Origin of the sequence: Pseudoalteromonas citrea (assembly GCF_000238375.3) — a bacterium.
Classification (GTDB): domain Bacteria; phylum Pseudomonadota; class Gammaproteobacteria; order Enterobacterales; family Alteromonadaceae; genus Pseudoalteromonas; species Pseudoalteromonas citrea.
In genome coordinates, this window is sequence record NZ_AHBZ03000021.1 from 173,015 (window position 1) to 230,685 (window position 57,671).

Genomic DNA, 57,671 nt, shown 5'->3' on the forward strand with positions numbered 1-57,671 from the left:
TTGTAAACGCAGCACCTATGACTGCACTACCACTTGAAGGCTGGGGCTCTTACTTAGATGTTAGATTCGACCCAGACGAAGAATATGTGGCATCTAGCGGCTACTTTGGTTCAAACGAGGATGTGATTGACACTTTAGGGCTAAGATTGGTCGCGGGAGAAAGTTTTTTAGCTTCAGATATACAAACAACTGAGCTAAATGGAATACATAAATCGGCTAAAATACTTATTACCAAAGCCTTAGCAGAAAAAATATCTCCAGATGACTGGCGGGCAATACTAGGTAAAAGTATCTATTTCAATAAAGAGCCTCATGAGGTGATAGGCGTAATAGAGCGACTACAAAATGCATGGAGTTCGTGGAGTATGGTTGAATACACGGTGATTTCATCAGTACGTGAAACTAACCATAGCCAACGCTATGTCATTCGTGTAGAACCAGGTCAGATGGAGAGTGTGATAAAAACGATACCCGAGGTACTGCTCACACATGCTAATAAACGCATAGAAACGATTGAGACACTCAGCGAAATAAAAAAGCGAAGCTATCAAGCTGATGTTGCAAATAACCAATTGCTAACATCAGTCTGTATTGGTTTAACCATTATTACCTTATTTGGGATTTTAGGGCAGGCTAAATTTACAATCAACCGAAGGATAAAACAAATTGGCACACGCCGAGCGCTCGGGGCCAGTAAATCTCAAGTAGTTGGTTACTTTATGTTAGAAAATGCCATCATATCAACAATAGGCGTCGTAATTGGGATACTCGCCGCAATCATACTCAATAACCAATTTGTAGAGTTACTTTCAATAACTCCGGTACCTGTAAACTTTTTGCTATTCGGTGCAGGTGCGATTGTATTACTGGGTCAATTAGCCGTAGCATACCCGGTGAGTCAAGCGGCTAAAGTGTCACCTGCGATAACAACGAAAGGCTAATAGCCAAAGCCCCTATTGCCAAAAAAGCATCGGGGCAAGCTGTTTATTGGCACTGTAAGTAAGCGTTAAATTGCCTTAGTTAATGCCTATACCACCTAACCTTCGTTACACGTTCCGTGTTATAGGCGTTCAATATATCTAAGGTAATTAACGCTTACTTTGTAACGCGCTCTCTTTCTTTCGCCTAAAGAAATGGTTTCAGTAGACACGGCTAAATTAAGATAAGCGCTTATGATTCAGAGGTTTAAAATTTCGGTTTTAACGCTTTGATCAAGCCTGCATCCACCCAATAGATATCTGCATTATCGCCACCATATGAACGATTAAAGAAGAAGTATTTTCCGTCAGGTGTAATACTGCCATATTGTTCTTGATGCTGTGTGTTAACCTTATTACCAAGGTTTATCGCAGGTCCCCATGCTCCATTTTGCTGTCGAAAAGAAACATATAAATCACTATCACCCTGCCCTTCTTTTCTTTCACTGTCCCAAATAATATAAGACTCATCTGGCGCAATAAAGGGATGAGCTGTCCATTTACCAGCGTTTATTGCCTTACTCACTGACTTCGGTGCCGAACGTTTCCCATTAGTCACTTTTGAATAGCGGATATTCCCTACTTCCGTTGCCTCATCAAAATAATGAGTACCAGTGGCCGAAGACGTTAAGCGCATAATCGGTAGATCTTTAAAAAGTACGCCAAGGCTTTTTACTTCCCCCCAACCCGAAGAAACGCGCTCCCGATACATATTACCTAAATGCAAAGTATTTCCATCAACAGACACAAACGGTTGCCCCGCCCTTGGAGGCACAACAGACTCTATCCATTGATTATTTTTGTACTTAATAACACATAACGTATTCTTTTTATATTCGCCTCCCCTCCTTCTAAAGTACAACTCTTTCAAGTCAGGGCTAAAACTCACTGCAGCCGATCTAAACCCTTTATCAAGCATATCGGGCGCAAACGGTTCAGGGGTCAGACCTGGTGGTTTTTGACCTAAATATATATCCTTAAATGCTGGTAAGTCATTTTTACTGTAACAGTTCCCACTCATTGTTAATGTCGATAAGAGTAAAAAAGTTGAAATACAAGTACGCTTCATAACAGGCCTTAATTTAACACCAACAAATGATCCACGCTCTTCTGGAAACCAATTGCAGCGATTAAATAGATAAATGAACTAATTGAACGATTAAGCTATGTCATCTAGTTTTCAAATACCTGACGTTCCGGTGACTTTTGCCTGACTTTACTTTAGATAGTGCAATTTAATTAAATAAGCATATATAACAGTAGGGTAGCGATGAATATATGGTAGGTAATTACTTTGGTCCGCTTGGTAGGCGTTTATACGTTGCTGAAAAGTTTATGCAAGCGAAGTAACGCCAAAACGGTTGTAATTCAATGAAGTCAGGCAACCATACAAAGGCTTAAAAATAATGGACTGTTACCATTTCATTTCACCTTTATGAACTTTAGCGCCAATATTTAATGACAAAGGAAACTGGGCGTTGGGATAGAGCGTGTTCATCTTATTTATTAACATTTTTGAATCAGGACTATTCTTTTTAACTTTATCAAAAGTTGTTAAATAAGTGCTCGTATAATCTAAATTGCCTGCATCTAGTTTTGTATCTTTTTTCATATGACCAGGTACAACGATCTTTGGCGATAGCTTTTTCATTTCAGCCAATTGTTGTAACCAAGCATTCCACTGGGCTTCACCTTGAACATCAGCAGTCCATACGTGTAAATCACCAAAAACAGCGATGTCACCTACGATAGCCTGTTGAGACGGTATCCATAAATAAGGTCTATGTGCTAGTAGACCTGTTGTACCTTTAATTTCAATGGCGTGCCCATCTACAGTAAAAGATAACTTTTGATAAGCACTAGGCGTTACCAAATTGTTAGGCGCATTATCTCCCATTTTAGGCCCCCAATAAGCAATCTTTTTAGCCATTTTCTCTTCGATAACTTTTTTTACAGCAGGCGTTGCAATAATTTTTGCTTCAGGGAAAAGCTTTTTCAGTGTTTCTGCACCAAAATAATAATCAGGATCAGCCTGACTGATAAAAATGGTTGTTAACTCCTTTCCTGAATCTAGGACATTAGCTGCAATTCTTAACGCATCTGCTTTGCTGAAACCGGCATCAATCACTGCGGCTTCGCTATCGCCGTAAACTAAAGTCGAGTTGACATGAAAACTGTTACTGTCTGCGTTATAGACCTTTAACGATAGCGGAACATTGTTTTCAGCATATACGGAAGTGGCGAGAGAAACGGAAGTCAGTAAAAGCATAAATTTGTTCATAGTTGTATCTCTATTTAAGTCATTCATCATTTTAGGTAAAGCGATCATAAATAATTGACTAGAACAAATATATAGCAAATAATAAACCTCATTATTTCATTATTCGTGCATATAAATGGATAGGATCACCGCTGCTGAAGTATTTATTGATGTAACTCGTTCAGGAAGTTTTACTGCGACTGCTGAGAGACTATCAATGTCCAGGCCTATGGTCACAAGGTACGTTGAAGCATTGGAAAGCTGGTTTGGTGTGCGTTTACTTCATCGAACCACTAGGAGAGTATCTTTAACATCGTTAGGTGAGCAGTGCCTTTTAGATTTAGAGTCATGGCTTGATGCCGGCCAGCTTTTAGTTGCTAATGTTAAGCCTAGTGACGTATTAACCGGCTCTATCAGAATTGCAACCAGTGTTTCCTTCGCTCATGCACAACTGATGGCAGCTATTAGCGAGTTTATGAAATTACATCCCCAAGTCAGTTTTGATATCGATTTGCAAGATACACACAGTGATTTAGTTAAAAGCCGCATAGATTTAGCGATTCGTATTGCTTCCAACCCAGATGAATCATTAATAGGCAAACCAATTGCCTTGTGCCGCTCTGTCATTGTTGCTCATAAAAGTTATTTAGCAAATATGCCTGCTATAGAAAGACCAGAAGACCTCTCTCACCAACATTGTCTCAGTTATGCCAATTTTGAAAATAAAGTGTGGCATTTAACTCGGGGGAGTGTTCACAAATCAATCAGCGTTAGCGGCCAATTAAGTGCCAATGAAGCAACGGCCTTGCTTGAGGCGACTTTATGCGGTGTAGGTCTTTCTTTGCAACCTACCTATATGGCAAATAAAATGATTCAAAAAGGAGATTTAGTTCAGGTATTACCTGATTGGCAACCCAATGACATGAAAATTTATGCACTTTACTCCTCACGAAAATTTTTAGCACCATCGGTAAGAGCTTTTATTGACTTTCTTGATGAGTACTTTAAGAAATACACATGGGATATTTAAGTAATAAGCCTCATTACATGTTTGCCGTAAGCGACTTGCTCCACTGCTACACTATTGGATCATCCATTCTCAATGTGCTCCTTTTGGGCATGACTATTTGGTATTTATACAGCACGCCGTTTGTGCTGAATAATCGCTTGTTAAACTGAGCTGCTACCTGCGCAATGTGCAGGAGTTGGTATTGGGAATTTGCTTTTAATGCCGTAACTTGTCTCAGCCCATATTATTGGCTTGTCTTTTTCGCTTAAGCCATCCCTGCATTACTCAGTACTTTTTATCTTGCCATTAGAGCTAATTTTCGCCACTTTTTCAATGATATTTCACTGTCGCCAATCAAACGGGGTCTCAGTTCTTGATTTTATTTTAAGACACAATCAAGTTGACCACTTCTCTTTTTGCGATACTGCACAAATATATACTGCACCGTGGGTGTTAACCCTTGAAAAACATACTATATGCCCTGATTAAAGCTTTACTCTTTTAAATTGAGCTTATGATGTTACTGAGGCTGTTGAACATTCTAGTTGTTTGCTACCTACTATTTACGGATGGTTTTTCATCTGTAAACGATGTTGTGTATGCGCAAAAAACACCTCATGTTCAAATAAGTGAAGCCGCTTATAATAAACCTGTCTATAACATTAACGTCAGTGCGCCTCAAAAACCTGATGCATATTACTTTACCTCTGACGACTCAGGTTCAGTTTTTGGTTTTGAAAGACCCTACCAACAACCCGCAGTGCGCTTTATGCATCCAAAACAACAAGCTGAATTTATTCTTGTTTTTGAACTTGCATCCGATACGTACATAAGGGAACATCGCTTACGCCCTGACCAGCTGAAGCAACCTTGGTACCAATGTAATTCTCGGCCTGCACGCGGCTTTATTGATGCCTGTAAACCGGCAAATTTAGTCTATAAAGCTCGCCTCACTTACCACGCTTAATCTCACTTATCTCTGAAAAACCCTTTTAAATTTTTTGGCATAACACCGTTTTGCCAACACAGATGAGTGAATTATGAAAAATCTATTAAACCAAAAATCAAACCGTAGTTTGACGCCATGGGTACTTGTACTTGTCATTAGTATGATGATAATCAGCGCATTGCCTAATTTATACCCGAACAATACCATTATTAAAATAACTGCTGATGGCTCCCATATATCGGCAAGCAAAGTGACTCAACTATTAGCTCAGGCTGAATTACCCGCTCAGGAAGTATCTGCCTTGCACAAAACAAGGGAAATACGGGTACTACTAGAAAACCCGACACTGAGCGTAAAAGCCCAAGCACTATTACAAAATAAATTAGAGATCGATAATGTTACCGTTCACAGTGAAGCAACCACGCCCGCATGGCTGCAATCGCTTAACTTGGCTCCGTTAAAGTTAGGCTTAGACTTAAACGGCGGGGTCCTTTTTGTGCTAAAAGTAGAAACCGACGAGGCCCTCGATGAACGGCTTGAGAAACTGCGTGTCGTAGCAAAAAACTATAGAATTGAGCATAAGCTTCGCGGTATCAAAATAGGACCAATTGTTGAGCATAGCATCACGATTACCACGGCACATTCACAGTCCAACAACCTTAAAACGCTAATACAGGCACTTAAGCAAGATTACCCAAACATCTTTATTCAAGAGCAAAATCATAAAATGCATGCTCAGTGGCAACTTACCTTTGATGAAGCGAGTCAAAAAGAAATGGCAACTCAAGCGGTAGATCAAGCAATTAGTACATTGCGTTCTCGCATTGAACAACTTGGGATCACCGAAGCTGTGACACAGCGACAAGGCAAACATTATATACGTATAGAGCTGCCAGGTGTGCAAGACCCTGCTGAGGCAAAGCGTTTAATAGGTGCTACTGCTCAGCTTTCTTTTCACGCCTTAAAAACACATGGTGGGCAACAGGTTAACTATAAAAATGGCGGCACAGTAAAACTTAACCCGCTACCAATTTTTACCGGATCCGATATTGAATCAGCACAAGCGAGTCGCGATGAGTCAGGCCAACCTCAGGTGCAACTTATGTTATCCCCCGTCGGGGGCGAAAAAATGCGCCAGTTTTCTCGCAAGAATGTCGGTAAACCCATGTCTACACTCTATGGCGAATACCATACAAATAAAGCGCAAGAGGTGGTGAAAAAGCAAGAAGTCATTTCAGTTGCAACCATTCAGCAAGTACTTAGTCGCCAGTTTAGCATCACGGGTTTAGGCACAATGCAGCGAGCACAAGAACTGGCGATGGTATTAAGCGCTGGATCTTTGCAAGCACCTATTACTATTGTAGAGGAACAAACAATTGGCCCAAGCTTGGGAGAGCAAAATATCACAAACGGCTTTAATGCACTAAAACTCGGGCTAGCTGTCACCCTTTTATTTATGCTTATGTGCTACGGTCGATTAGGAGCTGTAGCGGTTATCGCCTTGCTAATTAACTTAGTAAGTTTATTAGGCTTGATGTCGCTGTTACCCGGTGTCGTTTTAACGCTCCCTGGAATAGCAGGACTGGTACTCACTATTGGTATGGCTGTTGATACTAACGTGATCATCTTTGAACGCGTGCGTGATGAAATCAAATTAGGTGCCCGACCAATAACGGCGTTAAAGCGCGGGTATGACCAAGCTATGTCGAGTATTATTGATGCCAACCTGACAACCATGATCACCGCACTGGTGTTGCTCAGTGTTGGCTATGGCCCAGTAAAGGGCTTTGCAATCACATTAGCCCTCGGAATACTGACCAGCCTATTTTCAGGCGTTTTAGTCTCGTCATACCTGTCTCCACTCTTTATTCATAAAAACAAAGCAACCAAACAACAGCAAGTTAATAAAAAAGGAGCGCGTCATGCATAATTTTTGGCAGCCTGTGCGTAAAGCAGGCTTTATACTCAGTCTATGTTTGCTCTTTACCAGTATCATTACCTTTTATATCAGCCCTATTAGTCTTGGGTTAGATTTTACCGGTGGCTATATCTTAGACTTCACACTCCCAACTAACATTCAAATTGCTGATTTGAAGAATGAATTGGCGCATTTAACTCATGAAACTTTTACGTTGAGTCACATGCACGCGCACCAATGGCGATTACTATTTTTACCCAGTGTTCATGCGAATGACGTTAGCGTTTTTCAAACCGCACTTGAGTCTCACTTTAATGCCACTATCATCGAAAGTAAGTTTTTAGGTGCGCAAGTTGGCGAAGAGCTTAAAGTCAGTGGTGCATTGGCAGCTTTATTTGCGATCATATCAATACTTATTTATTTAATAATACGCTTTGAATGGCGACTGGCGGTTGCAGCGATGGTGGCACTGTTTCACGATATACTCCTAACAGTTACTCTATTAAGTTTTCTAAATATCACCTTTGACCTTACTGTATTGGCGGCATTATTAGCCATTGTTGGCTACTCACTCAACGACAGTATCATCATTGGTGACCGTATTCGCGAGTTGATCCGTGCTAAGCCACACCAACTCGTGAGTCACTCTATTAATGAAGCACTGCAAAGTACGCTGAGGCGCACATTAATTACGTCATTCACAACGTTAGCGACGGTACTCGCCATTTGGTTACTCGGGGGGGAAGCGCTTAATGGGTTTGCCACGGCCCTTTTGATAGGGTTAACTGCGGGTACCCTCTCTTCTGTGTTTATCAGTGCGACCTTACCTGAGTTTATGGGGCTAGGCTTCGAAAACTATCAAAATCACGACAGTGATGAAGTAAAGAGGCGACTCGCTGAGCCTTAAGCCTCTATGTAGAGTAATTGGATGGTTTTCTAAAAAATCGTTCAATTACTCAATTTCAATATGTTACTTCCCCATTACTGGGTTCATAAAACCTCGACCAAACACAAAAAATTAACTTTATTGTAACTTTTATAGGGTTAAATCTAGCGTTCCATATTTTTAGAGTAATTACTTATGTCTATCTCACGTCGAAGTTTTTTAAAAGGATCTACGTTACTGACTGTTATGCCAATGAGCGTAACCTTGTCAGGATGTACTTTTAAAACAAACCCCTTTAGCCATGGTGTTGCCAGTGGCGATCCCTTACATGATGCAGTGATTATTTGGAGTCGAGTCACTATTCCTGAAGAAATATCTGAAGTAGTCGACATCAATCACTTAGAACTGCCCGTTCGTTGGCAAATATCGCGTACTCCTAGATTCGATCATATTGTTAAAGAGGGCGTCTTTGAAACCAGTCAAAAAAGAGACTTTACCATTAAAATTGACGTGACTGGGCTCTCGTCAAATAGTCACTACTATTATCGTTTTGTGATAGAAGAATTGGACGAGCCGATTATATCTCCCATTGGCCGCACAAAAACGTTACCACAATACGATGTGTCAAATGTAAAACTTGCTATGACATCGTGTTCGCACTTTAGTTATGGGTATTTCAATGTTTACGCACGTATTGCAGAAATCGATGATTTAGATGCGGTACTGCATCTAGGTGATTACTTGTATGAGTATGGTAATGAAGACGTATACCGTAATCCCTTTCTTTGGGGCCGCTTAGTTGAACCTAAACATGAAATGGTCAGTTTAGCCGACTACCGACTTCGTCATGCAACCTATAAAACCGATAACGACTTACAAACACTCCACAAAACGCATCCTATGATCTGTATTTGGGATGATCATGAATTCAGTAACGACACATGGCGAGGCGGCGCCCAAAATCATAATGAGAATGAAGGCAATTGGCAAACAAGAGCCAATGCAGCAATTCAAGCCTACTACGAGTGGATGCCAATTCGTGAACCACAAAATGGTCGCCGAGAAAAAGCCTATCGCACATTTGAATTTGGCCAATTACTGCATCTAAACATGCTCGATACGCGCTATATTGGTCGTGATCAACAAGTAGATATAAAAGACGATACCCGCCTCGATCCAATGCGGACCTTACTTGGGTTTGAGCAAGAGCAATGGCTTGAGGACACTATGCTCGATGCCAAAAATAACGGGGTTACATGGCACCTTCTTGGCCAGCAAGTGCAAATGATGCAAATTCAAATGTTGGGTAAACCCGTTAATGCTGACGCTTGGGATGGTTACCCCGCTGCACGCGAGCGGCTACTGGATTTCATCGAACAAAGGAATATTGATAATGTGATCTTTTTAACAGGCGATGTGCATTCATCATGGGCAGCCAATATCGCAAAAAACCCATATGACTGGCATCAATATAATCGCTTTACTCACGATGGGGCTCTGGCGGTAGAGATTGTCACATCTTCTGTCACATCCCCCTCAATTCCAGTACCTGGTTTACAACAAATCATTGGTGATGTTGGCAAAATTATCAAACCAGAAAACCCACATATTCGCTATGTGGATCTAAAGCATAGAGGGTTTGTCACCCTGAACATTACCCCTGAGCGCTTAACCTCACAATGGCATCATGTTCCCGTTGTTGGGTTTAAAAACAGCCAGTCATTCATTGACAAAACGCTATACGTTAATGCCGGAGAAGCTAAGCTTATAAAATAGAATTATGCGGGTGTATATCATCACACCCGCCGTTTTACTAAAAAAACTGTGAATTATCCCTTATAAAAATAAGCCCTAAAAATTCTAGAACAGGGCCAAAATTAGTGCCTCTCAACACTTTTTTTATTATCAAATCTGCCGATTAGTGAAATCCAATCCTGCTCAAGCTCTGCAAACGTTCTGCCAGTCACAGCGGAAAAGTTTTCGCCAAAATAGAGTCGAAAATAACTATCCAAACCGTAATTCTCAATCAAAAACTGTGTAAAGGCACCCTCTTGTAAGTAGGCTAAACGTCTACCTATACCCGATTTTGAAGAATTTCTAACCGTTTCAGCTTCTGCCAATGGAATTAATCCACCATATTTAACTGATGCTTTTGCAACCGCTCGATACAAGTCTTTACCAAAATCAGGGTATCCAGGTGCCTCACCAAAACGGTGTTGTAAAAACACAGCCAAACCATCATCGAAGAATCGACCTCCGTAGCCCTTTTTCTTTTGCTTTCGAAACGCACTCACGGCATACACATGTACTAATTCGTGAATAATCGCCATTCCATTTTTGTCAGAATGGCCTTTTAAAAAGGCTGACAGTACCCTCTTTTCAGGGATATGTATGGTATTTAAATACTGATAGGGGATCCGATGTTTTTTCGACACATAAACAATCACTCCCTCTTTTATCGGAGTACCTTTATACTGTTTAGATTGATTTAAATACCCCAATATGACATTTCTATTTTCACTCACGCGTGACGCAAGCTGCTCAACAACACCCAACGGTACATTTTCATCATATTCAATCGTGAAGTGCTCTGTCTTGAAGCTTTTTGCATATGTTGATGCAGAGAATATAAATAGTATGAGTAAATACCTTTTAAGCATTCGTTTGTCCTTAATGTTAAATTAAGGTACAGCATACCCATATAAACGTGACATCGCCAGTTCCGGTATAATGTCATGTCGACCTTACTTCCCCTAAGCTTAAAATAGCTTTTCGTACAGTCATAAGAATACGAGTTATCTTCGCGCGCGATAAAACTACGATTTATGCCGCCATCAAATCTTTTCTTTTTCTCATTGTCACTTTTAATATAAACTGATCAAAACCACTGAGTAATAAGGAATTACAGTGATAAGCGTGACTAATTTATGCTTTCGGCGACAAGATGGTGATCAACTTCAAACCCTATTTGATAACCTAAGCTTTGAAATAGCGGCGCAAGAACAGTTGGCTTTACTGGGCGACAGCGGCTCAGGTAAAACCACACTATTGCACTTACTGGCCGGTTTACTCAGTCCAAATAGTGGCAACATCACAGTGAATAACGCACTTATTTCTTCTTATAATGCGCAACAACTTGCACATTACCGCCGGAAAATAGGCCTCATATTTCAGCATTATCAATTATTAGATTGCCTCACTGTAAAACAAAATATTCTGTTCCAGCATAAGCTCAATAACCCTAATAAAGCACATTCAGAGCTGAATGATTTGGTTGAGCAACTGGGGCTAACCAACAAGTTAAATAAGTTACCGAGTCAACTGTCTGGGGGAGAACAGCAACGTGTAGGCATTGCACGGGCTCTGCTTAACCAGCCTAAGCTTATTTTAGCGGATGAACCGACGGGTAACTTAGATCAGTCACGCTCTCATCAAGTCGTAGAAATGCTGACCTCGTTATGTAAACAGCGAAAAATCAACCTCATTATGGTCACCCACTCACAGCAATTAACCCGCTACTTTGATAGTGTGAAAGTACTCGCCAATGGGCAGTTCAATGACTGAAATTAAGCTCATTTTAGCAACACATTTCGCATATTTTAGGCATCACCCTTGGTTACTTCTTTTGTTTGTTGTAGGCCTCAGTTTGGGCAGTGCCCTCTTAACCGCGATTGCAACACTCAACCAAGAAGCAAAAGACCGCCATCAGCACTCTTCAGCCCTTATTGATTCCGCAGTGAGCCACATAATAAAACCCCCCATTGGACAAGACTATATGGCAGGCGATATATGGGTAACGCTGCGTCAACATGGCTTTACCAACGCCCAACCAGTGCTTCGGGGGAAGTTATCACTGGCATCAGGTAAAACGTTGTATCTGCAAGGCATAGATAGCCTTATTTGGATAACAAACTCTGTGCCTACAAACACCAGTCAATCTAATAGCGAAGGTGCAACAGGCTTTGCATTTGATTCCATTATGATTGACAGTAAGCATGCGCAAAAATTAGCGCTTAACCCAGAAACCAAAAAGCTCCAATTAGCAAACAACCTGTACAAGCCGCGTTATAGCTTAGTTGACAACATTGGCTTATGGTCACTCACGGATATTGCATTCGCTGATCAACTCCTTAATGCGAATGGCCAAATTAGTCTTATTGAGTTTGTTGGTTTGACCGCAGCACAAGTGCCACAAGTAGAAGCTATTTTAGCCAATGATGCTCGCCTGATCGCAGCACAATCACAAGATTTTGATGCACTCTCTAAGGCATTCTTTTTTAATCTCGCTGCACTGGCATTACTGGGCTATATAGTCGCAGCCTTTTTAAGCTTTAATGCCATTAAGCTTTCAGTCGCAGGGCGAAAAAAACTGCTCACACAATTTAATATTTTGGGTTGCTCACATCAGGCCATCCGTGCAGCCCTCATCATTGAGTTTACCTTATTGAGCTTTTTAACCGCGTTACTCGGCTCAGTGATAGGGTTTGCGATTGCCAATGCATTGGTGCTGGATGTTAACCGCACGCTTATGGGCCTTTACCAGTTAGATCAAGCACTCACACTAAGCTGGCAGTGGCAAACATTAGTGCTCGGTTTTCTGGTTAATATCACCACACTGGCACTGATGCTGCTAACACAAAAAAAAGCCCTAAAAAGTCCCAGAAATGCCTTATTTAATTCAGTTCTAGCGACCGCCAGTTTGGCGCTTATCTACCTTTATTTTAATGCACAATCGGAGTTTGATGCGCTGCTACTGTGCTTTTTTGTTTTACTTATTTTTGTCATGTTCACCCCCAAATGCTTACAAGGCCTGCTCAGTTTAAATAACCCTTTTTTAAACCCTTTATGGCAATGGTTGTACGCAGACAGTAAGTTCCAGCTCACAGAGTTACGCATCGCCATTGTAGCGATACTCGTGGCACTTGGCAGTGCAATTGGTATGCAGATCATGGTAAAAAGCTTCAGCCACACACTCAATGCACACCTTGAAAAACAGCTAAGTGCAGACGTGTACATTCATGTTGATAAGTATGATCCAGCGCTTCGGACACGACTAAACACTGACCCTGATATAAAACGTGTTGGCATCTATATGGCAGGTGATGGCTACTTAAATAATGTACCAACAACTCTGGCAAGTTTTGGTCAAGGGCATTTAGCCTTTTCTCACATAAACCTCACCTCTGGTGACGCTGTTGCACCGTCTCATTTTGTCAATGGTGGCTGCATAGCCAATGAACAAGCGGCGATTAAGTATGGCTATCAGCTTGATGATAGAGTGACATTCAAGCAGAATCAGCATACCTTTGAGTGCAGAATATCGGCTTTTTCATATGATTATGGTAACACTGCGTTAAGTCTTATCACACAAGAAGCAACGATTAAAACCAGCCCATTGCATTGGCAAGTCTATGGTTTGTCGATTACTTTAAATGACACAATCTCAGTTGATAAGCTCACAGAACGACTCATTGACCAATATCAAATTGATAACACCAGCATCACCGAAAACAAACGCTTCAAACAAATTGCGACAAGGCTATTTAATGACACCTTTAAAGTCACCAAAGTATTAAACGGATTTATTTTAGCCATTGCACTGGTAAGCCTTTGCATCAGTTTATTGAGCTTAAGCACCCAGCATTCAAAACAACTTGCAGTGTTAAATAGTTTGGGTGTTGATACTATGCAATTGCACACACTCAAACTCGTACAAACGACTCTGCTGGTTGGTTTTACCTGCTTATTTGCGATTCCGTTGGGGCTCGCACTAGGAATGGCACTCTTAAAATTTGTCATGCCTATAGCATTTGGTTGGACGATTCATTTTTATTTAGACGTACCTGCCCTGCTCAGTACTTGTATGTTATTGCTCGTTGCCGCTGTACTGTGCGCCTATCTGCCCATTAAAAATCTGACAGCCCGTTTACATGGCAAAGGACAATAAACAATGACCAAATATGCATTTATACTCCTGTCGATTTTACTGCTATTAGGCTGTGAACCGGCACCCCAAAGACCAAACATCGACGCAGTACAATCTGTCAGTGGCAAGCCGGTGGACAGAAATCGAGGGGTGATCTTGCCACAAGATCATGGGCCTCATTTAGAACAAGGTATCGAGTGGTGGTATGTAACCGCAAACCTTACAGCCACTACAGGTGAAACATTTGGCGTACAATGGACACTATTTCGAACCCAGATGCCCCTCCCCATTAAATCCACTTGGTGGGACAATCAACTGTACTTTGCACATTTTGCGCTACAACATGAACAATCTCATGTGGCCTTTGAACGCTTCGCTCGAGTTGGCCAAGCTAATATCACAGCAAGTCCATTCGAGGCATATTTAGATGACTGGTCGCTGAAAAGTGCAGAATCAAACTTTTTACCTTTAAAAATGACCGCAAAACAGGGGGAATACGCGGTTGATGTTTCACTGAATAATAGTCCACTTACCTTGCATGGTGACAATGGATATAGCCAAAAAACCAACAGCGGACATGCTTCTTACTATTTTAGCTACCCTTTTCTTAAAACCAACGGCACCGTGACTTTTAACGGTAAAACATACTCAGTATCAGGGAATGCTTGGTACGACAGAGAGTGGTCAGCCAGTCTAATTGATAAAAACCAACTAGGCTGGGATTGGTTTAGCTTAGCCAGTGACAACTCACCTAATGAAGGGCTGATGCTTTTTTGTATTCGTGATGCTCAGCAAAATTATGACTACTGTAGCGGCACCCGTATTGCCGAGAATGGTCAAACAACCCAGATCCCACAACATGACATCAGCTTGCGTGTAGTAGAACAGATCACGCTCGATGGCGCACAATATCCAAGCCGGTGGAAAGTTGAATTGCCCAATACTGAACCTGTATTTATTGAATCCATCACAAAAAACGCTTTAAATAAACTATCAATACGATATTGGGAAGGCCGTGTAAAAGCCTCAGGCGGGTTCAATGGAACCGGCTATGCTGAGTTAGTCGGGTATTGACCTCAGTTAACCCGAATCAATTACGATGCACCCAGATGATTCGGGTTTATTTTCGACGTTAAAACATGATCTTGCCAACAACCCGCGATTTTCAAGTATGACTTGGCAACGCCTTCCTTCTCAAAACCAAGTCGCATTAATAACCTTTCACTACGCGTATTTTCAGGCATATAATTTGCCATCACTCGGTGCAAATCTAAGTGAGTAAACACATAGTCAATGGCAGCTTCTAACATCTCAAACATGTACCCTTTCCCTTCATCTTGCACATTAATTGAGTACCCTAAATGACAAGCTTGAAAAACGCCTTGAACAATATTGGAAAAAGTACAAATACAAACAATCTTTGAACGAGATTTATCAAGCCCAACAAACGGAATTGCAGAACCTGATACAAAGTTATGCATACCTGATTCAATACGTATTTTAACTGAATCATCAGTAAAATAGCCTGACGCTCTAATAGGTTCCCACTTTGATAAATGAGCGCGGTTGTTATGTTCATATGCCGCTAAAAGATGAAAATCAGCTGGCTTAAGCACAGTGATGATCAGGTTCTCGGTTATTAACTCTGGAATGGGCGTTTGCACTTATACCTCTTAAAAAGAATATGTGAGTCACCAGTAAACTCGGTGTTATTTTATACGTTTTTGAACTACAAGAATTTGGGAGTTCTTTTCATAAAACACCCTGACAGATTTGATCAACCCTTTGCGTAGGAGTATACACAGAGTCACAGTGGCGGAGCTTATCACACCCACAGTTGCTATAAGAAGGTCCCGGCAAAAAAACCATTATGCAGGTGTTTAACTGAGAAAATAGCCTATACAAAAAAACTACTTGTTTCTTTGCCGATAAGGTCGTAACCCTTTCAGGGGTTTTCCCCTCTTCTATTTCTCACTATAAATTTCGCATTTATTACCTGGGTTCAGGCTTAACTATATTGTCTCATAATAAATTTACACCTATAAAAACTAGCTTTTTCATGATGTGACAAGAAGAACGCCTTAAAAGTTTGCACAAAAGGTACAACTTTGGTATTTTTAATATATAAAAAATAACTGACATATAAAGTGAATTGTATTTGATTTTTTAGTGCTATTTATATTTTAAAAATCTAAAAACTTCATTGCACAAGCCAAGTGTGAAAAATATTTTTAGATTACTTATCAATTACTAAACACTAACAGGACAAAATTGAACTTATTAACTTTAAAGAATCTGTACCATGATTACTCTTTAAAAAGAGGCCTATTTAACTATCGTAAATCATGCCGTGCATCTTTATCTGAAATAGATAATCTACAAGACTGTTTTTCTCATTCATATTTTCAAAGTATAGCAAAAAATTATAGCAAAAAATTAGGTTCGGTAGATTTAAGCTGGCTAGCTTCAGAAGCTGATAAAATCATTAAAAAGCCATATTTAGATATTACTAAAAAAAATTTAGATACGTTTGGTATCAATAGTAATGACTACATTTCCTTTGCTCCTTATTACTGGTGTGAAACGGAAGAAAACCCGTTAAGTAAAAGCTCTGTTAAGCCATCATACAAAGATAGTCGCTCTAACCCATTTCTAGCTAACCAATCCGACAAACCTAAATTAGCTCAACTATGCGCAAGAGTGCATTTATTAGCACTCGCCTCAGCTAAGTATAAAGAGAAGCACTATATAGAATACATTCATGAACAATTGAATATTTGGTTTGTTGAACAGAAAACCAGAATGTCTCCAAATATGAAATACGCGCAAATAAAACCATGGAAGGGAGCCAAGCGTGGTTATGGGATAATTGACTCTCGGTGGATAATTTTATTATTAGATGCCTTGGTTATATTAAAATATGAAGTAAATTATGAGGTCGATGAGGGAGTAATGTCATGGCTAATAGAGTTTGCCGATTGGATCTTAACATCTTCTAGTGGCTTAAATGAAATCATGAGAGAAAACAATAGAGGATCATGGGTTGACGTTTTGCTATGCTACATCGCGCTCTCTGTTAATAAACAAGATGTTACGATTTCTATTATTGAACACAATTTAGCTAATCGACTTAGTAAACAGATAGGTGAAGATGGACTTCAACCCCTTGAAATGAGGCGTTATAATCCTGTTAGTTACTCTTTGTACAATATGTATCCACTTTACTATTTATATAACTTAGAGCAGCATTTTAATGTTGATGATAATGAAAGGGAACATATAAATAGACTAAGAGGCTCTGAGGTAAGTTTGTCAAAATTAATCACTGGAAACGAAAAAGGTAAAATTGAACACATAAATTTCTGCTCCAGTTATAATTTGAATTTATACTATCCGTATTCTCATGCACAATTAAGTAACTTCCCTTGCATAATACCATTTACAGAAAATCAAGATGAAAAGTAAAATTTTCGTAAACCACTTTATTTTGACTCTTTATTATGGTGTGCTAGTAATTTTTAATAGCGTAGTTTACTAAATAATTGTTCTTATCTTACATTGTGCGCTTAGCTCGAAATTAGAGAGCCTCACTATATGTTTCCCGTAAGTAACATATTCCCGAATTCAACACTGAAGTGCAACACTCTCTAATATCAAACGGCCATTGCAGTTTTTTGAAATAACTGATGACCGTTTGAGCCCTTAAAATTTTATAGAGTGATTGTTAATTCAGCAAGGTTAATGTCTTCATCTGTTACATTTATCAACTCCGTACTTTTTACATGCTTCCTCAACAGACTAATGGCATTTTTTGATATTAATTAAAAATGAATATACCGCTCTCTAAGTTCATACAATAAATCTCAAGGTAATGTTTAAACATCAAATTAGATTAGCAGGCAACTATTAAGACAGAAGGAAAACTAACCTGATTGGGTGTTAAGAGTACCTGTCACCGCCTATCATTGTTCGCTATAGTTAGATGAAAAAATGCTAAACCTGACTATATAAAACCCAGTAATAACATGATAGATAAACAGTTTTTAGCTATTCAAATTAGGAGGAGTTCAAAGCTAATTAGGCGCATTGAAATAACAGTTGGATCCTGGTATATGTCAGAGACGCGATCTATTGCAAGTGAAGGAAACGTAAAATAGTGGCAGCGACCAAGTTAAAAATGAGGTAGTATATTCTACCCCATTAGGGTTATTTTGTTTGGCATACTGGCAGTATGCCACATATGCCGCCCAAATTTACCACTTGTTTACAACATTAACTTTCATATTTTTAACTGTATTATTATGGATAAAAATTCGCTTTAAAAACCGAGAGAACGAACCATTTTCTATATACTTATAACTAAAAGAAGAAACATAATGAATTATAACCGTTAGAGTTAAAAGAATGCCAACCTCCTGAAAAATATTAAAATCGTTCCCAGCTAAGTGAAGTAGAAAACCTAACACTAATACATGACTTAGATATATTGAATAGGAATAATCCCCAGACTTGATCAGAAACTTAGCAATCCAGCTTGAATATGATATTTTTGAATCTAATACAAGACAAGACAAGACAATGCAGCTAGCAGCAATAGTCTTTTGTACTAACCCAAACCCTAAAACTCCAGAAAGTAAGATTAAGCAAACACTAAGTAATACCAATGCTTGCATATATGAAGAAAACAAGCGGTTTATTTTTTGAAACCCATCACTTTTAAAATAAAAACCAATTGCAAATCCGAATAAAAACTGACAAATTTGAGAGCCACCTAAAACTGTCGAATATATGTTTCCTTCAGGGAAGGATAAAGATAGAAAAACAACAATGAAAGAGCAAATTAATATTGAGTGTTTTTTGGACAAGCCAATACTAATAGCTAATATAGTGTAGAATACCATTTCAAGAATTAAGGTCCATCCAACTGTTAACACTGGAAAGATTCCTATACCAGATGGATTTTGTGAAGGAACCAAAAAGTATGATTTAATTAAAGTTTCTCCATTGAAACTTGTCAACCAAAGCTCTTCAGGGTATAAAAACAAAAGCACTATCAAAATAGATGTATAGAACCAATAAGCAGGAATAACCCTTGTAACTCTTTTTACAAAAAAACTGGTAGCAGTCGTGCCTGTGTTTTTTGCAACTAGATACATGACTAGACCACTTAAAATAAAGAATAAATCTACACCAAAGCTTCCACGCGTTGATACAATGCTTCCAATAAGCGTCTTAGACTCAAAGTTATAGAATATCTGCATATAATGGTGATAAACAACCAACCAGCAAAGGCCCGAAGTATTTGTAAAGAATATATTTTATTCATGGAATTTCTATTTTTCCTTTTCGATGTCAATGATTAAATAATAATACTGACAGCTAGCATTCCTATATAACTTATCATTTTAATTTATTTTTTATTAGCACGTCAATTTTATCTCAAACCCTATTTACATTCAACAACCTACTTCAACTTCGCTTTTAATTAACATTTGACTTTATATTTATTTGTTTAATATTAACAACGGGTTTTCGTGGTTTTACTTTGGTAAAAAGGCTGTATTTTTCTTAATCAAAAATTTAGATAATAAGTGCGACATTCATACAAGGGTGTAGAAGAGGAAGGCAGCTGCTGAAAGTGGCGCGCACTTCTCGCCAGAGAGCCCTGATGATCAAAATTTCTCAGTGTTAACTGTGTTGCTGATATTTGGGCATGCATAGCCCGATTATTTTATTTATTGCCCACACTTTAATAATCGTTTCTGTATGTTGGTTATTAAACTGATTAGTTTTAAGTTTATCACTCATTAATTGCTTAAAACGATACATAGCTGTCTCAGCTAGAGAACCAAGATGGCACCCCGAATTCAATTTCTACTGCGTTAACCCTATTTGGAGCATCATAAATACGGCAATGTTTCTGGGGCCTTTGTTCCCGGTATTGAGTATTATTTTTTGTCGGCGTCCGCATAATCACTTTTTGCTACGACCTCTTCATCACAGCTACGCGTGTTATGCCCACAGCCAACTGTAACTCTGTCTATATTATTTGGGGAAGATCAGTGTTGTAAGTATTCGCTTTTAAATATCTGAGTTTAGCGATAATCTAGGGGGGAAGGGGCCTTGTTGATCAAATAGCTAACTACCAATCAATTTCTCAGTTTTAACTTTGTTGCTGATATTTGGGCATACCTAGCCCATTCATTTTATTTATTGCCTTCACTTTAATCATCGTTTCAGTATGCTGACTATTGAATTGACGACTTTTCAGCTTATCACCCATTAATTGTTTAAAACGATACATCGCCGTCTCGGCAAGTGAACGAAGATGGTACCCTGAATTCATTTTCCACTGCGTTAACCCTATTTGGTGCATCATAAATATGGCATTGTTTCTGGGGTGTCCTTCTTCCCAGTATTGGGCATTCTCTCTTGGCGGTACCCGCATAATCGCACCTTTTGCTGCGACCTCCTCATAGCAACTGCGTGTGTCATATGCACCATCACCTGTGACTCTGTCTATATTCCTACGCAGTGGCCTGATTAAATCGGCAAGGGCTTCACCATCTGACACATTTACCATCGACAGCTCAGCACCCACAATATCGTGACTTGTCGCATCAACGGCCAAGTGCAATTTTCGCCAAGTTCGGCGCTTAGTCGCACGATGTTTTCTTGTATGCCATTCACCATTTCCATACACTTTAAGGCCCGTGCTATCGACCACAATATCTATAAAGCCTTTGCCTGCGCTTTTTCTATATTGCACATCAAGTGTTTTACTGCGTTTGCACAAACAGCTATAACCGGGTGATTGCAGTGAGGTATCCATCATAGTCAGCAAGGAATTTACAAAACCTGGGGAAGGACTAAAAATCAAGCAACAAGGAATCGCTTATGACACATCTAATTCGTATTACAAACACGGTAGTTTGTTTTGCAATGCTATCCTATTTAATAATATCTACAACGGTACAAGCCCAAAATCTTTATTCATCTGCGCAAGGACGCTACGACTTGTCTCAGTTTGAGGTGGCGGCAAGTATCTATTTACTGGAAAACAAAACGTTCTTTTATTTAGCAAGTTTCGGCGCTGTTAATTTAAAAGTGTATGGAGAATACGAAATAGACAAAAAAGGCCAAGTTACGCTTTACCCCGACAAAGAGCTTCTTCGAGAATTTCATGTCTATGCTCTTAATAGTGAGGTCGAGAGTGGCGAGATCCTAGTTTCATTTAGAAGGCCTAGGTACAGAGATGCGAGAAAGTTAAAAATTATTTCACATGAAAAGCCAACGCAACTTCCTGAATTTACAGCTGAAGATAAAGAAGTCTCTTTGACCATAAAAAACCCTATCACTCAGAGCGTGCAACTGGAAAATTTGTTTTTAGATTACCACCAACTAATCAAGGTATCTAAGAATACATCTGAATTACGAATTTATCATAATTATGATGCACATATGATTAAAGAATTGCCAGACATTTACTTTAATTTTAAAGATAATTTATTAGTTGATGAAAATGGGAAAGAACACAAAAAGATGAATTTATCAAACAAGATAATTGACAAGCTAAATGCTCTTAAAGCGAGACAAAATATAAAAGACAGCTTTGTTAGAGACGGTAAAAAGTATCAACTACTTATTGATTAGTAACTCCGTAACACATTGGTAAATAATTTCAGTTATCAATACTATCTGACTTGCATCGCAAGCTCGTATGATTGCTCTGTTACCTTATCTTCACCACACAAATAAGCACGGCGAACACACCGTGAAATACAATGGTAGTATTTGGTATCAGTTAAACTCACTTGTCTTTTTCGTGCTGTCGCCATGAAAGAGTTACCTATCTTTTAAGCTGAATTAAAAAGGTAGGTGATGAATGAAAAAGCGTCAATCTTGGTTGGGTTTCATGCTGAATTTTTCTCTTCATATGAAGGAGTTACCTACCTTTTAACCTGAATTTAAAAGGTAGATGATGAATGAAAATCATCAATTTTGGATAGGTGTATTCTTAAATTTATTTACTCATTAATCCCTGCATCCAAAACTCGCTTAACTTCTTGGGGGAAATGCCTGACATAGAAGGTTGAGGCTCACAACCACCGCCAAAAATTGTTTGTGCTAATTGCCTGCCAGCTATTTGAGCTGCTGACGTTTTAGCGATACGTTGTTTATAAAAACCTGTCAGTACATTCTCTAGTTCATCTGTTTCAGCCAAACGCCGAGAAAGATACCAAGCATCTTCCAACGCCTGACATGCACCTTGCCCAGAAGTAGGCAATGGTGCATGGGCAGCATCTCCAATAATTAATACATTGTCTTGATGCCAATAAGGCAAGGGATCAAGATCATGAACAAAAATCAGTTTGCGTGACGATTTCTCATAAGATTTCAACACATGGTGTACTGGTTCAGGCCAGTGTTGGAAACGCTGCTCCATTTCATCGTACCAAGCAGATAAAGGCCGCGATTTATCTATCTTAGTGCGCCACCCTCCTGCCCAATAACACAAGCCGGATTTAATGGGCACAATGCCAAAACGTTCGCCAGAACCACGAAAATCACAAATGGCGTTATCTAATCCACTCTGCTCCAGCTGACTAATACCAATAATATTGATAAATCCCTGGTAAATTGGAGAGACTTTGTCTGAGTAAAATGTTTGACGTACAACTGAATTCATTCGCCCATCAGCTCCCACAACCAGGTCAAACTCTTGTTTTAATGCATCAATATCTTGTACTGTCATTGAGCTGTTAAAGTGTATTGCACCCCCTAAACTCTCCAACGCGCTTGCCAATATATTCATTAGATCACGTCGTAATATAGTCACACTGGGGAAACCACTAAGTTCGTTCACCGCTTCAATGTCAACGCTTCCTTGTGGCACACCACTTTGATCATACTGATGCATGCCGCTAGGTAACCCACCAACATGTATTATCTCTTTGTCCAACCCCATTTGTTGTAAAACAAACATTGCATTTGGCCATAAGGTGACACCTGCACCAATAGACGAGACCTTATTATCACGCTCATACAAACTCACCTGATAACCTTTCTTTGTGGCCAATATGGCCAGCGCTATTCCGGCAACACCGGCACCTACAATGGCAATACGTTTGTTGTTCATTTACTCTAACTCCCTAATAAAATTCATAAAAGATTATTACAAAGCCAAAATTAAGGATAAATACGTTATTATTGGATTTTTAATCCCATTTTGTGAGAAAGTAAATGATAGAAAAAGTCGACATGCAATGGTTACTGAGCTTTCAAACGGTATATGAACAACTCAGCTTTAAGCTGGCAGCAGAGCAACTTCAATTACCAACATCCAATGTTAGTCGTCATGTGGCTTTATTAGAGAAACAACTTAGCTTACGATTACTGGAACGCACGACACGTAAAATGATCCCTACCACTGCCGGCAAGCAACTCTATCTATCCATCACCCCACTCACCCAAGCGGTAAATGACGCATTAGAAGACATATCTCTAGCTGGTGACTCACTATCCGGACACTTTAAGATTGTCTTGCCTGATCTGCCCTTCTTAGCTGACATTATCGCTGACTTTTGCCACAAGCACCCTCGAATACAACTAAGTTGTGACACCCAATTAAACCCTACTGAAGGTTTGTTGGATGGATTCGACCTTGTCTTGCGCTTTGGTCGTGGCGCATTGGAAGATTCTGGCTGGGTAGCTAAGGAAATCCTGCGCTGGCCAAGTAGCGTTGTTGCAGCCCCTCAACTGCTTAAACAGTATCCACTGCCTCGCTCGCTTAGCGAATTGAGTAAAGCGCCCTGTATCACCAGCCTGTCTGTACTACAAGGTATGCCATGGCGGTTTAAGCCTAATCAAAGCATACAGGTACAATCCAACGTTAAGGTCAACAGTGGCAATATAGCCAAAGCCGCTGCTCTGAAAGGACTTGGGTTTGCCATCTTGCCCACTCATGCATGTCAAGCAGACATAGACAACGGCTCACTTATCAAAATTAATGTAAACTCCGAACCTGAAGATCTTGTGTTATATGCATTTTATTCGGGTAGAAAATATCCACTTGAAAAGGTTAAAACTTTTTTAGAACACCTACAACATAGGATTAGTGATCTATAACATATCTTTAATGAGCAACGAATGGCTGACGCCCTTAAAGCCACTGGTTATGTGCGTTGTACCGAGCGTACTGGTACCCAACCAATTTCACCCGTTGACCTCGACACTCTATACCACTCATTGAGTTCGAATAGCGCTGACAGTTTTTCGCCAATGACAGTATTGAGCTCAACATTGTCATAGTCTTCAATCAAGATACCTTCAGAGCTCCCTTCAATTTTCTCAATATATTGAACTGGAGCCCAACCCTGCTCCCCTTCGAAACTAGTTATAAAGATCCAATTGGGAAATTCGTCATCAATTGCACCTAGAGCTACTTTATCGCCTTGCTTCAAATAAAACGGATTGGGATAGTCTGAGATGTGTTTTTCAGTAGTAACTACTTCCATATTTTCTCCGAAGTACATAACTATTTAGTATTTATGCAGCACGTTGTTTGTGCTGCATAATCGCGTGTTGGATTGAACCGCTACCTGCTCGGTGTGTCAGAGTTGATGCTATTTATGCTGCGAGAATTTTCTATTTTCTTTTAATGGCGTAACCTGTCACAAGCCTATTTTATCGGCTTGCCTTTCGCGCTTAAGACATCCCAGCATTACTCATTAAGTTTTTCCTGCCATTAGAGCTAATTTTCGCTGATTTATCAATGGTATTTTCACACGCATGCTCTTTTCTAGCCCGAACACTTTAGCAGTTTAACGTATTGATTTGATTAATAAAACCCTAGCGCCAGCTCGTTCGTGCTAATTTCATTGTCTCTTTACTTGAATTAACCACTTCGTTAAATCGAAAAACAATAATTTTGCACACTGCACAAAGCCTATGAAAGGAGTGATCACGCAGCATCAGACTTTTTGTTTTTAGTAATTAGTGACATCTATTCAAAAGTTAATGCTGGTCGTCCTGTCACAATCAATTTACGTTGGGTGTCTTCTAAATTCTGTCTGCTATAAAAAACTGAATATGTTAAACTCTAGAAGAGGTACGGGGGTACGATCAGCGCTAGCTAAATGAGAATTAAAAATAAATGAAAGTCCGTTTTAACCATTTTGAATTTGATTGTGATAGTTTGATCCTCACAAAACAAGCCCGTATTTTTTCATTAAATGAAAAGCCAGCACAACTATTAAGTTTTTTACTGACAGAACACAAAAAAATAAACAGTAAAGAAAGTATTTTAACTCATGTCTGGCCTGAACGCGTGGTTACCGAACAGGTGGTGTTTCAAAACATCAGCTATTTACGCGCTTTATTTGGTGATAAGGCAATTAAAACCTACCCTAAAAAAGGCTATCAGTGGCAAATAGCCTTCTCGACAATCGATACACTAACAGAACAAGCTCAATTTAGTGCTGAAAATACTAGCTGTGATCTAGCTGATCTCGCTAAACCTACTCCCTCGCCCTTAAAATCGGATCAAATAGAAGCTATCAATATCGTTCCGATAACCAAACCAAGTAAGCCCATTGATAATCCAACGGAAATCATTTCCAGCCCCCCAATCACTGAGCTAAATAAAACTCAGCAGATATCTGCTGAAAAACCAGCTACAGGTAAGGAAAAGCATAGCTCAGGTTTAAATTATTGGATGTTGGCAGCGGTAAGTATTTTACTCAGCATTTTTATATTTTTCTACTTATCGCAAAATAAAACGGTATCAATAGAAGTTTCAAAAATGCAGAAAAAGATTAGCGTTCTGCAATTTTTACAACACAAACCAGGCCTTGCTCCTGAGCCTATACCGCTTGTATTGGCATCCGATCAATTCATAGAATTCCTAACTTCAGAACAGCCTATCAAAAGTCAGGAGCTGTTTGATTCCCCTTATAGAAGCTGGCAACAACTCAGCCAATCAGCTGAACAACTGGTACTTAGTGGCAAGTTTTACCCACTGGCTGATGATACAATATTATTACGATTTTATGTGCAAGGTGCTCACCGGGGCTGGCAAGGTTATATTAGTGCCCAGACTCAGGAGCACGCTACTCTGCAGCTTAGAGCGTTTATCAAAACCGTAGCAGGATCTGACTATTTTTCACTCAAACCAGCCAGCGCTGCACTGGCGCAATTAACCGTGTTACACAATCAGCAACCAGATAACCTGTTTTTCCTACATAAGTTGATACTATCACATTATGAACTGGAGCACCTTGATATGGCCAGTGCACTGGCTGTAAGATTAAGATGACACCCACTCTAAAAATAATACCAATAAATAAGCCGCGTTCAATCTGAAATATCGTTTGGTTAGTAAAATCAAATCAAGTAAATGCGCTATAAGCTCCAAAATAGAGAAAAACTGAACTCACGCCCAGTAATAAGGCACGGCTAAGCCGCCACGCTATGGCGTATTGGTTATCTAGAGATTATCTTGATGGTATAAAAGTTAAGCCAGTAACATTTCACATTGCTTATAATTAGCGCGCCGTTTTATTTCTAGGCTCGCACAATAATCATCAAGCTTTTGAGGCCGCCCTACCGCGCCGTGGAATACTTTGGTAAATTGTGTGGTGAGTTTTAGCCAGTTTTCCTGGGCTATGTTTAGTCTTTCTAAAATAGGGGAGTTAACTGGGCTGATGTAGCCTCGCTTATCTGCTCGCATACACCTGCCTGTTAACTCTACTAGCTCTAAGTAGGACTTTAGTTCAAACGGTAAACCTTTGGGCATGTGCTTTCGGGGGCTACCTGCAAACCGTGCCAAGTGTTTCGGTTGCTTGCCTTCTTTGGCATGCTCACAGCGTGTTTTTACACTGGTGTAGTCTGAAGTTTCGGGTGTATCAGCCATCTTTGCTCTGATTGGGTTTAAATCAACATACGCCATACACGCTGCTAGTGCCGCTTCATCGAGTAAAGCTTGTGATTTAAAGCGCCCTTCCCAGAATCTGCCTGTACAGTTATCTTCTTTATTCGCTTTTCGGGCAATACTTTCATTCAGTACCCGCATAAACCAACTGATACTCGATAAACGTTCTCTAAATTGTTCAATGTCTTTATTTAAAAAGGTTTGCTGTGCTGAGTCTAACCGCTCACCTTGAAGGTACTTGTGAGATAGTATGGTACCTTTAAACAGCTTATGCCATCTGATGATAATCGCTTTATCACTCAATCTTTTAGCTTTTATATCATCTACATAAAGTACAGTGTGAGTATGATTACTCATCACCGCATACGCACACACATCTATACAAAACACTTTAGCAAGTTCAAACAGCTTTGCTTCTATCCAACCTCTTCTGTGTTCATACGATTGCCCTGTTACCTTATCTTCACCACACAAATAAGCACGGCGAACACACCGTGAAATACAATGGTAGTATTTGGTATCAGTTAAACTCACTTGTCTTTTGCGTGCTGTGGCCATGAGGGAAAGCGCCTATCTTTGAAGCTGAATTTAAAAGATAGGCAATGAATTAAAAACAGTCAATTTACGGTGGGTGTCTTGTTAAATTATTCAATTTAATGTTTACAATGAAACCCGATTTGAAAAACAGACTATTAAGAAAAGTTAACTCTCCGCTGTAAAACGCCAGCTGATATAAACATTGCGTACTAACTTAAAGGCAATAGGTAAAGTTCTAGCCAACGCCTCATTAATAATATCCTCAATAACGCTGACTAAAGTGGCCATAATGTAAGATTTTAATACCTGAGAAATCAATGCCGTAATAAGTGTAAGTAAAAAGATAAAGCACCCAAACCCTGCAATCCTACAAACTATTACCACACCATTACATCAAATGCTGCTTACATTAGTTAATTCTAACCTACTCCGCCAGCGTTAACCGAGTAAGTGTATTGTGATCAACTAAATCAACCTGAACATTTCGCTGTATTACGCCCTGGTGTATTTATTCAAGATAACCTTAGCCGTCACTACGTCTACAGAATTCTCCCCATCGCAGCTAACATATTAATTCTATCGGGCTAGCAACTGCTGAGGTTTATGCACATAGTCAATAAATGTACACCTATTAAGTGGCAGGCTGTTATTAATTTAGAAGAGAGGAATGTTGTGGCTCAATCAAAAAGGATTTGGGGTTTTTACGAATAAACTGATCTTGAAGTGATGTTTTATAATCAATTAGTTAATGCCAAGCAGCCATTCATTAATGGCATATAGTTGCTACTACCCTGATGATGTTTTTTATAAATCATATTCACCCTATATCCCAAACAAAGCTTAAAAGTTCAAGTTTGTCCGGAATATAAGACAATGCCAGTTAAGACAACCGAATGGTTAAACTACTTTTCTGTCTGGTCACCAAATCTATGTTGGTTAAATTTCTGCAGAAACTCTTCTGCAGTGGTGCAATTGTCAGACATAGTGTGTAGATCACCAAACCCAACTCGCCTTGATGTTAATGGCTCCCCTTTATCATTTAACGGATTAAAAAGCTCACTTGGACTCTGCCAGCCTTCAGGCCTAACGTACTTATTTGGCGTCAACTTGGGCAGATCGGTACGTATATTATTCCCTTCCACGACACCTTCAAATGTGGAAGCCTGCGCAACTCGCGCGCCCAAACCGGCCTTAGCTGGATCCACTCCGGCCCATTTACACAAGGTTGCCAGTAATGAGGTATGATCTAAATCTTTACCCGGTTCAGGTGACCGGAATACAGTACCAGGCTTGATCTGCGGCGAAATTAATAAGGTAGGGACACGTACTCCAAGCCGTTGAAATTTAAACCCATATTTTGACGTACTACTAGCGAGTGGTGAGTCATCAGGTGCAACAGTTGTTGTTGGTACTACATGATCATAAGTTCCCCCGTGCTCATCAAAAGTGACTACGAGTAAAGTCTTAGACCACTGCGGACTATCCATCAGCGCTTCAACCATATTTTTGAGCGCTATGTCACCGGGTGTTACCGAAGCAGGCGGATGAAAATCATTGCCCTCAATGACAACAGGTGGAAAGCCGCCACTCCATTTAGGCTCTACAAAGCAAAAATTAGGCAATGTACCTGATGCTGCAGCGTGAAGAAACGCGTTCTTGTCGCTACTATCTTCATATTTATGAACCCCACCATTTGGTGCAACCTTAAGGCGCGGAAAATAATAAGGAGTAAAGGGATCTCCGTATGGGGAGCCAGCAGTTATGCCTCCATCATCCTGCCAATAAACACCCCAACTTTTGCCTGCTGCTGCTAACACATTGATAATAGTGTTAGCATATTTATAGGTGCTACCTTCTATTTCTGTATTATCAACTTTGCCCAATGCCGTACCACACATAGCAAAGGCACGATTGGTATAAGTCTGGGAAGGTACCGAGCAGAACCAACGATCGGATACGGCATAATACTTCGCCAGGCCATATAAAACGGGTAGTTGCTCTTCATTATATACCCCCATGACATCCTGATTATGGGTATAAATTTCATCATAATCCCAAGCAAAACCTAACATTTTGGGTTCGCTATCCCAAAAGTTGTTATTATCAGGAAAATGACCATTACCATTAGCGTACAGTTGCTTCTGAACATGTTCAAACTCCTCTCCAGGATCATATGCCGGCATGGTCGTCGCCGAAAATCCACCGTGCCCTTTGGTTCCATTGGTTGGATAATAAACACTGGACTTATAGGAGTTTGATATGTGGAGTGGGACACCATCAAATTGAGTTGATGAACCGGCGGGGTAAACCGAAGATGAAGAGATTTTTTTTCCGGCATAGAGCATGCCTAATAAGTTGTCGAGTGAACGGTTTTCTAACATCAACACAATAACCGTTTCAATCCCATCCATCACCGGCGTACACGTTTCAACGGCTGGAGTTTCCTGCAACACGGTAACAGTGATCGATGCATGTGTATCCCCGAATGGTACATCTAACGCAGCAGTAATAGTATAAGTTGCACCACTCTTTCCTATGAAGGAAAGCTCCTTGCTGTCATTACTTGACCACCAACCGGTATCTTCTGATCCTGCTGTTAATCTTTGTTTCATGCTGCTGCCTACCGGCCAAATCTCTCCGGTGATAGATTCCTCCATCTTAACGTCTATCCCATCAAGCGTGAAATGGCTGGAAAACAACCAATCTTTTCCGTCTTTAATTCCCGTATCCCGACTAAATACCAGTACTTTTTGGCTATCGGGGAGTTTTGAACTTGGTATCGAAATGTTACTTGGCTGCCAATAATCAGTGCGCAATGAAGTATTTACATTGCTTGTCACTGCCAATGGCATCTCCGAAACATTGACTATATACTGTTGTGTTATCACTAGTGCTAATGTTTTTAATTTGATTGCTGTTCATTATTTGACCTTATTAAAGAATAAATTGATATGGTGATAAAATAAGCAACGGTTCACAGCAGTTTCAATAGAAAACCGAATTGAGTCACTATCTAAACTGTGTCCCCCCCTTCTCTGTTTGAATGTCTCTTATTGAGCATCTACCTGTAAGGTTTGCGGCTATAAAATAGCTAAGGTTTGTTGCCATAACGAGGCCAGTGCCAGTAGGTATTCTGGTTGTTGCTCGGGGATCTCCAGTTGCCCTTCAAGAGTGGCGAACATCTTTTTAATAGCGGTAAGGTTAGAATTATCCCGCTGCTGCATTAACAGTATTTAGTTGCGCCCGATCAACCTATGATCCAGCTAGTCCCGATGACTACTGATACTCTTTAACTTCATTTATCAAAGCCAAATGCAAAGTACATCACAATGTGCTCCGGCTTTAGTTAACGAGATCAAATAGTCAACTATTTTTTGGGATTAAGACATTACCGGGGTATTACACCTAACTTAGTTGAACTAAATAGGCAGTAGTATCAAGAGCTAGCAGCATTCGTCAGCGAAGCGGCTAAACCCATTGCAATAAAAAGAGGCACCTTAACAATAGAGGTTTAAGGTAAAATAGAGGTTTAAGGTGACACCCAATCAACGGGCCACGTTCAATCTAAAACATCGCTTAGTTAGTAAAATCGAATTAACTACGTGTGGTATAAGCTCAGAAATAGAAAAACTGAACTTATACGCATCCAAAAGGCACGCCTAACCCTACAAACCATAATATATTGATTATATAGAGATTATCTTGGTGGCCTCAAATTAAGCCAGTAGCCTTTCACACTGCTTATAATTAGCGCGCCGTTTTATTTCTAGGCTCGTACAATAATTATCAAGCTTTTGAGGCCGCCCTACTGCCCCATGAAATACTTTGGTAAATTGGGTGGTGAGTTTTAACCAGTTTTCAGGGGCAATGTTCAGTCTTTCTAGAATTGAAGAGTTGATGGGGTTAATAGCGCCTCGCTTATCTACTCGCATACATCTGCCTGTTAGCTCGACCAGTTCTAAATACGACTTTAATTTAAAGGGTAAACCTTTAGGCATATGTTTTCTGGGGCTGCCTGCAAAACGTGCTAAGTGTTTAGGTTGTTTGCCTTCTTTGGCATGTTCACAGCGTGTTTTAACACTCGTGTAGTCTGAGGTTTCGGGTGTATCAGCCATCTTTGCTCTGATTGGATTTAAATCAACATACGCCATACAGGCCGCCAGTGCAGCTTCATCAAGTAAAGCTTGTGATTTAAAGCGCCCTTCCCAGAACCTACCTGTACAGTTATCTTCCTTATTCGCTTTTCGGGCAATGCTTTCATTCAGGACCCGCATAAACCAACTGATACTCGATAAGCGCTCTCTAAATTGTTCAATGTCTTTATTTAAAAATATTGTTCCGTTGAGTCTAGCCGTTCACCTTGAAGGGACTTATGAGACAGTATGGTGCCTTTAAACAGCTTATGCCATCTGATGATAACTGCTTTATCACTCAGCCTATTAGCTTTTACATCATCTACATAAAGTACAGTGTGAGTATGGTTACTCATAACCGCATATGCACACACATCAATACAAAACACTTTGGCAAGTTCCAGCAGTTTGTCTTCTATCCACCCTCTTCTGTGTTCGTATGACTGACCTGTTACCTTATCCTCACCACACAAATACGCACGGCGAACACACCGTGAAATACAATGATAGTATCTGGTATCAGCTAAACTCACTTGTCTTTTACGTGCTGTTGCCATGAGGGAAAGCGCCTACCTTTGAAGCTGAATCTAAAAGATAGGCAATGAATGAAAAACCGTCAATTTTGGGTGGGTGTCTTCTAAATTTGTTTTGTCCCCCTCCCTTTTCAGACCTCAAAAAATCACAGAGTAATTGCTTACTCTGTGACCGCCGTTTTGAGCCCAAAACTGGATACATATATAAGATTTACGTTGGGTGTCTTCTAAATTTGCGTTTTGTTTGACATACCGGGAGTGTCCATATATGTCAGTATAAATTATCGATTTACGTTGGGTGTCTTCTAAAATGGTACGGATATATGTCAGAGCAACGCTTTATTGCAAATGGGTCAAACGTCAAACAGTGGCAGCGACGAAATGAAAAAACGAGGTAGTTTATTCTACCCCGCCAGAGTTATTTTGTTTGACATACCGGGAGTGTCCATATACGTCAGTTAAAACTCCTCCTTTGGCTAAACTTAGGGACGAAGTGACGCAAACCAAACTTTTTACGACCTTCTTGAGCAATTTGTTAGCTTGAAAATCAGTCTGAAGTATCCGAGCCATTATTATCGTCTTGTTTATCCAAGTGCAGGACGACCATGGTTATTGTTGTAAACAATTCAGCATCATTTTTTGTTTCATGTACTTGAATATTATGAGTATCTCTTAAAGACAATATTTTGGCTTTAGCGGAAGCAATACATTTATCCTTATGCGAAATCTCGAATTTCAAATCCCAAATATTACCTTTAATTATTGCGCCGTCATATGAACCACCTACAACATTATATGTGCGGGTCCATGAGAACAGCTTTCGTTTTATTACGAAATTTCCGATCTCAGATTGGACATTCCAGGTTGGTGACCAAGCCCAAAATTTTCGTTTCACAGTTGCGAGTTCTTTTGTACTATTTTTAAGTGTCCAAGTTGGACAAAAAAAGGCAAACTCTCCTTTTGCATCATATCGGCGTTCACCATTTTCATCATCAATAAACATCTGCCCCTTTAAACTGAATATTTTATTGCTGATAGATAATACCGTTGACATTAGTTACTCCTTTAGTGATTTGCCATTTCAAGCTAACGCCTAAAGCTCCGGTATTTGGTCGCCGTGACTTTTTTTGTTATGTTCTTATTAATTAATACGGAATTGTACACTTTTCAAGCATCCCTTGCTTGTCAATATCTCTGAGCGCCGCCTTGATGATTGACTCCGATATTTCTGAGACAAGGATCATATGTGACGCGCCATAGTGAAAACGAACCGTTGTACCATCAATCCAATCTCCGCAAGCCGCCATACCCTCAGGAGTGAAAAAGAAGCACCACCTTTTATCACCTGCGTTGGTGATTACGGAGACTTCAATTGCACCCGAACGATGCGATTCAATTGGATTTTCAATTTCGATGGATTCAATATTCATGACTGAACATAACTATTTAGTATTTATGCGGCACGTTGTTTGTGCTGCATAATCGCTTGTTGGACTGAGCCGCTACCTGCTCGGTGTGTCAGAGTTGGTGTTATTTATGCTATGGGAATTTGCTTTTAGTGGCGTAACTTGTCTTGAGCCTATTTTATCGGCTTGTCTTTCGTGATTAAGCCATCCCTGCATTACTCAGTACGTTTTATCTTGCCATTAGAGCTAATTTTCGCCGATTTATCAATGATATTTTCACCGCGCACGCACTTTTCTAGCCCGAACACTTAAGCAGGTTAACGCGTTGATTTAATTCAGCAAGCTCTGCTGCTAACTCGTTCGTGCTAATTTCATTGTCTCTTCACTTGAATTAACCATTTTACTAAATCGTAAGACCCCGATTTTACATACTTCACAAGCCCAATGAGGGGATAGTGACGCAGCTTCCGCCTTTTTCTTCTTCACTTTACGTAAACTGGGCCCTTGCGCCTTTATCAACGCCAACTTTCGCTTGTAACATGCATTGGCTAAAAAGCCATAGTGACGAATTCGCATAAACCCTTTGGGTAGCACATGCTGTAAATAGCGCCGTAAGAACTCTCTACAACTCAGTGTCATGACCTTTTCACTGTGTTTATCTGCATAACTTCGATATTTAAAGCACACGCTTTGTTTATTCACCGACACCAGTCTCGATTCTGACATCGCGCCCTTTCGGGTATACCGTGCTAGATAACTTACTAACTTATCACTGTATGTTAAACACGCTTTGCTATACACACACCATTTAGCTGGTGTCGTTATATGTGTCAGCGAAGTACCTCGCGCATGCAATGCCGCAAGCATTTTCCCTCTAAATACCGTTGATAATGCTTTAACTGGGTATAAGTAGCCCTGTTCTATTTCATGCCATTGAGTTTGCGTTAGCCCTCCAGCTGGCACTAAGCAATGCAGATGAATATGCTGACTTAAGGTTTGTCCCCATGTATGTAAAACGCTTGTCATCCCTAACTGCCCATGCCCTTTACGCTGTGCAAACTTACTTAGGGTGTCCCATACTGCTTTAAATAAACACTGATAAAGCGTGTTTGGGTCATAGCGTGCAACAATATTCAGCTCATGTGGCAGTGTAAAAACAAGGTGGAAGTAACGACAAGGCAATAAACGGGCTTGCTGTTTTTGCGCCCACTGTGCTGTTGCCATACTTTGACAGCGTGGGCAGTGTCGGTCTCGGCAGCTGCATCCGACCTGTTTTACCTCGCCACACGTATCACATTGCCAAGATTGATACCCTAACTTGCCTGTCCTACATGATTGAAGATGTTGGCAGACCCGTGTCTGCTGGTAATTCAGTGAGTGGTGTTGCCGATAATCATCTAACCCTAAGTTTAAAATATCAGCAAGGTGTAACCTACTCATTGTTTTGCCCAATCGGCCAGTAAATCAATGCCGCCATGGCCTAATTCAGGTAACCAATGTAAGTAACTCTGTGTCGTTTTAATATCACTGTGACCAAGCTGATGTTGCAATTGATGAAGCGGCATGCCTGACTCAAGTTGATGTGTCGCGTAAGCATGGCGAAGTGCATGCGGGTTACACTGCTGCAAACCAATACTGTGTGACTGCTTCCTTAATGACTTTCTAAAGCTCGATGGCGACATCGGTTTGTCCATAAGCCATCGAGAATAGAACATCCAGCCTGATGGACGGTACACTCTCCAGTAGCAACGTAACTGCTTCAATACACTCTCTGACACAACAACGTAACGTGATTTATCTCCTTTACCCTGCTCAATTAAAATGGTTTTTCGTTTACCGTCTATGTCTGTAACTTTAATGCGTAATAGCTCACCAATACGTAAACCACAGCCATAACACACGATAATTAGCGTCTTTAATCGCATATCTGTGCAGCTTGCTATCAGCCGTTGTATGTCGCTACGAGATAAATAAATGGGTGCTCGAGACTTCGCTTTTGGTAAGGTAATATCTAAGTTCAATGGCCGATGTAAAATGTGCTTAAACAAGAACCAAATACTGTTTATCTGTAACTTTTGGCTTGCCCGAGAAAGCTTGCGGATCGCCGGATCTTGAAAGAATGAATTCAACTCTTCATCTGTAATTAAATCCAACGATTTATTAAAGTAATTTCTGAGTTTAAGTAAGTGCGCGCAATAGCTTTTACTTGTTCTTTGTGAATAACCTCGATAGGTTATTTCTGCCTTGACCTGTTCAATGAGTGTATGCATTTTTGACCTCTAAGTTGTGAAATAACTCAGAGAAAGTGTGGCTCAAATGCTGAGAATAGGATCTCCGCGTAGCGGCTTAGTTCAACAGCGTTTTAGCGTGAATACCGATAAACACTCTGCCCTTGTTTCGTGCAGAGAAAATCAGAACCGCTAATTAATTTAATATATATTAGTAACTTAACACTTTCCCTCACACACAACAATCATCTTTTCACACCTTCTGAACCCGAGAATTTACTTAACCGAGAACATATTTGACTCGTTATGTAAAATCCAAAAAGTAAAAAGCACAATAAATTCATAATCATAAAGGTATCACTTTTAGTTAAGCGAGCGTAATCTCACTTTACATAACGAGAAAGAAAGCTGTACTAGAGGATAACCCAGCCCTTTCAGACCTTGAAAAATCACAGAGTAATTGTTTAATCTGTGATTGCCGTTTTGAGCCCAAAACTGGATACATATATAAGATTTACGTTGGGTGTCTTCTAAATTTCCCTATATTCTAAATTTCCCTAGTCTCGTGAGCTTAGTTTGACTGCTTTGATTTTGAAACTAACTGGGTAAAACCATGTTTTTCTTGGTTGAGTATATTTAGGCATTTTAGCTTCCTCAATGTAATGAGGAGGTGTCCACTAAAACGGGTGAAGATTATTGTCCTTGTTGAATTTCTTGTTATATTTCAATTCGATCACCATGACTTGGTGGTGTCGATGTTACTGTAAATATTAAATCAATTTCATGCTGGTTACTTAATTGGTGCCTTGAACCAGCAGGAATATGAATACCCTCATTTGGTTTTACTCTGAAGATTTTTCCCTCAAGTTCCATAGTTGCAATACCAGATAAGATGAAAAAGAATTGCTCTGCCTTGTTGTGAAAATGACGTGCCTCTGAACAACCAAATGGAACTCTTTCTTGGATTACACTTAAGCTTTCAGATTTTACAAGATGCCAACCATCACATTTATTTCCCCAAGTGTAATGTTCCGCTGATTGTTTGCTAATGACTGCCAAGAGTGCTCCTTGAAATATAACAGCGTTTTAGCATAAATACCGATAAACATTCTGCCTTTATTTCATGCAGAGAAAATCAGAACCGCTAATTAATTTAATATATATTAATAACTTAACACTTTTCCTTCAACACAACAATCACCTCTCCATACCTCATGAACCCGATAATTGACTTAACCGAGAATGAATTTGACTCGTTATGTAAAATCCAAAAAGTAAAAAGCACAATAAATTCATAATCATAAAGGTTTCACTTTTAGTTAAGCGAGCGTAATCTCACTTTACATAACGAGAAAGAAAGCTGTACTAGACAATCACCCTCCCCTTTCAGGCCTTAAAAAATCACAGAGTAATTGCTTACTCTGTGATCGCCGTTTTAAGCCCAAAACTGGATACATATATAAGATTTACGTTGGGTGTCTTCTAAAATGTGTTCGAACTAAGCCAAGCTTTTTTAGTCCGTTCTTGATTGCTTTGTTATATGCACTCTTCACTTGGTTTTATGGAATCTGTAACAAGCTCAATTTTCTGATTTATATTAACTCTGGATATAGAGTGGGGAGAAAACCAAACCGTTGTATGATCCATCCAACAGGATGGCAACTCAAATTTTTTACCATTATGTTTTTTGCTAACTGCATATATTTTCCAACAACGACCTGCAGAACCATATGGGTAATCAACAATTTCAATAATTTTGATTAACTCCTTGGTAGATAAAGTTCCCACTAACTCATATTTTTCATCAAAATCAATTGGCATTGTTGATTTACTTTCTTCCGTAAACACAATATGCGGGTTGCTAGTTGATTTGCCAAACCTGTAGATATTCAAAGGCTTCTCAACAGAAAAGCATTTTTGATTAATGTTCTTTGCAAAATCTGCATCAGACACGACAACAGAGGTACAGCCAGATAACATTAATATAAAAATCACGTATCTCATTACCACGGCCTCCGTTGTACATATAATAACGCCCAGCTCAACTGCGAAGCGAGCTGGCGGGCTTTTTGGAACAAAAAGCGTGACAGTTTGCGAAGTCAGGTTGCAGCTGTTTGTTATACAATTATTGACCCTACATGTTGGAGCCACTGAAATACAATATTCCCACTCACTCCGTACATAGTGTTCTTCAATGCTTCAGACAAATCATCAAAGGTATCTATCGAAGTATCTCTGACCAACTCAAGCGCGTGCTTTGTTTCAGCTTCATTATCTTTAGTCGCCCCATTTTCAACTATTTCACTGATTTTCTTGAGTGCAAGATGAAGCTCTGTTCTTGTTCTGGAGTCTTCAATGAGTTCTTCAAGAGTTCGCTTATTATGGTCTAGCTGAGTCAACAAAAGCTTTTCTTCCTTTTTTGACTGATGCAGCAATATATTTTGACTTGCGTTCATGTGGTGCATTTGCGAGCCAATTTGCGTTCTAAGAAAATCGACATCGTCTTCTAGTGATTTTATTTTTTTGTCTGCATATTTTTCAGATATAAGTAACAGGCTAGTAGTTTGCTTTATTTCTAACTCAGCCATGTCTAATTTATTAGTCAATCGTTGAATTTGTAGCTGGTCTTCCAATAAAGATTCTGGTTCAGCTTTCTTTGTGACGACCAAAGCATAATCATCCAGAGTTTTTTCAATAATATCTTTTGCGCCGCATGGTGAGTCAACAATCATACGAACGACATTCCCGTCTTGTTCTATACGAACTTTGGCTTCAATATCTGGATATTTCTGCTTAATAATTTCACCGAAGTAAGAAAGGATACCCACGCCTGCTTGATAGTGTTCAGTGGGAAACTCTAAAACTCTCTCGATTGAGCTCTCAGTTGTTTCTGAACTCAACTCCGTAATTTCAAGTTCCTCTTGCCCTTGCGATATTCCTATCACTATAAACGGTGTCTTTTGGTTTAATGGTAAAAGGTCGCTTAATTGTGCCTGAGCACGTTCAAAGTAAAAATAAGGGGCCATTCTTCGTGGGTCCTCATATATTGACTTAGAAGATTCCATTGGAACTATAAGTACTGACAGGTCACAAAATTCAGAAGCGACTATTCTAGGTGTTTCAACAAGCACCCAATTTGGGAATGCAAGCATTCTATCGGATGCCATCATTTTTGTTGCAACACCATCTTTAAAATGCCTGATGTAAAGGTTTATCCCCCCAGGGGTTTCAGACCTCATTCGGTAGCTTGACCATCCAAGGTTCTCAACCATATATTCCCAGCATCTATTAAAATTGAATGGATTGATTTCAATTTTATCGCGTTGTTCGTTTCTGTGTGATGGAGAGCTTATCTCTGGGTCAGACAGTGACTCGCTATCTATCTTACTTATAGCGGTACAAATATCGTCGTACGCTTTATCCTTATTTAGAAGGATGTTCCAAGCGGAATTAAAGCTAATTACCTTATTTATAAACATAACTTTCCATTGTTGCCTAACAACGTTTTAGCATAAATGCCGATAAACACTCTGCCCTTATTTCATGCAGAGGAAATCAGAACCGCTAATTAATTTAATATATATTAATAACTTAACACTTTTCCTTCAACACAACAATCACCCTTCCATACCTGATGAACCCGATAATTGACTTAACCGAGAATGTATTTGACTCGTTATGTAAAATCCAAAAAGCAAAAAAAGCACAATAAATTCAAAATCATAAACATTTCACTTTGAGTTAACCGAGCGTAAACTCACTTTACATAACGAGAAGGAAAGCTGTACTAGAAAATAACCCTCTCCTTTCAGGCCTAAAAATCACAGAGTAATTGCTTACCCTGTGATTGCCGTTTTGAGCCCAGAACTAGATACATATATAAAAATTCAGCTCTGCTTACTCATGTGATTTTATTTACTCTCGCTATTTATTAACTGTTAACTGATAGCTTCCTGCGCCTGAATACGAATACACTAATATGCGGTAATAACCGCTAGCGGCATTGTAGCTAATCGATTCCTGCGATGTCGGTGTTTCAGATATCGCGACTTGCTGCCAGCTGCCATTGGTCCACTTTTCAAGTTTTAAATCAAAGTCTGCATTACTTGGGCCGGTAAGTTGTAAGCCAATGGTGCCACCTGCGTATTGAAACCAGCGACCATCAGGGTGAACGTGCTGTTCTTTGTTCGCCAGCGTGCCTGTATACACATCACCCGTTGGGGGCGGTGTGCCTGTAACAAGCTCAAATGACATCGTGGCTGCAGCGTCTGAAATATTCTTAATCGACAAGCCTGAATCTTGGCCATTCCACCACAGTGCATTGGTGCCTTTATTGGTTAATGCATTGGGTAAAGTACTTGAAAACTCTCCTGCGGCTTTAAATAAGTCGCTATTATCACCGCGGTTTATGTTGTTTTCTGGATCTCGATTCGCGTCGGCGTGTTCCATTTGAATGTATGGTCGCCACTCATTCGAGTTACTACCGGCATTGTCTACGTGCCAAATCGCAAGCCCTGAGTCTAACTGCTCTGAATTTTGTCCTGCGCGATGAACCGCTTCAATGTAAAACGCTTCGTTTCGGTTGGCTGGGTTGGTCCACTTATATGATGTGTTACTTGCCGACGTATGCGTTAACACCCCTTTTGGTGCACTGCTATTTATGGCGGGGTTTAGCTCTGTGACTGCATCCCATCCAGCAAGATTTCGAAAGTGTGCCACCGGTGGCGTAGGTTTAAACTTATTGGTAGTGCCAATTGCACCATAGCCCATCACGCCAAAGCTTGCGACAGAACCTTCTGAGCTGCCATCATAGTCATATAAGTCTGGCCAATTGGTGATCAAGTGCCCTGATTCATGTACAAAGGTACCAATGGCTAAGCTATCACGCATATCGGTGATCTGATATCGGTCGGTACATACGCCGTCAGCACAAAATTGGGGACTCAACCGTGCCATGTGTGGCCATAGCCCTTTTGACCAACTGCTATCAGAATTACCCGCATAAAAAATGTTTAGGCCTTTTATTTGCTTACTGCTGTTGGTTGATAACGTCGAAAAGTCAAAGCCTTGCTGTACTTCAAGCCAATCTAAGGCTTCTTTTATCAGCTCTTGTGAGCGCACCGTAGAGCTATAACGGCTATCGGCATAGTACGATTTGTTCTTTTTCGCGGTGTAGTACTGAGTTACCGTATTGGTATAATCTAACTTGCCCCCTGAGACCGACCTAAAGTACCCGCGTACCGACTGCGCATTACCAAATTCGGTGTAATTTATATCATTTAAAAAAGACTCAATTTGGCTTTTATTGATGGTGCCGCGCTGATCAGGAAAATCAATAATAATGGTAAGGCCTTTTACGTTACCCGCGGCCTCTTCAAGTGTAGTGACTTGATTTACATCGTGCGTTACATGAGGTTGGATTTGATTGTTAACTACAGTATGGCTGTGTAACTGCTCGGTACTTAACAACATGGCTTGCTGCGCTTGTGCCACTTTTGCACTGACAGCGGCAGGGGTTAAGGTTTTCACATTGTGCACATGTTGATGTGACGTGCCTTTTTGTGAAGCGCGATGGTCGGCTGCATCTTGCTGCGAGTTATTCGCGGTGTCCGCCTTGGCTAACACCCCAGTCGAAATAAGCTCAGCCCCATCACTTGATACCTCAGCATAGGCTAAGCCATTTAATTGATTATCAAATATAACCAATCGTCCGTCGCTCGTACGCTGGTAAGCAAAGTAGTCGTTGCCGTCTAGGGAGATGGTGAGTACCTCTCCATTTGGCTGCGTATAATGGTATTGTGCATTGTCATAGGGAATTGCCGCATTGGCAATCGTGCTCACTAAGGCTAATTTAGCTAAAAGTAATGTGTTAAACCGATACATGTTTGTTCCTTAAATAAGTTCAAGAAACATACAATTAACATTTAATGTATAAATAAGCAACAAGTTGCTGTTTGCGTCAATGGGTTCACTTATTCAGTAAATTGATCAGTTCAACGCGCAAGGCCATTGATTGTGCGGGGTTCATGGCTGCCAGCCGGCCTTTAGCATCATTTGGAATATGGGTATGCTTATCTTCACTATTAAAAATATAGTGATCAAATATGCTTTGCCAAGCGGCTTTTTCGTGTGCAGGTAACTGGGCTAATGATAATAACGCATGGGTTAATACATCACTGGGCATACCTAAATGGCGGGGCACATCTCGCCACCAATAGTTGATCAACGCATTGACATTGCTCTTACCTTCAACGTGGTGCCACCATAGGCTAGGAATATAGAGCATATCACCGGGATAAACATCACATACAAAAGCGTGAGTTTGCGCCTCTTTATAGCGCGGAAACCGCATTAAATCGGGGTCGGTTATATCCACCAAACTCACCACCTGCCCAGCAGGCGTTACATCCATGGGACCTGGGTATAAGTTTTTAATTTGCTCAGGCGCAAACAGGGTAAACTGGCGCTTACCCGCCACCACACAGGCTAAGTTATCTGGCACGTCATAATGGGCTGCAATTTTAGTTTTGCCCCCTAGCCACAAACTGGTTAATGCGCTGTCGTGTTTATGGCTGTCTGCATGTGCAATATTAAATGGGGTGTGTGCAGTTAAGCCGGGCAAGCAATACTCTAACGTGGTAGAGCCCATATACACGGTGTCTGTCGTTTGGGTTGTTTCTTGAACCGAGGTCTGATTTTTTAAATGGCGAACAATCTCAGCCAGTGTGGTTTTACTTTGTGTGAAGTTTTTTTTGGTTAAGCTGTCATCGTAAAAAAATCGGCCGTTATACTTTGCCGCCAGCCAGCAGGCAAATACTGGCACGTTTGCATCAAATTGAGCGATGTAATCAAAAAATGCCTCATCAGAGTGTATTGCCACTTGAACAATAGGCCAGCTGTGCGCCACCCCTTTAAATAAAATAGGTTGGCTTTGTCGCTGCGTTACCTCAGTAATTAACGACGAAATTTGCGTTTGGTCAGGCAGTTCAAAAGTAAGTACGCGGTTCATTTAGTGCCCTTAAGCTTCACTTTGCGGTGGGCTTTGGTGCTCGCTTTGCTGCTGGTTTTGGTTCAACTTTACATTGACCAAGTTTTTTAACTGACCAAGAGACGCCATCACCATATAAATATGCTGTAAATAACCTACTTGGTGCAGCGCTTCAAGGGCACTTGCGTCTAACTGACGTAAGTTATCTTCATTGATGGTGTACAAGCCAGTTAAGGTATCTGATCCTACTTTAAGGGTGGCACTTTCCAACAATTCATATTTAAGTAAGCTTTGCATGAAGGCTTCGTCGTCAGCATGACCATGATGAATGGCCTGTAAAACACTGTTTATTTGAGTCAAATATTCACTGTTACCGCCGTGCTCTAAAAATAGCGGCTCACCGTGTTCATAATTTACTCTGGGGTGCGCTACATCAATATGTACTGCCGCGACTTGCTCGGGCACACCGTTATTTATGTGTTCTGTGAATCCAATTAAAAACGGCGCACGTAATATCGACAATGGCATGTACTCGGCCATCCAATTGTCGTTTTCTAAATATAAGTTTTCTCCCTCAGCAAACCCCAATAAAACCACAGACTGGAACAATCCTGTTTGTGCGTTCTTTTTGAAAAAAATCACGTACTCATTTTGCAATTGCACAAACTCGCTGGGGAATACCCCGGTAATACTCACATTATCGCCAAACTGGCTACTTCGATGGGTCATTACTTTAATTTTGTGATGATCTTTATTATTAACTAGCTCAACTTTGCTCATTGTCACCTCTGTTTATATTTTTGGTATTCCATGGTTCTTAATATTTAAAAGCAATGCTCGGTTTGTGGGTAAGGTCTGTTTACCGTGCTCAGCAAAGCGATTTACGCTTAACTGAATATCTTTAAAAAGTGCCTCTGAATGCGTAGGTAAAACCGATTGTGTTATGGCTGTGTCAAAGCCCATGCCATATAAAATATATTGGTAACTTGCTACCGAAAATATATCGTTGCTATGGGTTAAGTCTTGATGCTTAGGGACTTGATAACGCCACAATGCCAATAGTTCACTCAGGTTTTGCGGTATGCCTTGTGAGCGCATAATTTGCCAGTATTCACTGTCAGCCCGATTGCTCAGCACATAATGCAATTTTAAAAATGCCACCGCACTTTGCCAATGGTGGCTAAACTCTCGGTTAAAGCGCGCTGAGACCGTTTCCATATGTATGGAGTTTTGCGGTAAGTTTTCAGTAATATACGCGGCACTTAACTCAATCATAACCAATGCAGACGCCTCTAAAGGCTCTAAAAATCCGGCCGACATCCCCACTGCAACACAGTTTTTATACCAAAGTGTTTGCCTATACCCGGGGTTAAACTTAATTGTGCGAATAGCCTCAGCATCAGGCTTGCTTAACCCTTGTTTTTTAATATAGTTTAACAACGCAGCCTTGGCGATGTGCTCACTGGTAAACTCACTGGCAAACGTATAACCAATACCACGGCGTGTAGGCAACGCAATGTCCCATATCCACCCCTCAGTTTGTGCCGTAGAAAGTGTGCAAGAATTTATATCGCACTCACTACTCTTGTGAGGCACTTGCACCGCGACCGCTGAGTCATTTTTTAGCACCTGCTGTTGACTCAACCAGGGTACTTTATAGTGTTTATCAATTAGTAGTGCAGCGCCGCCACTACAATCAATAAATAAATCTCCCATCACGTTAGCGTGTGTTGTTGTGCTCACGCCTTCAATGTTATCGGTGCATTGTCCAATAACCCCTATCACCTCATCCACAATATGCGCGACGTGTAATTGCTCAGTGCAATGCTTTTTTAAAAGTTTTGCGAATTTATCTGCATCTAAGTGGTAGCCATAATTGCCTTGGCCTGTAAATTCTTTGTCACTGCCCAGCTTGGGCGCTAATTTGGCGTCACACCATGTTGCTTGTGGGCACAGCATATGGGCAAAGCTCAGATCTGAACTTCTTGGAACATGTGCTGAGTGACCTTGAATATACCCTGCGGGTAACGAGAAGGGGTGATAATAATTGTCAGGCATCTGACTCGACCCCCAATTGATAAACTGAGAACCTTGCTTAAAAGATGCATCACAACTGCGCATAAAGTCTGTTTCAGTTATGCCAATTTTTTGCAGTGTGTCTCGCATCGTAGGCCATGTGCCTTCACCTACACCAATGGTTTTTATATTCGCTGATTCTATGAGCGTAACGTGCACCTGCTCGCCATGATGGGCGGCAATAACGCCCGCGGTTAACCACCCTGCACTGCCCCCACCAATAATGACAATGCGTGTCACCGTGCTATTTGATGCACTATTTTTTGACGCACTATTTTCTGATGTACTGTCGTCTGATGCACTGTCGCCCGATGTTTTAGCCGTCGTATTGTGACCCATATTCTCAACCATACTTTCAACCGCACTTTTCAACCTTAACTTAACCAAGATAGGTGTCGCTGCATTGCGTGCTTTATCGTACAAACGGCTGTATCACAGATACAGCCGTTTATTTTTAAACACACTTTCCAAATCAATTATTTAAAAAGTATAGCGGGCGCCAATATTATAGCGAGCACCATATTGCGCCCCATTTAAAAACTGCTCTGGGTAACGCACATATACACGCTGCGTCTGTTCGGTAATATTTAACCCTTCAAAAAACACCACCAGCTGATCGGTCACTTGGTAATTCACATTTAAATCGACCTGCGAGTATGCTTCGGTAAATACTGGTGATGAATGCTGATCAAAGCCCGATAGAAATTCATCGCGCCAGTTATACGAAAGCCTGACCGATAAGCCGTCTTTATCGTATATTGCCGAAAAGTTAGCGGAATCACTCATACCGACTAACGCAAATTGTGGGTCAACCACATCTCGGTCTACTTCAACATCGCCGCTGACTTTCGTGGCATTGGCTTGTAAGCCAAACCCAGATTCACCAAACATATGCTGAACAGCAAACTCCCACCCGTACAAGCGCGATGCGCGTAGGTTTACATCTCGAGATACCGCAAAACTTGCTAACGGATCATCAGTATTACCCGCTATTCGCGTTCCAGCATCACGGCCCATATTTTGGTTAATACGGTCGTGAATAGCCTGATCTGAAGGCTGAATGCCCTCTGCGATCAGCTCTTGTCGTGCTTGCTCGGCGCGAGGGCCAATAAACGCATCGGTTAGCCCTGCAATGGTTTCGTTGGTGGTTACATTCACTAAAAAGTTATCTACTTTTTTATTGAAATACCCTATCGAGACATAACTGCCTTCTTCATAATAATACTCAGCTGATAGGTCATAGTTATCAGCGACATAAGGCTGTAACTGTGGGTTGCCCACTTCCACTTTACGTTGCCCAACTTTTGGGTTACCAATGAAGTTTTTAGTAGAGCCTAGCGCGTCAATTGATGGGCGAGTGAGTGAACGCGAGTAAGATGCACGTAAAATCACATCATCAACAATTTCATAGTCAATATCGACACTGGGTAGTAACTCTTCGGTTTCACCTTCACCTTGCGAAAAGCTCTGATCGGTGGCGTACACATATTCCCACTCATTACCATTCACCCATTCCATCGACACCGCGGGGCGCTCTAAACCCGCAGAGGTGACCTCCGTTTTTTCATAGCGCAAACCAACCAGTACATTTAATGGCATATCATTCACATCAAACGTCATGCTTACTTGGGTATACAAGGCCGTTGTGACTTCTTCAACACGGCTGTCGTTATCTATGGGGCCTGATTGAAACTTGCCATTTACATCGGTTGGCCAACCTGAATTGTATATATCTGGTGCAATGGTATCTTCAATGGTTTCAAACAAGTGCAACACCGAATCAAAATCCGCCGTGACATAGTAGTCTATGGCTTTATTATTGCCGTTTGAGAAGCCATCGAGTAATGAATTTATACCCACCCGTTCAAACATATCATCAGGGAAATGCACCGCAGACCAGTTCCACCAGCCTGCTGGTAAGTTTTGCGAAAAGGCTTTGGTTTGCCTAAATTCCATTTTGGTATGCGCGCCACCAAAACTCACTTTGTTCACAAAGCCATCATTTTGATTTACCCACTCACCTTTTAACTGAAACTGCTGCATGTCATTTTCGCTGGTGTCGTTTGTGACAGCACCAAACAATGAACCAATATCAGCGCCCGTAAGCTCAGCTTGAGGCTGACCCTGCCCATCAATTAAATCTAGCCCCCATAATGGGATCCCGCTACCATCAACGGTATTCGATTTAATATTAATGTTGGCGGTATTTGGGCCAAACTCAGGCCCAGAGTCTGCACAAAAACCACAAAACGTATTACCAATAATCAAAAACGCATCAGAACCTAAACCTGCTCCGCCATTGGTGGCCGATGAGTCATGCATATCAAATTGCAGTTCTAGGGCATCACTGGCTTGCCAAGTTAGGTTAAAACCCAAAGACTTGTTTTCATTTTCATACTGAGCACGGCTTAAATTCGTGGCATAATCGCCGCCAATTTCAGCTACATCGGTATAAGTACCATTTTCGTTAATGGTGGCGCTTTTTACATTACCGCCATTGTTAAACCACACACCAAACCCATTTCGATTTGACTCAAACTCGAGTTTTGAATAGGTGTAGTCAACCGTTGCTTCAATGTCGTCGTTTACGGCATATTGTAAAACCAGCTGACCATTAACACGGGTACGTTCGTTATCGTTAATCGAGTAGCCTGAGTTTTGCGGATACCAAGTCGCGCCATCCGCACGCTGATTATTGTCGGTTAATGCCAAATTAGGGGATGCGGCAAGGTTTACATTGGGGATCCAATTATCAATGGCAGCTTTTTGTTCACGATTATTGCGGTCTTGATATGAACCCGACAACAAAACGCCTAGCCTATCTTCCATAAACGTATTACTAAAAATACCCGAAATTTCTGGGGTAAGGTCATCACCTGTTTCATTTGACGTTTCAAGCACCCCTTTTAACCCCAACGACGCTTTTAACCCTGGTGACGTAAGCGGCTTAGCAGTGATCATATTCACTGTTGCGCCAATGCCCCCACTGGGTAAATCGGCTTTCGTGGTTTTATAGACTTCAACCGCGCTGACACCTTCTGTCGCAATATTTGCAAAATCAAACGAGCGACCTCCAACAGTTGGCATTTGGCGACCATTTAAAGTGACGAGGTTAAATTCAGGGCCCATACCCCTTACCGTTATTTTACTTCCTTCGTTATTACTTCTATCAATAGATACCCCGGTGATCCGTTGCAAAGATTCTGCAAGGTTTGCATCTGGGAACTTGCCAATATCTTCAGCAGTGATGGCATCTACCACACCCGTTGCACTGCGCTTTACATCCATTGATTTGATTAAACTGCCTTTTATCCCTGTGACTTCAATCACTTCTATTTTTTCTTCTTCAGCAGCGTTAGCCAACGAGACTAAATTACCACTGAGAATGAGCGACAGGCTCGTTGCTAACACCGATTTATTGAATTGCTTGGTTTTCATAGAATGTCCCCAGACCACACCATATGTTTAGTGCTTATGTGTAAAAGTAGCTCAAAAACCACTTTTGCAAATAAAGCACTGAGTTATACGCTCAATTACGTTATTGTGTTTTATTAAATGTAAGCGCTTACATTTAAAGTTAGAATATTATATTTGCTGCGTCAACTGTTTATTAACTAAACCACAACTAAATTGGTTTTTTTATTGCTGTGCAACCATTAACAGACTAAAAATCACTGCGTAACTATTAATTTAAATTTAATATTTCCAATTACTTAGCAAACTCTTTGCTGGATTTTCTGATCTCAAGCTTTGGCACAAACACATCTCGTAATACTAAGCCCGATTTATCATATGTTTTTGCTAAAATGTAGTTCGCCGCCATTTTTCCCATTTGAAAAATAGGATAGTCCACCGTCGTGAGCGTTGGGTACAAGTAACTGGCGTAAATAATATTATCGAACCCGACAATAGAGAGTTGTTCAGGAATATCTAAATTAAGCTCACGCGCACGGGTCATCACGCCCGATGCCATTTCATCATTCGCGCAAATCACCGCACTAAATGCCTTGTCTGTTGCCAGTAAAGCATCTAACCCAGCACTGCCAGACAGTTGTTGATAGTCACCTTCAAATACCAATTCACTATCAAATGAGATGCCGGCATCTTGCAACGCCAACTTATGCCCGTTCAACCTCGCTTGCGCATCTTGCTTCCAACTTGGGCCGCTGATATAGGCCACCTGAGTGTGCTTCAAATCTAGAACATGCTGCGTAGCAAGGTAACCGCCCTGCTGATTATCTAAACAAATACAATGGCTTGATATTTGTTCTATATAGCGGTTTATTAATACAAAAGACACGCCTTTTTCTGCCAAGTCGATTAAGTACGCGTCAGAGACCGCTTCAACGTGCAGTATTAAAGCATCGCATTTCCGGCCAATTAAAAACTCAATACTGGCTTGCTCTGTGTCGGCATTCGAGTGGCCCGAGGCAATAATGGCATGCTTGCCTTCACCGCGCAGTGTTTGCTCTATGGCGCTCATCATGTCACCAAAAAATGGGCCATGTAACTCCGACACCAGCACACCTACACTATTCGAACAATTCGACGCCAAAGATTGGGCGATCGCATTTGGCTGATAACCCAATTCAGCCATTGCACTGAGTACTTTCTCTTTGGTTTTGTCGCTCACTCGTGCGTTATTATTCATCACCCGAGAAACTGTTGCCAACGACACACCTGCGAGTTCAGACACCTGATAAATTGTCGCCATTAAACATCCTCGTTTTACTTATTCTTCGCTTAGCCAATTGCTAAGCTGCTATTTTTATTACGCTATTTTACACAACTGGGTTTGTACATGTGCCATTTCACCCGCGTTTAATTTATAGCGTGTCATGATCATCGCGACGACAAGCGAGCCAATCGCCGGTAAGAGAGTAAAGCTCAGTACAATGCCTTGCTGAGTATCATGTGACTGCGCAACATCGGCTTGATAGCCATAATAACTTAATTGCCACCCTGCAATCGCGCCTCCCAGTGCAATACCCAGTTTAATAAAAAACACCACCGATGAATAGACCATACCAGTGATCCTTCGTGACGTTTTAAGCTGCCCATAGTCAATGGTATCGGCCATCATTGCCCATAAAATTGGCGTTGCCATTTGCAAAAAGAAGCTCCACAATGCAAACATCACAAACGCCCACTGCCACTGTTCCTTAGGTATCCAATAAGCCAGTGCGCATAACAGTGCGCTGATCAGTTGCAGTGCAACATAGGCCTTTACTTTACACACCCTATTAGCCAGCCAACTGGAACATGCACACCCTAAAATACTCATGATCATGCCAAGGGTCACAAAGTGCGTTACCAGATCTGGTAATTCTAAATAGTATTTTACAAAATACACAGCCAATGAGGCTTTCAACACTTGGCCTGTTAATAAACACAGCCCAGCAAACGACAGTAACTGCCACTGATCATTTTTAGCCAATAACTTAAAGTCTGAAAAAACCGACGCCTTTGTTACTCTTTTTTGATGGGGTAGCACACGTTCAGTGGTGCCCAAAAAACACAATATAAACAACACTAAGCCCAATACACTCATTACAGCCATGGTGTATTGATACCCTTTTTGTTGATTGCCTTCACCTAGCAGCTCCACCAGCGGCATAGTACCTGCGGCAATGATCAGCCCCCCTAACATGCCACACACAAAGCGATAAGATTGCAAAGACACCCGCTCTTTTGGGTCAACGGTTAACACGCCACCCAACGCTGAATAAGGAATATTAATTGCGGTATAAACCAGCATAAGTAACGCGTATGTCACGAACGCATAAGCCACTTTAAATTCATAGGGCCAATCAGGTGTGGTAAATGCCAGTATACAGATCACTGAAAATGGCACTGCTAACCATAATAAATAAGGCCGGTATTGCCCATATTTGGTGTGTGTTCTATCAGCTAAAGCCCCCATTAACGGGTCTGTAACGGCATCAAATATCCTAACTACCAAAAATAATGTGCCCACTAATGCGGCATCAATCCCCATAACATCGGTATAAAAAATCAATAGAAACATCATCACTGTTTGGAAGATAAGGTTACTTGCTGTATCACCTAATCCGTACGCTATCTTTTCTTTTATTGTTAGTATCATGCGTCACCTCGCGAATGCATTATTATCTGTTGAGCAGCATATTCCTGTATTGTTTAGCGCTTTCTTTTAACGTGCGTTGTTGTGTTTGGTAATCGACATAAACTATACCAAAGCGTTTTTCATAGCCTTCAGCCCATTCAAAATTATCCATTAGGCTCCATGCAAAGTACCCTCTAACATCTACACCTTGCTTCATTGCAGTGTCTACCGCTGCAAGGTGCGTATTAAAATAAGCGACTCTGTCTAAATCGATTATTTGCCCCTGCATCGGCTCGTCATTCATGGCCGCCCCATTCTCTGTGATATACACGGGGGGTAAAGTGTAGTGGTGATTTAAATCAATCAACAATTTAGTTAAGCCTTGTGGGTAAATCTCCCACCCCATTTGAGTCACACTGAATGTTGCAGGAGCCACTAATTTAAAGTCTTCTTGTTCGCAACTGCGATATACCGAACGACTGTAATAGTTCACACCCAAAAAATCTAAATTGGCTGCAATAATATCCATATCACCGACTTTAATATCTGGTTGATGTTCAGGGCTTAGCGCGTCAATAACATCAGGGTACTTACCCTCAAGCAAGGGTTTAATATACCAATGATTAAAATGCTGATCAGCAAGCATTGCTGCGTTTATATCAGCTTGATTGGCGCTCGCAGCAAAGCAAGGGCTAAAATTAAGGACTATGCCATTTTGGCTTTCGGGGCTGTTTTTTTGCAATACTTGCATGGCAAGACCATGGGCTAGTAACAAGTGATGTGCTGCTTTTTTACCGTATTGCTTGCCTGATATGCCAGGCGCATGAATACCTATTTCATACCCTAAATACGCGCTGCACCAAGGTTCATTTAATGTTGCGTATGAATATACTTTACCTTTAAACGCTTTGCTTACCACATCAACATACTGCTCAAACGCATAGGCCGTCTCTCTGTTTAACCACCCCCCATTGTTTTCTAGCGCTTGTGGCAAGTCCCAGTGATATAAGGTAACAAAGGCTTTGATATCGCGTTTTTCAAGCTCAATTAATAAATCAAGATAAAACTGCATCCCTTTGGTATTAACTGAACCATCATGGTTTAGCACCCTGCCCCACGATACCGAAAACCGATAAGCGCCAACTCCTAAGTTATCGATTAACGATACATCATCACGCCAGTGGGTAAGGTGATCGCAGGCAACGTCCCCATTCGATCCATCCACAATGGCACCAGAGGTATGACAAAACGTATCCCAAATGGTTGCTTGCCTTGTACTTGACTGGCCTTCAATTTGAAAAGCAGACGTTGCCACACCAAAAATAAACTGCCAGTCGTTCATCTTAGAATTGTCTGGAATAGTTAACTGCGTCATTGTGCCGTCCTATCTGTTTTGAGCTGTCTATTTAGCGCAACTTTTTGCATTTACATCACACAATGTAGCAGCTGTTTTTTTAAAACGAGGTTGCTTTAGTTAATTGGTGTGCTATAAATGAAAGCGCTTACATTTTTACTAAAGTTAATCGTTAAGCATCATTTGGTCAAGAAATTTAAAACGAGAATAACAAATCAACGGCACGAAACAGGTTGTATAGGAGTCATTATGGCAGGCATACCCATCAGCACCCATTCAGAGCATCATGCTCCAAGTGGAAGTCAAAATACCCGCTTTGCGTTAGGGTCATTAACCACACTCTTTTTCATGTGGGGGTTTATTACCTGCCTCAATGACATTTTAATTCCCTATTTAAAAGCCATGTTCTCCTTAAGTTATACGCAAGCGATGCTGATACAATTTTGCTTTTTTAGCGCCTATTTTATCGTCTCTTTGCCTGCGGGCAGATTGATCGGAAAATTAGGCTTTCAAAGAGGTATTGTATTAGGCCTTATCATTGCCGGCATAGGCTGTACTTTGTTCTACCCCGCGGCCGCTTTAAAGCAATATAGTTTGTTTTTGGGGGCGTTATTTGTATTAGCCTCAGGGATCACTATTTTACAAGTATCTGCCAATCCTTTTGTCAGTATTTTAGGTGATAGCAAAACGGCCTCGTCACGATTAACCATGACACAAGCATTTAATTCACTTGGTACAACCGTGGCGCCTATGTTCGGCAGTACCATGATTTTATCCGCGGGGATCTCTGCAAGCGATGGCAGAGCAGACCAAAGCTCTGTGCAAACGGCCTATTTAATCCTTGCGGGTACTTTATTTATTCTTGCGGTAATATTTTCGTTACTCAAATTGCCCACATTAAATGCAGCGCAGCCAAACACTGAACACTCAACTCAGGAAAATCGGTTTGAAGTGCTCCAATATAAGCACTTATCGCTCGGGGCAATAGCCCTCTTTTTGTACGTTGGTGCTGAAGTCAGTATTGGCAGTTTTCTGATCAACTATATTGGATTAGATAATATTGCAGCACTTGAGGAAGCAGAAGCTGCCCACCTAATAGCCTATTTTTGGGGGGGTGCTATGGTAGGTCGGTTCATTGGCGCAGCAGTCATGCAAAAAGTCAACGCTGCACACGTGCTGGTATTCAATGCATTGGCAGGTTCAGCGTTACTATTATTCGCCATGCTCGGCAATGGTGAATCTGCAATGTGGGCTATGTTACTGATTGGCCTGTGTAATTCCATTATGTTTCCTACTATTTTTAGCCTTGCAATCAACTCTTTAAAGCAACTCACCAGCCAAGGCTCTGGCATTCTCTGCTTAGCCATTGTAGGTGGCGCTATTTTACCTTTATTGCAGGGTGTTTTAGCTGATGCGATTGGATTACAGCACTCTTTCATATTGCCACTACTGTGCTTTTTATACATCGCCTACTACGGTTTAAAGGGTACGACGGCACAAAAATTCTCTCGGTTTACTAAGTAATTGGAATAAAAATGACAACACCACTTCACTATATCAGTGTACTTTTAATGTCGCTATCAACACTGAGTTGTACACAAAATGAATCAAAAACAGCGGAAAAATCCAGTATATGGCCGACTTTGCACTATAAACTTGCTACAAACTCTGACGTTGAGCAGCAAGTAGAATCTATACTCGCCCAAATGACGTTAGAGCAAAAAGTCGCGCAAATGATCCAACCAGAAATTCGCGATATCACTGTGGAAGATATGCGCCGCTATGGGTTTGGTTCATACCTTAATGGGGGTGGTGCTTTTCCCAATAACAACAAACACGCCAGTGCAGCTGATTGGGTTAATCTGGCTGAGCAAATGTACCAAGCTTCCATAGACGACAGCTTAGATGGCAGCACAATACCGACCATGTGGGGAACTGATGCGGTACACGGCCACAATAATGTCATTGGCGCGACGCTATTTCCTCATAATATTGGGCTAGGCGCGGCAAATAACCCTAACCTGATCGAACAGATTGCCCAAATTACCGCAAAAGAAGTGATGGCAACCGGAATTGACTGGGTCTTTGCCCCCACGGTTGCCGTAGTGCGTGACGACCGTTGGGGCAGAACCTATGAAGGCTATTCTGAAGATCCCGTTATTGTGGGCCAATATGCATCAGCCATTGTCTCGGGCTTACAAGGCAAACCAAATAGCAATTTTTTAGGTGATGAACAGGTCATTAGTACTGTAAAGCACTTTTTGGGTGACGGCGGCACCGTTGGGGGTGACGACCAAGGTAATAATATCGACAGCGAACAAACCTTATTTGATATTCATGCCCAAGGCTATGTCCATGGTTTAAGTGCTGGCGCGCAAACCGTCATGGCGTCATTCAATAGTTGGCATGGTGATAAAATTCACGGCAATAAATATTTGCTCACCGATGTATTAAAACAAAAAATGGGCTTTGATGGCTTTGTGGTTGGTGACTGGAACGGCCACGGGCAAGTTAAAGGGTGCAGCAATGAAAGCTGCAGCCAAAGTATCAATGCAGGCCTAGATATGTTTATGGTGCCGACCAAAGCATGGAAGCCTCTGCTACAAAACACTATCGCGCAAGTACGCCAGGGGGAAATTGCATTAACACGCATTGACGATGCCGTATCCCGAATTCTAAGAGTAAAAATACGTGCAGGCTTATTTACAAAACCCAGCCCAGCTAAGCGAATTTTAGCAGGAAAACAGCATTTAATTGGTCATGCTGAGCATCGAAAAGTCGCTAAGCAAGCCGTAAGAGAAAGCTTAGTACTGCTAAAAAACAACCAGCAAATACTGCCGCTAAAACCAAGTAGCAACATACTTCTTGCAGGTGACGGTGCCGATAACATCGCAAAGCAATCAGGAGGCTGGTCAATTACATGGCAAGGCACAGGCAATACCAACGAAGACTTCCCTGGTGGCAGCTCTGTTTATGACGGGGTACTACAACATGTTAGTGCCGCAGGTGGAAAAGTAACACTAAGCCCAAATGGCGAATTCAGCACGCGCCCAGATGTGGTGATCATGGTGTTTGGTGAAAACCCTTACGCAGAAGGCAACGGCGACTTAAATAGCTTGGAGTATCAAAAAGCCAATAAACGAGATTTAGCCTTACTGAAAAAGTTTAAATTACAAGGGCTGCCAGTTGTCTCGGTGTTTTTATCTGGTAGACCATTATGGGTAAACCCTGAACTTAATCATTCAGATGCGTTTGTTGCCGCTTGGTTGCCAGGCTCAGAAGGCAGTGCGATTGCGGATGTATTATTTAAAACCAAAACAGGAAAAATCAATTACGACTTTACGGGTAAGCTGTCGTTTTCTTGGCCCGCACACGTAACCGACCACCACCTGAATGTGCATGACGCCCACTATACCCCCCTATTTGCCTTTGGGTATGGCTTAACATATCGCGATGATGTGCAAGTGCCCCACCTCGATAGCACCATAGCAGACCTAACAACGGAGCCAAAAATACATCCTATTTTGCAAGGCACTGTCAAAAGCCCGTGGACGCTCAACATTGTGAGCCAAGCACAACGTAAGCAGATGAGTAGCAACGCAGTGACACTTGACGCGATTCAAGTTAGAACCATCGACAAAAACGTGCAAGAAGATGCGCGTCAGATCACGTTTTCACAGGTACAACCTGCGAAAGTCGCTATTAGTCATGTTTTTCCTGAAGACTTGCGTGACTATACCGCGCCAAGCAGTGCCTTAATGTTTGACATTAACGTATCAAATAAAGCGGGATTTACCGCCAAGTTCGGCGTTAACTGCGACGAAAACTGTAGCCGAGGTATTCCCCTTGCAAACGTCGTAAATACTGAACTTATTGATCAATGGCAAAGTACGGCAGTGAGTACCAAATGCTTTAGTCATGTAACCGCGTTTGCCAGCGTGTTTAGCCCATTTGCGATTGCCGCTGAAGTCGATACGACCATAAGCCTCGCCAATATTCGTTTAGTACACACGCGACCAAAAGCGCACCCAATGCATCATTGCCCGTAATACTACTGCCCGACAGACACGGGAGTAATTAATAGAGTGTTGCAGCCCTTGGCTCGCAACACTTCACCTTAAACATTGTGCATATAACAGTGCATACAATCATTTAATTCATATTCAAGGAATGAGTTAAAACCATATGTAAGCGGTTACACCATTTAGACTGAAAAGAGATTGAACTATGAATACAATAAATCGAACTCAGCGGTTATGCGCCTATTCTCTACTCGTTTCAACCATGATTTTGTCATCTGGTTGCTCCGACTCAAGTGGTGAGTCGTCTAGAGAGCAGCTTAGCTTTAACACGGCGCCTACTTTCTCAAGTACAGCCAATACCAGTGCATCGGCACAGCAACCGTATAGCTATACTCCAACAAGCGAAGACATTGATGGCGACTCGCTCAGCTATCAAGCACAGACTCTCCCGAGCTGGCTTTCGTTTGAAAACAATGTGCTCGCTGGCACGCCCAGCACCACACATATTGGTGAGCACGACGTCGTGCTCGTCGTATCGGATGGTAAGCTCAGTACCACACAGAACTTTACAGTGACAGTTGCATTAGCAAGCAATGCAAAAGCATGGACCATGACATGGTCAGACGAATTTAACGGCACCACTTTAGACTCACAACACTGGCAAGTTGAAACAGGTGACGGCTCACAGTACGGATTAATTGGATGGGGCAACAACGAGCTACAGTGGTATCAAGAAGAAAATATCACCGTCGCAGATGGTAAACTTATTATTACCGCACAAGAACAGCAGACTAATAATTACAATTACACCTCTGGGCGCATGAAGTCTGAAGCAAAAGTCGACGTAACGTATGGCCGGATTGAAGCGAGCGTAAAAGCCCCATATGGCCAAGGCTTATGGTCAGCATTTTGGATGTTGCCAACAAATAGTCAATATGGCGGTTGGGCATCGGGAGGCGAAATCGACATTATGGAGCTGTTTAGCCTCACCACCGATCAAAAAGTGTTGGGAACCATTCACTACGGCATGGCGTGGCCGCTTAATCGCAGTGCTGGCGGGCAACATAGCCTCAATGTGACAGACGCATTTCATTTATATGCTGTGGAATGGGAACAAGATGAAATCCGCTGGTACGTAGATGACGTGCACTATGCAACCGTGTCCTCAGATACTTGGTGGAGTTATTACTACGAGAATTCTGAATTAGGATACGTATCAAAACCAGCCGCGCCTTTTGATCAAGACTTTCATTTATTACTCAATCTAGCCGTTGGTGGTAATTTACCTGGCTCACCCGATGCACAAACACAATTTCCCACTGTCATGGAAGTGGATTATGTCAGAGTATATCAATGTGACTCTGCTTCACAAACTGGTGTGGGTTGTGTCACTAACGTCAATGCGGCAGCTACAATTGCAGCGCCAAGTGACGTACATATAGCCAATTACCCT

At 41.1% G+C, this 57,671-nt stretch carries 42 protein-coding genes and 2 pseudogenes (2 of these 44 running past the window's edge); 16 read left to right on the forward strand and 28 right to left on the reverse strand.

What is annotated here, in order from left to right; genetic code table 11:
• A protein-coding gene (locus PCIT_RS12685; protein WP_010363986.1) for an ABC transporter permease crosses the window boundary here: on the forward strand, nt 1-941 show its 3' portion. It extends 262 nt beyond the left edge of the window; only the last 941 of its 1,203 coding nucleotides appear in the window; its start codon lies beyond the left edge, outside the window; the stop codon is at nt 939-941.
• Between the two features lie 244 nt (nt 942-1,185).
• Here the strand turns inward: PCIT_RS12685 and PCIT_RS12690 are convergent, their stop codons facing one another.
• Entirely contained in the window at nt 1,186-2,046 is an 861-nt protein-coding gene (locus tag PCIT_RS12690) for a TolB-like translocation protein (protein ID WP_010363989.1), read from the reverse strand.
• Nucleotides 2,047-2,391: 345 nt separating this feature from the next.
• Complete coding sequence (locus PCIT_RS12695) at nt 2,392-3,336, reverse strand: MBL fold metallo-hydrolase (protein WP_238348023.1); 945 nt, start codon at nt 3,334-3,336, stop codon at nt 2,392-2,394.
• A gap of 37 nt (nt 3,337-3,373) precedes the next feature.
• On the opposite strand from PCIT_RS12695, the gene PCIT_RS12700 reads away from it, so the two are divergent.
• The 5 genes from PCIT_RS12700 to PCIT_RS12720 all read left to right on the forward strand — a co-directional run bounded on the left by PCIT_RS12700 (nt 3,374) and on the right by PCIT_RS12720 (nt 9,775).
• Nucleotides 3,374-4,267 carry a LysR family transcriptional regulator gene (locus PCIT_RS12700; RefSeq protein ID WP_010363993.1) on the forward strand — a complete coding sequence of 298 codons (894 nt, stop codon included), beginning with the start codon at nt 3,374-3,376 and terminating at the stop codon, nt 4,265-4,267.
• Nucleotides 4,268-4,760: 493 nt separating this feature from the next.
• Complete coding sequence (locus PCIT_RS12705) at nt 4,761-5,213, forward strand: hypothetical protein (RefSeq protein WP_157592771.1); 453 nt, start codon at nt 4,761-4,763, stop codon at nt 5,211-5,213.
• 73 nt (nt 5,214-5,286) lie between these two features.
• Complete coding sequence (gene secD / locus PCIT_RS12710; RefSeq protein ID WP_010363997.1) at nt 5,287-7,125, forward strand: protein translocase subunit SecD; 1,839 nt, start codon at nt 5,287-5,289, stop codon at nt 7,123-7,125.
• Nucleotides 7,118-8,020, forward strand: a complete 903-nt coding sequence (secF, locus tag PCIT_RS12715; protein ID WP_010363999.1) for a protein translocase subunit SecF — start codon at nt 7,118-7,120, stop codon at nt 8,018-8,020. The genes secD and secF overlap by 8 nt, the downstream gene beginning before the upstream one ends.
• Nucleotides 8,021-8,194: 174 nt before the next feature.
• Nucleotides 8,195-9,775: an alkaline phosphatase D family protein gene (locus PCIT_RS12720; RefSeq protein ID WP_040696434.1), complete on the forward strand. Its 1,581-nt coding sequence runs from the start codon at nt 8,195-8,197 to the stop codon at nt 9,773-9,775.
• 101 nt (nt 9,776-9,876) lie between these two features.
• Here PCIT_RS12720 and PCIT_RS12725 read toward each other — a convergent pair whose 3' ends face one another.
• Nucleotides 9,877-10,659 (reverse strand): hypothetical protein, encoded by a 783-nt coding sequence (locus tag PCIT_RS12725; protein ID WP_010364003.1) that lies wholly within the window; start codon nt 10,657-10,659, stop codon nt 9,877-9,879.
• 247 nt (nt 10,660-10,906) lie between these two features.
• Here PCIT_RS12725 and PCIT_RS12730 point away from each other — a divergent pair, with 247 nt between their 5' ends.
• Genes PCIT_RS12730 through PCIT_RS12740 form a run of 3 tightly spaced genes read left to right on the forward strand, consistent with a single transcriptional unit; the run spans nt 10,907 to nt 14,999 of the window.
• Entirely contained in the window at nt 10,907-11,563 is a 657-nt protein-coding gene (locus PCIT_RS12730) for an ABC transporter ATP-binding protein (RefSeq protein ID WP_010364005.1), read from the forward strand.
• Complete coding sequence (locus PCIT_RS12735) at nt 11,556-13,946, forward strand: FtsX-like permease family protein (RefSeq protein ID WP_010364007.1); 2,391 nt, start codon at nt 11,556-11,558, stop codon at nt 13,944-13,946. The genes PCIT_RS12730 and PCIT_RS12735 overlap by 8 nt, the downstream gene beginning before the upstream one ends.
• Nucleotides 13,947-13,949: 3 nt before the next feature.
• Entirely contained in the window at nt 13,950-14,999 is a 1,050-nt protein-coding gene (locus PCIT_RS12740; RefSeq protein WP_010364010.1) for a lipocalin-like domain-containing protein, read from the forward strand.
• A gap of 20 nt (nt 15,000-15,019) precedes the next feature.
• Here PCIT_RS12740 and PCIT_RS12745 read toward each other — a convergent pair whose 3' ends face one another.
• The gene (locus PCIT_RS12745; protein WP_010364012.1) at nt 15,020-15,589 is read right to left on the reverse strand and encodes a GNAT family N-acetyltransferase; all 570 of its coding nucleotides are present in this window, start codon (nt 15,587-15,589) and stop codon (nt 15,020-15,022) included.
• A 607-nt stretch (nt 15,590-16,196) separates the two neighbouring features.
• Between PCIT_RS12745 and PCIT_RS12750 the strand changes: the two genes are divergently transcribed.
• Complete coding sequence (locus PCIT_RS12750; RefSeq protein ID WP_010364014.1) at nt 16,197-17,390, forward strand: alginate lyase family protein; 1,194 nt, start codon at nt 16,197-16,199, stop codon at nt 17,388-17,390.
• A 788-nt stretch (nt 17,391-18,178) separates the two neighbouring features.
• Here PCIT_RS12750 and PCIT_RS12755 read toward each other — a convergent pair.
• Both PCIT_RS12755 and PCIT_RS12760 read right to left on the reverse strand, forming a co-directional pair.
• On the reverse strand, nt 18,179-19,207 hold the full coding sequence (locus PCIT_RS12755; RefSeq protein WP_273542011.1) for an acyltransferase family protein: 1,029 nt from the start codon (nt 19,205-19,207) through the stop codon (nt 18,179-18,181).
• Between the two features lie 881 nt (nt 19,208-20,088).
• Nucleotides 20,089-20,805, reverse strand: a complete 717-nt coding sequence (locus tag PCIT_RS12760; protein ID WP_273542012.1) for an IS5 family transposase — start codon at nt 20,803-20,805, stop codon at nt 20,089-20,091.
• 17 nt (nt 20,806-20,822) lie between these two features.
• On the opposite strand from PCIT_RS12760, the gene PCIT_RS12765 reads away from it, so the two are divergent.
• Nucleotides 20,823-21,578, forward strand: a complete 756-nt coding sequence (locus PCIT_RS12765; RefSeq protein WP_010368041.1) for a hypothetical protein — start codon at nt 20,823-20,825, stop codon at nt 21,576-21,578.
• A 62-nt stretch (nt 21,579-21,640) separates the two neighbouring features.
• Here the strand turns inward: PCIT_RS12765 and PCIT_RS12770 are convergent.
• Together PCIT_RS12770 and PCIT_RS12775 are read right to left on the reverse strand one after the other, a co-directional pair.
• Nucleotides 21,641-21,763: pseudogene (locus PCIT_RS12770) on the reverse strand (transposase); the annotation flags it as partial.
• 185 nt (nt 21,764-21,948) lie between these two features.
• Entirely contained in the window at nt 21,949-23,064 is a 1,116-nt protein-coding gene (locus PCIT_RS12775) for an FAD-dependent monooxygenase (RefSeq protein WP_010368043.1), read from the reverse strand.
• Nucleotides 23,065-23,168: 104 nt separating this feature from the next.
• On the opposite strand from PCIT_RS12775, the gene PCIT_RS12780 reads away from it, so the two are divergent.
• A complete protein-coding gene (locus tag PCIT_RS12780; protein ID WP_010368046.1) occupies nt 23,169-24,053 on the forward strand; it encodes a LysR family transcriptional regulator in 885 nt (294 codons plus the stop codon).
• Nucleotides 24,054-24,100: 47 nt separating this feature from the next.
• On the opposite strand, the gene PCIT_RS12785 is transcribed toward PCIT_RS12780, so the two are convergent.
• A complete protein-coding gene (locus PCIT_RS12785; protein ID WP_010368048.1) occupies nt 24,101-24,442 on the reverse strand; it encodes an SH3 domain-containing protein in 342 nt (113 codons plus the stop codon).
• A 638-nt stretch (nt 24,443-25,080) separates the two neighbouring features.
• Here PCIT_RS12785 and PCIT_RS12790 point away from each other — a divergent pair.
• A complete protein-coding gene (locus PCIT_RS12790) occupies nt 25,081-26,241 on the forward strand; it encodes a transcriptional regulator (RefSeq protein WP_010368050.1) in 1,161 nt (386 codons plus the stop codon).
• 198 nt (nt 26,242-26,439) lie between these two features.
• Here the strand turns inward: PCIT_RS12790 and PCIT_RS12795 are convergent, their stop codons facing one another.
• From PCIT_RS12795 to PCIT_RS12885, 19 genes and pseudogenes are all read right to left on the reverse strand, one after another.
• The gene (locus tag PCIT_RS12795; RefSeq protein WP_010368052.1) at nt 26,440-27,414 is read right to left on the reverse strand and encodes a transposase; all 975 of its coding nucleotides are present in this window, start codon (nt 27,412-27,414) and stop codon (nt 26,440-26,442) included.
• Between the two features lie 881 nt (nt 27,415-28,295).
• The gene (locus PCIT_RS12800; RefSeq protein WP_238348026.1) at nt 28,296-30,233 is read right to left on the reverse strand and encodes an alkaline phosphatase family protein; all 1,938 of its coding nucleotides are present in this window, start codon (nt 30,231-30,233) and stop codon (nt 28,296-28,298) included.
• A 240-nt stretch (nt 30,234-30,473) separates the two neighbouring features.
• The gene (locus PCIT_RS12805) at nt 30,474-30,617 is read right to left on the reverse strand and encodes a hypothetical protein (RefSeq protein WP_010368058.1); all 144 of its coding nucleotides are present in this window, start codon (nt 30,615-30,617) and stop codon (nt 30,474-30,476) included.
• Nucleotides 30,618-31,109: 492 nt separating this feature from the next.
• Nucleotides 31,110-32,083: pseudogene (locus PCIT_RS12810) on the reverse strand (transposase).
• 523 nt (nt 32,084-32,606) lie between these two features.
• Nucleotides 32,607-33,113, reverse strand: a complete 507-nt coding sequence (locus tag PCIT_RS12815) for an LURP-one-related family protein (RefSeq protein WP_010368060.1) — start codon at nt 33,111-33,113, stop codon at nt 32,607-32,609.
• 91 nt (nt 33,114-33,204) lie between these two features.
• Nucleotides 33,205-33,489, reverse strand: coding sequence for a hypothetical protein (locus PCIT_RS12820; RefSeq protein WP_010368063.1), 285 nt, complete (start codon nt 33,487-33,489; stop codon nt 33,205-33,207).
• Between the two features lie 327 nt (nt 33,490-33,816).
• Entirely contained in the window at nt 33,817-34,905 is a 1,089-nt protein-coding gene (locus PCIT_RS12825) for an IS91 family transposase (RefSeq protein ID WP_192992767.1), read from the reverse strand.
• Nucleotides 34,902-35,735 carry a tyrosine-type recombinase/integrase gene (locus tag PCIT_RS12830; protein WP_192992768.1) on the reverse strand — a complete coding sequence of 278 codons (834 nt, stop codon included), beginning with the start codon at nt 35,733-35,735 and terminating at the stop codon, nt 34,902-34,904. Before PCIT_RS12830 ends, PCIT_RS12825 begins: the two co-directional genes overlap by 4 nt.
• A gap of 675 nt (nt 35,736-36,410) precedes the next feature.
• Entirely contained in the window at nt 36,411-36,752 is a 342-nt protein-coding gene (locus PCIT_RS12835; RefSeq protein WP_010366645.1) for a cupin domain-containing protein, read from the reverse strand.
• Nucleotides 36,753-37,229: 477 nt separating this feature from the next.
• On the reverse strand, nt 37,230-37,697 hold the full coding sequence (locus PCIT_RS12840) for a hypothetical protein (RefSeq protein ID WP_010366647.1): 468 nt from the start codon (nt 37,695-37,697) through the stop codon (nt 37,230-37,232).
• Nucleotides 37,698-37,810: 113 nt separating this feature from the next.
• Nucleotides 37,811-39,172, reverse strand: a complete 1,362-nt coding sequence (locus tag PCIT_RS12845) for a hypothetical protein (RefSeq protein WP_010366649.1) — start codon at nt 39,170-39,172, stop codon at nt 37,811-37,813.
• A gap of 445 nt (nt 39,173-39,617) precedes the next feature.
• On the reverse strand, nt 39,618-41,576 hold the full coding sequence (locus PCIT_RS12850; RefSeq protein WP_010366651.1) for a M6 family metalloprotease domain-containing protein: 1,959 nt from the start codon (nt 41,574-41,576) through the stop codon (nt 39,618-39,620).
• 85 nt (nt 41,577-41,661) lie between these two features.
• Nucleotides 41,662-42,702 carry a cupin-like domain-containing protein gene (locus PCIT_RS12855; RefSeq protein WP_010366653.1) on the reverse strand — a complete coding sequence of 347 codons (1,041 nt, stop codon included), beginning with the start codon at nt 42,700-42,702 and terminating at the stop codon, nt 41,662-41,664.
• 9 nt (nt 42,703-42,711) lie between these two features.
• Nucleotides 42,712-43,461: a SapC family protein gene (locus PCIT_RS12860; RefSeq protein WP_010366655.1), complete on the reverse strand. Its 750-nt coding sequence runs from the start codon at nt 43,459-43,461 to the stop codon at nt 42,712-42,714.
• A 12-nt stretch (nt 43,462-43,473) separates the two neighbouring features.
• The gene (locus PCIT_RS12865; RefSeq protein WP_010366657.1) at nt 43,474-45,180 is read right to left on the reverse strand and encodes a tryptophan halogenase family protein; all 1,707 of its coding nucleotides are present in this window, start codon (nt 45,178-45,180) and stop codon (nt 43,474-43,476) included.
• Nucleotides 45,181-45,237: 57 nt separating this feature from the next.
• Nucleotides 45,238-48,195, reverse strand: coding sequence for a TonB-dependent receptor (locus tag PCIT_RS12870; protein ID WP_010366659.1), 2,958 nt, complete (start codon nt 48,193-48,195; stop codon nt 45,238-45,240).
• A gap of 271 nt (nt 48,196-48,466) precedes the next feature.
• A complete protein-coding gene (locus PCIT_RS12875; RefSeq protein WP_010366661.1) occupies nt 48,467-49,471 on the reverse strand; it encodes a LacI family DNA-binding transcriptional regulator in 1,005 nt (334 codons plus the stop codon).
• Between the two features lie 57 nt (nt 49,472-49,528).
• On the reverse strand, nt 49,529-50,860 hold the full coding sequence (locus PCIT_RS12880; RefSeq protein ID WP_040698271.1) for a glycoside-pentoside-hexuronide (GPH):cation symporter: 1,332 nt from the start codon (nt 50,858-50,860) through the stop codon (nt 49,529-49,531).
• A gap of 25 nt (nt 50,861-50,885) precedes the next feature.
• Nucleotides 50,886-52,217: a GH1 family beta-glucosidase gene (locus PCIT_RS12885; RefSeq protein ID WP_010366665.1), complete on the reverse strand. Its 1,332-nt coding sequence runs from the start codon at nt 52,215-52,217 to the stop codon at nt 50,886-50,888.
• 228 nt (nt 52,218-52,445) lie between these two features.
• On the opposite strand from PCIT_RS12885, the gene PCIT_RS12890 reads away from it, so the two are divergent.
• From PCIT_RS12890 to PCIT_RS12900, 3 genes are all read left to right on the forward strand, one after another.
• Entirely contained in the window at nt 52,446-53,720 is a 1,275-nt protein-coding gene (locus PCIT_RS12890) for a sugar MFS transporter (protein WP_010366668.1), read from the forward strand.
• Between the two features lie 11 nt (nt 53,721-53,731).
• A complete protein-coding gene (locus tag PCIT_RS12895) occupies nt 53,732-56,245 on the forward strand; it encodes a glycoside hydrolase family 3 protein (protein ID WP_010366670.1) in 2,514 nt (837 codons plus the stop codon).
• A 178-nt stretch (nt 56,246-56,423) separates the two neighbouring features.
• A protein-coding gene (locus PCIT_RS12900; RefSeq protein WP_010366671.1) for a family 16 glycosylhydrolase crosses the window boundary here: on the forward strand, nt 56,424-57,671 show its beginning. It continues 1,641 nt past the right edge of the window; only the first 1,248 of its 2,889 coding nucleotides appear in the window; it begins with the start codon at nt 56,424-56,426; the stop codon falls past the right edge of the window.

Coding starts and splice junctions, on each gene's coding strand:
- PCIT_RS12690 (WP_010363989.1), bottom strand. CDS start 2,046: ATGAAGCGTACTTGTATTTCAACTTTTTTACTCTTATCGACATTAACA.
- PCIT_RS12700 (WP_010363993.1), top strand. CDS start 3,374: ATGGATAGGATCACCGCTGCTGAAGTATTTATTGATGTAACTCGTTCA.
- PCIT_RS12705 (WP_157592771.1), top strand. CDS start 4,761: ATGATGTTACTGAGGCTGTTGAACATTCTAGTTGTTTGCTACCTACTA.
- secD (WP_010363997.1), top strand. CDS start 5,287: ATGAAAAATCTATTAAACCAAAAATCAAACCGTAGTTTGACGCCATGG.
- secF (WP_010363999.1), top strand. CDS start 7,118: ATGCATAATTTTTGGCAGCCTGTGCGTAAAGCAGGCTTTATACTCAGT.
- PCIT_RS12720 (WP_040696434.1), top strand. CDS start 8,195: ATGTCTATCTCACGTCGAAGTTTTTTAAAAGGATCTACGTTACTGACT.
- PCIT_RS12725 (WP_010364003.1), bottom strand. CDS start 10,659: ATGCTTAAAAGGTATTTACTCATACTATTTATATTCTCTGCATCAACA.
- PCIT_RS12735 (WP_010364007.1), top strand. CDS start 11,556: ATGACTGAAATTAAGCTCATTTTAGCAACACATTTCGCATATTTTAGG.
- PCIT_RS12740 (WP_010364010.1), top strand. CDS start 13,950: ATGACCAAATATGCATTTATACTCCTGTCGATTTTACTGCTATTAGGC.
- PCIT_RS12765 (WP_010368041.1), top strand. CDS start 20,823: ATGACACATCTAATTCGTATTACAAACACGGTAGTTTGTTTTGCAATG.
- PCIT_RS12775 (WP_010368043.1), bottom strand. CDS start 23,064: ATGAACAACAAACGTATTGCCATTGTAGGTGCCGGTGTTGCCGGAATA.
- PCIT_RS12780 (WP_010368046.1), top strand. CDS start 23,169: ATGATAGAAAAAGTCGACATGCAATGGTTACTGAGCTTTCAAACGGTA.
- PCIT_RS12785 (WP_010368048.1), bottom strand. CDS start 24,442: ATGGAAGTAGTTACTACTGAAAAACACATCTCAGACTATCCCAATCCG.
- PCIT_RS12790 (WP_010368050.1), top strand. CDS start 25,081: ATGAAAGTCCGTTTTAACCATTTTGAATTTGATTGTGATAGTTTGATC.
- PCIT_RS12795 (WP_010368052.1), bottom strand. CDS start 27,414: ATGGCCACAGCACGCAAAAGACAAGTGAGTTTAACTGATACCAAATAC.
- PCIT_RS12805 (WP_010368058.1), bottom strand. CDS start 30,617: ATGCAGCAGCGGGATAATTCTAACCTTACCGCTATTAAAAAGATGTTC.
- PCIT_RS12815 (WP_010368060.1), bottom strand. CDS start 33,113: ATGTCAACGGTATTATCTATCAGCAATAAAATATTCAGTTTAAAGGGG.
- PCIT_RS12820 (WP_010368063.1), bottom strand. CDS start 33,489: ATGAATATTGAATCCATCGAAATTGAAAATCCAATTGAATCGCATCGT.
- PCIT_RS12825 (WP_192992767.1), bottom strand. CDS start 34,905: ATGAGTAGGTTACACCTTGCTGATATTTTAAACTTAGGGTTAGATGAT.
- PCIT_RS12830 (WP_192992768.1), bottom strand. CDS start 35,735: ATGCATACACTCATTGAACAGGTCAAGGCAGAAATAACCTATCGAGGT.
- PCIT_RS12840 (WP_010366647.1), bottom strand. CDS start 37,697: ATGAGATACGTGATTTTTATATTAATGTTATCTGGCTGTACCTCTGTT.
- PCIT_RS12845 (WP_010366649.1), bottom strand. CDS start 39,172: ATGTTTATAAATAAGGTAATTAGCTTTAATTCCGCTTGGAACATCCTT.
- PCIT_RS12850 (WP_010366651.1), bottom strand. CDS start 41,576: ATGTATCGGTTTAACACATTACTTTTAGCTAAATTAGCCTTAGTGAGC.
- PCIT_RS12855 (WP_010366653.1), bottom strand. CDS start 42,702: ATGAACCGCGTACTTACTTTTGAACTGCCTGACCAAACGCAAATTTCG.
- PCIT_RS12860 (WP_010366655.1), bottom strand. CDS start 43,461: ATGAGCAAAGTTGAGCTAGTTAATAATAAAGATCATCACAAAATTAAA.
- PCIT_RS12870 (WP_010366659.1), bottom strand. CDS start 48,195: ATGAAAACCAAGCAATTCAATAAATCGGTGTTAGCAACGAGCCTGTCG.
- PCIT_RS12875 (WP_010366661.1), bottom strand. CDS start 49,471: ATGGCGACAATTTATCAGGTGTCTGAACTCGCAGGTGTGTCGTTGGCA.
- PCIT_RS12885 (WP_010366665.1), bottom strand. CDS start 52,217: ATGACGCAGTTAACTATTCCAGACAATTCTAAGATGAACGACTGGCAG.
- PCIT_RS12890 (WP_010366668.1), top strand. CDS start 52,446: ATGGCAGGCATACCCATCAGCACCCATTCAGAGCATCATGCTCCAAGT.
- PCIT_RS12895 (WP_010366670.1), top strand. CDS start 53,732: ATGACAACACCACTTCACTATATCAGTGTACTTTTAATGTCGCTATCA.